The organism is Actinomyces gerencseriae DSM 6844 (assembly GCF_000429265.1).
Taxonomy (GTDB): Bacteria; Actinomycetota; Actinomycetes; order Actinomycetales; family Actinomycetaceae; genus Actinomyces; species Actinomyces gerencseriae.
The window spans coordinates 1-53666 of record NZ_KE386871.1 but is presented as its reverse complement, the minus strand read 5'-3'; the positions used below and the strand labels follow the sequence as shown (position 1 = coordinate 53666).

At 71.9% G+C, this 53666-nt stretch carries 36 protein-coding genes and 2 pseudogenes; 23 read left to right on the top strand and 15 right to left on the bottom strand.

Annotated elements, in window-relative coordinates; all coding sequences use genetic code 11:
- The 3 genes from G448_RS18425 to G448_RS0109765 form a co-directional block, all read left to right on the top strand.
- Window positions 1-180: hypothetical protein (locus G448_RS18425; RefSeq protein WP_026407823.1), on the top strand; the 180-nt coding region annotated here is incomplete at its 5' end.
- Window positions 177-1184 (top strand): DUF8094 domain-containing protein, encoded by a 1008-nt coding sequence (locus tag G448_RS0109770; protein ID WP_026407822.1) that lies wholly within the window; start codon window positions 177-179, stop codon window positions 1182-1184. The genes G448_RS18425 and G448_RS0109770, both read left to right, overlap by 4 nt.
- A 101-nt stretch (window positions 1185-1285) precedes the next feature.
- Window positions 1286-2245: a tetratricopeptide repeat protein gene (locus G448_RS0109765; protein WP_026407821.1), complete on the top strand. Its 960-nt coding sequence runs from the start codon at window positions 1286-1288 to the stop codon at window positions 2243-2245.
- 21 nt (window positions 2246-2266) lie between these two features.
- Here the strand turns inward: G448_RS0109765 and G448_RS0109760 are convergent, their stop codons facing one another.
- Window positions 2267-3142 carry a glycyl-radical enzyme activating protein gene (locus G448_RS0109760; RefSeq protein WP_051268891.1) on the bottom strand — a complete coding sequence of 292 codons (876 nt, stop codon included), beginning with the start codon at window positions 3140-3142 and terminating at the stop codon, window positions 2267-2269.
- A gap of 146 nt (window positions 3143-3288) precedes the next feature.
- Here G448_RS0109760 and G448_RS16100 point away from each other — a divergent pair, with 146 nt between their 5' ends.
- The 6 genes from G448_RS16100 (at window position 3289) to G448_RS16095 (ending at window position 9942) form a co-directional block, all read left to right on the top strand.
- Window positions 3289-4155: a DeoR/GlpR family DNA-binding transcription regulator gene (locus tag G448_RS16100; protein ID WP_156911006.1), complete on the top strand. Its 867-nt coding sequence runs from the start codon at window positions 3289-3291 to the stop codon at window positions 4153-4155.
- Entirely contained in the window at window positions 4152-6608 is a 2457-nt protein-coding gene (locus G448_RS0109750; RefSeq protein WP_084436629.1) for a glycyl radical protein, read from the top strand. Before G448_RS16100 ends, G448_RS0109750 begins: the two co-directional genes overlap by 4 nt.
- 46 nt (window positions 6609-6654) lie before the next feature.
- Window positions 6655-7323 carry a fructose-6-phosphate aldolase gene (locus G448_RS0109745; RefSeq protein WP_026407818.1) on the top strand — a complete coding sequence of 223 codons (669 nt, stop codon included), beginning with the start codon at window positions 6655-6657 and terminating at the stop codon, window positions 7321-7323.
- Between the two features lie 140 nt (window positions 7324-7463).
- Window positions 7464-7649, top strand: coding sequence for a hypothetical protein (locus G448_RS0109740; protein WP_026407817.1), 186 nt, complete (start codon window positions 7464-7466; stop codon window positions 7647-7649).
- Between the two features lie 5 nt (window positions 7650-7654).
- A complete protein-coding gene (locus G448_RS0109735; protein ID WP_026407816.1) occupies window positions 7655-8746 on the top strand; it encodes an ROK family protein in 1092 nt (363 codons plus the stop codon).
- A complete protein-coding gene (locus G448_RS16095; RefSeq protein WP_211227996.1) occupies window positions 8743-9942 on the top strand; it encodes a PTS transporter subunit EIIC in 1200 nt (399 codons plus the stop codon). The genes G448_RS0109735 and G448_RS16095 overlap by 4 nt, the downstream gene beginning before the upstream one ends.
- 127 nt (window positions 9943-10069) lie before the next feature.
- On the opposite strand, the gene G448_RS0109725 is transcribed toward G448_RS16095, so the two are convergent.
- The 9 genes and pseudogenes from G448_RS0109725 to G448_RS18835 form a co-directional block, all read right to left on the bottom strand.
- Complete coding sequence (locus G448_RS0109725; RefSeq protein WP_026407815.1) at window positions 10070-12433, bottom strand: glycogen/starch/alpha-glucan phosphorylase; 2364 nt, start codon at window positions 12431-12433, stop codon at window positions 10070-10072.
- Between the two features lie 513 nt (window positions 12434-12946).
- Complete coding sequence (gene glgB, locus G448_RS0109720; protein ID WP_211227995.1) at window positions 12947-15166, bottom strand: 1,4-alpha-glucan branching protein GlgB; 2220 nt, start codon at window positions 15164-15166, stop codon at window positions 12947-12949.
- 102 nt (window positions 15167-15268) lie between these two features.
- Window positions 15269-16804 (bottom strand): 1,4-alpha-glucan-branching protein, encoded by a 1536-nt coding sequence (locus G448_RS0109715; protein WP_026407813.1) that lies wholly within the window; start codon window positions 16802-16804, stop codon window positions 15269-15271.
- On the bottom strand, window positions 16782-18557 hold the full coding sequence (gene treS, locus G448_RS16090; RefSeq protein WP_156911026.1) for a maltose alpha-D-glucosyltransferase: 1776 nt from the start codon (window positions 18555-18557) through the stop codon (window positions 16782-16784). The genes G448_RS0109715 and treS overlap by 23 nt, the downstream gene beginning before the upstream one ends.
- Before the next feature lie 215 nt (window positions 18558-18772).
- Window positions 18773-20857, bottom strand: a complete 2085-nt coding sequence (locus G448_RS0109705) for an alpha-1,4-glucan--maltose-1-phosphate maltosyltransferase (protein WP_026407812.1) — start codon at window positions 20855-20857, stop codon at window positions 18773-18775.
- A 175-nt stretch (window positions 20858-21032) separates the two neighbouring features.
- Window positions 21033-21506, bottom strand: coding sequence for a GNAT family N-acetyltransferase (locus tag G448_RS18420; RefSeq protein ID WP_169720850.1), 474 nt, complete (start codon window positions 21504-21506; stop codon window positions 21033-21035).
- 63 nt (window positions 21507-21569) lie between these two features.
- Window positions 21570-22679, bottom strand: a pseudogene (gene trpS, locus G448_RS16085) (tryptophan--tRNA ligase); the annotation flags it as partial.
- Entirely contained in the window at window positions 22676-23638 is a 963-nt protein-coding gene (locus G448_RS16080; protein ID WP_245572282.1) for an alpha/beta-hydrolase family protein, read from the bottom strand. The gene G448_RS16080 and the pseudogene trpS, both read right to left, overlap by 4 nt.
- A 217-nt stretch (window positions 23639-23855) precedes the next feature.
- Entirely contained in the window at window positions 23856-23987 is a 132-nt protein-coding gene (locus G448_RS18835) for an alpha/beta-hydrolase N-terminal domain-containing protein (RefSeq protein ID WP_245572281.1), read from the bottom strand.
- Between the two features lie 235 nt (window positions 23988-24222).
- Between G448_RS18835 and G448_RS16075 the strand changes: the two genes are divergently transcribed.
- Together G448_RS16075 and G448_RS0109685 are read left to right on the top strand one after the other, a co-directional pair.
- Window positions 24223-25191 carry an ABC transporter ATP-binding protein gene (locus G448_RS16075; RefSeq protein WP_245572280.1) on the top strand — a complete coding sequence of 323 codons (969 nt, stop codon included), beginning with the start codon at window positions 24223-24225 and terminating at the stop codon, window positions 25189-25191.
- The gene (locus G448_RS0109685) at window positions 25188-27764 is read left to right on the top strand and encodes an ABC transporter permease (protein WP_026407811.1); all 2577 of its coding nucleotides are present in this window, start codon (window positions 25188-25190) and stop codon (window positions 27762-27764) included. The genes G448_RS16075 and G448_RS0109685 overlap by 4 nt, the downstream gene beginning before the upstream one ends.
- 381 nt (window positions 27765-28145) lie before the next feature.
- On the opposite strand, the gene glgX is transcribed toward G448_RS0109685, so the two are convergent.
- Window positions 28146-30482, bottom strand: a complete 2337-nt coding sequence (glgX, locus tag G448_RS0109680) for a glycogen debranching protein GlgX (RefSeq protein WP_026407810.1) — start codon at window positions 30480-30482, stop codon at window positions 28146-28148.
- A 246-nt stretch (window positions 30483-30728) separates the two neighbouring features.
- Here glgX and G448_RS0109675 point away from each other — a divergent pair, with 246 nt between their 5' ends.
- The 9 genes from G448_RS0109675 to G448_RS0109635 all read left to right on the top strand — a co-directional run bounded on the left by G448_RS0109675 (window position 30729) and on the right by G448_RS0109635 (window position 48420).
- Entirely contained in the window at window positions 30729-31514 is a 786-nt protein-coding gene (locus G448_RS0109675; protein WP_026407809.1) for an electron transfer flavoprotein subunit beta/FixA family protein, read from the top strand.
- Window positions 31515-31553: 39 nt separating this feature from the next.
- Window positions 31554-32573 carry an electron transfer flavoprotein subunit alpha/FixB family protein gene (locus G448_RS0109670; protein ID WP_026407808.1) on the top strand — a complete coding sequence of 340 codons (1020 nt, stop codon included), beginning with the start codon at window positions 31554-31556 and terminating at the stop codon, window positions 32571-32573.
- Between the two features lie 134 nt (window positions 32574-32707).
- Entirely contained in the window at window positions 32708-33943 is a 1236-nt protein-coding gene (locus G448_RS0109665; RefSeq protein ID WP_084436628.1) for an ATP-binding protein, read from the top strand.
- Entirely contained in the window at window positions 33901-36441 is a 2541-nt protein-coding gene (locus G448_RS0109660) for a DUF5682 family protein (RefSeq protein WP_051268886.1), read from the top strand. Before G448_RS0109665 ends, G448_RS0109660 begins: the two co-directional genes overlap by 43 nt.
- A complete protein-coding gene (locus tag G448_RS0109655; RefSeq protein WP_034495024.1) occupies window positions 36438-37682 on the top strand; it encodes a VWA domain-containing protein in 1245 nt (414 codons plus the stop codon). The genes G448_RS0109660 and G448_RS0109655 overlap by 4 nt, the downstream gene beginning before the upstream one ends.
- Entirely contained in the window at window positions 37679-39907 is a 2229-nt protein-coding gene (locus tag G448_RS0109650; RefSeq protein WP_245572279.1) for a hypothetical protein, read from the top strand. Before G448_RS0109655 ends, G448_RS0109650 begins: the two co-directional genes overlap by 4 nt.
- 23 nt (window positions 39908-39930) lie before the next feature.
- Window positions 39931-43452: a DUF4132 domain-containing protein gene (locus G448_RS0109645; RefSeq protein ID WP_026407803.1), complete on the top strand. Its 3522-nt coding sequence runs from the start codon at window positions 39931-39933 to the stop codon at window positions 43450-43452.
- A gap of 130 nt (window positions 43453-43582) precedes the next feature.
- Window positions 43583-47326, top strand: coding sequence for a DUF4132 domain-containing protein (locus G448_RS18565; protein WP_026407802.1), 3744 nt, complete (start codon window positions 43583-43585; stop codon window positions 47324-47326).
- Window positions 47327-47538: 212 nt separating this feature from the next.
- Window positions 47539-48420 carry a hypothetical protein gene (locus G448_RS0109635; protein ID WP_026407801.1) on the top strand — a complete coding sequence of 294 codons (882 nt, stop codon included), beginning with the start codon at window positions 47539-47541 and terminating at the stop codon, window positions 48418-48420.
- Window positions 48421-48612: 192 nt separating this feature from the next.
- On the opposite strand, the gene G448_RS0109630 is transcribed toward G448_RS0109635, so the two are convergent.
- A complete protein-coding gene (locus tag G448_RS0109630; protein ID WP_026407800.1) occupies window positions 48613-48894 on the bottom strand; it encodes a DUF1540 domain-containing protein in 282 nt (93 codons plus the stop codon).
- A gap of 449 nt (window positions 48895-49343) precedes the next feature.
- Here G448_RS0109630 and G448_RS0109625 point away from each other — a divergent pair, with 449 nt between their 5' ends.
- Genes G448_RS0109625 through G448_RS0109615 form a run of 3 tightly spaced genes read left to right on the top strand, consistent with a single transcriptional unit; the run spans window position 49344 to window position 51348 of the window.
- A complete protein-coding gene (locus G448_RS0109625) occupies window positions 49344-49736 on the top strand; it encodes a GntR family transcriptional regulator (RefSeq protein WP_026407799.1) in 393 nt (130 codons plus the stop codon).
- Entirely contained in the window at window positions 49733-50521 is a 789-nt protein-coding gene (locus G448_RS0109620) for an ABC transporter ATP-binding protein (RefSeq protein WP_084436626.1), read from the top strand. The genes G448_RS0109625 and G448_RS0109620 overlap by 4 nt, the downstream gene beginning before the upstream one ends.
- Window positions 50521-51348, top strand: a complete 828-nt coding sequence (locus G448_RS0109615; RefSeq protein WP_026407797.1) for a hypothetical protein — start codon at window positions 50521-50523, stop codon at window positions 51346-51348. The genes G448_RS0109620 and G448_RS0109615 overlap by 1 nt, the downstream gene beginning before the upstream one ends.
- 136 nt (window positions 51349-51484) lie before the next feature.
- Here G448_RS0109615 and mnmA read toward each other — a convergent pair whose 3' ends face one another.
- From mnmA to G448_RS19320, 3 genes and pseudogenes are all read right to left on the bottom strand, one after another.
- Window positions 51485-52615 (bottom strand): tRNA 2-thiouridine(34) synthase MnmA, encoded by a 1131-nt coding sequence (gene mnmA / locus G448_RS0109610; protein ID WP_026407796.1) that lies wholly within the window; start codon window positions 52613-52615, stop codon window positions 51485-51487.
- Window positions 52616-52788: 173 nt separating this feature from the next.
- Window positions 52789-52920 carry a hypothetical protein gene (locus G448_RS19020; protein ID WP_276782096.1) on the bottom strand — a complete coding sequence of 44 codons (132 nt, stop codon included), beginning with the start codon at window positions 52918-52920 and terminating at the stop codon, window positions 52789-52791.
- Between the two features lie 138 nt (window positions 52921-53058).
- Window positions 53059-53454 (bottom strand): annotated as a pseudogene (locus G448_RS19320) (hypothetical protein); the annotation flags it as partial.
- Between the last annotated feature and the right edge of the window lie 212 nt (window positions 53455-53666).

The window sequence follows — 53666 nt, the reverse complement described above, 5'->3', positions numbered from 1 at the left end:
CAGCCCGGCTACGAGGGGCAGGCCGGCCACGGGGGCCAGCCCGGCTACGAGGGCCAGCCCGGGCCGCAGGGGCAGGGCTTCTCCTTCCCGACTCAGGGCTGGCCTGCGGAGCACCGGCGGCCTCGCAGCGCCGATTCCGACCTGCCCGCCGGCCCCGAGTCCGATGAGGAGCACGCATGATGACCAGCCGCCGAGTCTTTCTCACCTCCGCCGCGGCGACCGCCGTCGGCCTCACCCTCGCGGCATGCTCGCAGGAACTCCCTCCGGCGCCGGAGGTCAGTACCCCCACGGCCCACCCCGTCCTGGACAGTCAGCACCTCACCAGCGCTCTCGACCGGATTCAGACGGGTCTGGACGGCGCTGATGCCCAGAAGAGTCCGGAGCTCTTGTCCGGCTATCTCACCGGTCCCGCTCTGCGTGTACGGACCGAGGAATATGCTCTCGCCTCGGCGGCCCAGGACGACGGCAAGATCGAGCACTTCACGACCCTGAGCCAGGCTGGGACCGTGGGGCGGGCCACGGGCTTCCCGCGCATCGCCCTGACGGTCACCGAGACCGCCGATGGCGATGATGTTCCCTATCTGCTGGCGCTGACTCAGGACGCCGCGCGCGACAACTTCGGGCTGTGGGCCTGGGTGCGGCCGTTCGCCGGCGTCGAGGTGCCCGCGACCGCGACGGCCTCAGTCGGCAGCGAGCAGGTGGATGGCGATGCCGACGGGCTGGCCGCCACGCCGCAGGAGGTGCTGGACTCCTACGTCGATGCCCTGAACAACCCGGACGGGGACAACGGGGCGGTCTTCGCCGACGATCTGCTGCGCCAGCAGCTGGGATCGTTGCGCAGCAAGGACGTCTCCTCCGCCGGTGAGATCGCGGTGACGGCGCGCGCCGGCTCCGACGGCTTCCGCGGTTTGCGCACCACCGACAACGGCGCGATCGTGCTCACGACCCTCAGCTACGACGTCGTGTACAAGCGCACGGTCGCCAAGTCCACGCTCAAGATGCTTCCGGAGGTCGCCTCCCTCCTGGGGACGGGCACTGAGATCACCGGCGAGGTCACGTCGACCTACGACGTCATGGTGGCCTTCTCGATACCGTCCGCCGGTTCCGGTTCCCCGGCCGTGGTGCTGGGTCGGAGCGCCGTGCTGGCCTCGGCCTCCAAGGACGACTCGAAGTCGCCCGGCTGACACGCGGGGCCGCGCCCCTCTCAAGCCCTTCTCATCCCAGCCGCACCTACTCTCGCACTGTTTCGACTCATCAGCGGGCTCAGCCCGGGAAAGGCCCTCCCATGAGCATGTTCGGCGCCGTGGACCTGTCCACTCTCGCTTCCCGACAGGGCGCTCCCGCCGCGGACGGTGGTTCGCCGGGCCGTGGGAAGTCCCCCGCGGAGCGTCCCGCGACCGGTGCCGCGGGGCCGGCGGCCGCGATACCGGCGCCGCTGGTCGTGGATGTCGACGCCGCCTCCCTGCGCGACGTCGCCGAGACCTCCACTCAGGTGCCGGTGGTGGTCGTCCTGCACACCGCGCGCTCCCGATCCTCCGCAGACCTCGTCAGCCGGCTCGAGGCACTGGCTCAGGAGTACGCCGGTCGCTTCCAGGTCGCACGTGTGGATGTCGATGCCGCCCCGGAGGTTGTCCAGGCGCTTCAGGCCACCGCCGTGCCCACCGTCGTGGCACTGATCGCCGGACAGCCGGTGCCCCTGTTCCAGGGGGCGATTCCCGCCGACCAGTTGCGGGGCCTGCTCGACCAATTGCTTGAGCTGGCGGCCCGGAACGGCGTCACCGGGCGCCTCGCCCCGCCGCCCGCCGTGGACGCGGAGCCGGTGGAGCCCGAGGAGACCGAGGTGGAGCGCCGGGCCCGCGAGGCCATGGAACGGGGCGACTACGCCGCCGCCGAGAAGGTCTACGACAGCGCCATCGCGCAGAGCCCCGCGGATGCCGAGCTCAAGGTGGCGCGGGGGCAGATCCGCATGCTGGGACGCATGGACGGCAAGGACCCCCGCGCCCTCCTGGCCGCGGCGGACGCACCGGGGGCGAGTGTGGAGGATCAGCTCGCCGGGGCCGACGCCGCTCTGTCGCAGGGGGACGTCAACGTCGCCCTGGGACGTGGGCTCGAGGCGGTGCGCTCGCGCACCGGCGAGGAGCGGGAGACCGCGCGGCTACGACTGCTCGAGCTCTTCGACATCATCGGCTCGTCGACTCCCGAGGTGACGCGGGCCCGTCGCCAGTTGGCCGCGCTGCTCTTCTGATGATCGGGAGCGGACCGGCGCTCAGAAGTGGGCCTCGACGCCCTCGGCTCTCATGAGGTCCCGGTAGTCCAGGAGATCCTCCTGGCGGAGGGCGGCGATCCCCGCCATCCGATAGGGGCGGCCGAGGAGGGCGTACTTGCGTTCGCCGAACTGGTGGAAGGGCAGGAGCTGCACCCGTTCGACCCGGAGCCGGCGCAGGAGAGCGGCGAAGGCCCGTGCGTCTCGGAGGGTGTCGTTGACACCGGGGATCACGGGGATGCGGACGCAGATGTCGATACCGCGGGAGACGGCGCGCGACAGGTTGCGCAGCGGCAGGTCGTTGTAACCGCCGGTCCACCGCTTGTGCTCCTGGCGGTCGTGGTGCTTGACATCCATGAGCAGGTAATCGAGATGCTCCAGGGCGCGCTCGAAGACCGGGGCCGCGACGTGACCGGTGGACTCCATGGCGGTGTGGATGCCGACCGCTTGGAGGCGGCGCAGCATCTCGATGGCGAAGGCGTGCTGCATCATCGCCTCACCGCCGGACAGGGTGACGCCGCCCCCCGACTCCTCGAAGAAGACGCGGTCCGCCTCGCAGGTCTCGAGCAGCTCCTCGATCGTGCGGGTGCGGCCGGCGGGTGAGACCTCCCCGGTGTCCGGGTCGAGGAACTCCTCCACGCTCGGGTTGATCGACTCGGGATTCGCGCACCACGGACACAGCAGCGGACAGCCCTTGAGGAAGACCACCGTACGGATGCCCGGGCCGTCGTGCAGGGAGAAGCGCTGGACATTGAACACCATCCCGGTGCGGGAGGCGGCGACCGGGGCCGAGCCGGTGACCGATGATGCCGGCCTCCGGCCGCGGGCCGGGGGACGGGCCTTGCCGGTGTCGACGGAGCGGGGCGTCCTGGATGGCATGAGAACTCACGACCTTTCGTTCATAACGATAATAACTTACGAATGAAGGACAAAGGGCCTATTTGCGAAGATACGTGACCCTCTACCGTTGTTCTCAACGCTTCGGACGACGACGCATCAGGATCTCGTGCGATAGGAAGGGGGGCATGGACACCATGAGTACTCGTCAGCTCACCCTTCTCGAGTCCATCGTCGTCGCCGGTCGCATCGCCGTCGCCGAGCTCGCCGGTATCGCCCACGTCTCCACCGTCACCATCCGCAAGGACCTCGACGACCTCGAGGCTCGTGGCCTCATCCGGCGCGAGCGCGGTGTCGCGATGCTCGTCTCGCCCGACGACCCCGCAGGGCGTCTCGCCTACCACTACGCGGAGAAGGTCCGTATCGCCGCGGCCGCGGCCGCGACCGTGAACGACGGCGAGACCGTCATGATCGAGGCCGGCTCGTGCTGCGCCCTCCTCGCCGAGCAGATCTCGATCCAGCGCACGGGCATCACGATCGTCACCAACTCGGCCTTCATCGCCCAGAGGCTGGGCGCCCATCCGATGGTGAGCACGGTGCTCCTCGGCGGCGAGCAGCAGCACGACTCGAGGGTGCTGGTCGGACCGATGGTCGAGCTGTGCGCCCGGCAGTTCATCGTCGACCGCCTCTTCATCGGCACGGATGGCTTCACCCCCTCGCTCGGCTTCACCGCTCGCGACTACATGCGCGCCACCGCCGTGCGCGCCCTGGCGAGCAGGGCCGAGCGCGTCGTCGTCCTCACCGAGTCCGAGAAGCTCGGCGGCCACGGTCCCGTTCCGCTTCTCGGCGCTGACGACGTCGCCGCGCTGTGGACCGACTCGGCCGCCCCCGATGCCCAGGTCGACGCGCTCACGGGCGCCGGCGTCGAGGTCGTCACCGTCGCCGCCGACGGGACCGCCGCCGTCCACCCCGCCCAGGCGCGTCCGGAGCCGGACCACGTCGTCGGAAGGGACTCGGGCCCCACCGCCCTCACCACCAGAGAGGAACCGTCATGACCACCACGACCGCCCCCGTCACCACGCCCCCCGCGCGCCCCGCCCTGGGAGGCCCCCGCTTCGGAGGACTCACCGATCGCATGGAGGCCTGGCGCGACGAACTGCTCAGCGCCGAGCCCTCCGTGTGCGTCGAGCGCGCCGTCATCGCAACCGACACCTACCGGGACAACGCCGACCAGCCGCTCGTCATGATCCGGGCCCTCATGCTGAGGAACGTCCTGGAGAGGATGACGATCTACATCGAACCCTCCTCGCGCCTCGCGGGCAACCAGGCGAGTGCCAACCGGGCCGCTCCCATCATGCCGGAGTACGCCATGGACTGGGTGATCGCCGAGCTCGACGAGTTCGACGAGCGCCCCGGCGACCGCTTCACCATCTCCGAGGAGGCCAAGGAGACGCTCCGCGGGATCGCGCCCTTCTGGAGGGGGCGCACCCTCAAGGAGCACGCGCTGACCCTCATGCCCGAGGACTCCAGGCGCTTCTACGACCTGGGCATCATCCACCCCGAGGGCAACATCACCTCGGGGGACGCCCACTTGGCCGTCAACTACCGTCGTCTCCTTCGCGAGGGCCTGGCCGGCTACAAGGAGCGCACGCGCGCCGCCCTCGACGCGCTCGACCTCACCGACTCCGCCGAGCTCGACAAGGCGCCCTTCTACCGGGCCCTGCTCATCTCCTTCGATGCCGTCATCGCCTTCGCCCACCGCTACTCGGAGCTCGCGGGCCGGCTCGCCCTGGCCGAGACGGATCCGACTCGTCGCGCCGAGCTGCGCGAGATGGCCCGGATCCTCCAGGTCGTGCCCGAGCACCCGGCCACCACCTTCCAGGAGGCCGTGCAGTCGATCTGGCTCGTGCACGTCGCCCTGCAGATCGAGTCCAACGGCCACTCCCTGTCCTACGGCCGTCTCGACCAGTACCTGTGGCCCCACCTGCGCGCCGACCTCGAGGCCGGCCGCGAGACCGAGGACTCCGCCGTCGAGCTGCTCTCCAACCTGTGGCTCAAGACGTTCACGGTCAACAAGATCCGCTCCTGGAGCCACACCCGGTTCTCCGCCGGCAGCCCCCTCTACCAGAACGTCACCATCGGCGGGCAGGACGCCGCCGGCTCCGACGCCGTCAACCGCCTGTCCCACCTCATCATCAGGGCCGTCGCCCAGACCCATCTGCCCCAGCCGAACCTCACCATCCGCTACCACAGGGGCCTGAGCGACGACTTCATGAACGAGGCCGTCGAGCTCATGCGTCTGGGCACGGGGATGCCGGCCTTCAACAGCGACGAGATCATCATCCCCTCGCTCATCGAGCGCGGCGTCTCCTCCGAGGACGCCCACGACTACTCCGCGATCGGCTGCGTGGAGGTCGCCGTGCCCGGCCGCTGGGGCTACCGGTGCACCGGTATGAGCTTCCTCAACTTCCCCAAGGCGCTCCTGGTCGCCCTCAATGACGGCCTCGACCCGGCCTCGGGGATCCGACTGGCGCCCTCCCGCGGGCACCTGCGCGATATGACCTCCTTCGACGAGGTCATGGAGGCCTGGGACACCACGATCCGCGAGTTCCAGCGCCACTGCATCGTGCTGGACGCCTCCTGCGACCTGGCGCTGGAGCACAGGACCGCCGACGTGCTGTGCTCAGGCCTCGTCGACGACTGCATCGGCCGTGGCAGGACCCTCAAGGAGGGCGGCGCCATCTACGACTTCTGCTCCGGCCTGCAGGTCGGGATCGCCAACCTCGGCGACTCCCTGGCCGCCTTGAGGAAGACCGTCTTCGAGGACCGGGCCATCACCGGCGAGGAGCTCTGGGAGGCCCTCCAGAACGACTTCGCCGGCGAGGAGGGCGAGCGCATCCGCAAGCTGCTCGTCGCGGCCCCGAAGTACGGCAACGACGACGACGATGTCGATGAGCTCCTCGTGCGCGCCTACGCCACCGACATCGACGAGATCTTCACCTACCGGAACTCCCGCTACGGGCGCGGACCCATCGGCGGCACCTACTACGCCGGCACGTCCTCGATCTCCGCGAACGTGCCCCAGGGGGCCTCCACGGCCGCCACCCCCGACGGGCGCCACGCGGGCGAGCCCCTCGCCGAGGGCTGCTCGCCGAGCCACGGCGCCGACACCAACGGGCCGACGGCGGTGCTCAAGTCCGTCTCGAAGCTGGACACCGGCCGCATCACCGGAGGCGTCCTGCTCAACCAGAAGGTCACTCCGCAGATCCTCGCCGAGCCCGAGGACCGCGTGAAGCTCATCGCCATGCTCCGCGCCTTCTTCAACCGGCTCCACGGCTTCCACATCCAGTACAACGTCGTCGATCGGGACGTCCTCATCGACGCGCAGGCGCACCCGGAGCGGCACCGCGACCTCATCGTCCGCGTCGCCGGGTACAGCGCATTCTTCGTCGTCCTGTCCAAGCAGACCCAGGACGACATCATCGCCCGCACTGAGCAGACCCTCTGAGCAGACCCTCTGAACGGCGACACGAACCACCCCAGGGAGACGACCCATGAAGATCCTCATCGATGACGCCCGCCCGCAGCGCGTGGAGCGCGCACTGGCGGCCTTCCCGCTGCTCGGCGTCACCACGAACCCGACCATTCTGCGGGCGGCGGAGCCGAGCGACTTCGCCTCCGACCTGGCCCGCCTGCGCGGGCTCGTCGGGGAGAGGGACCTCCACGTCCAGGTCGTCGCCCGCGACACCGACGGAATGCTCCGGGAGGCCCGGGTCATCCGGAGGATCGCGGGGGAGCGCACTCTCGTCAAGATTCCGACCACCGCGGCCGGCCTCCCCGCCATCACCGCGCTCAAGGCGCAGGGGGTGCGGGTCACCGCGACCGCCGTCTACTCGACGGCGCAGGGTCTGCTGGCCGCGGCGGCCGGAGCCGACTACCTGGCCCCCTACGTCAACAGGATGTCCGACGCCGACATCGACCCGCTGCGCGTCATCGCGGCGCTGCGGGAGGACATCGACAGAGAGGGGGTGCCAACGCGAATCCTGGCGGCGAGCTTCAAGAACATCAAGCAGGTCACCGACGCAGTGGCCGCCGGCGCGCACGCCGTCACGGTGGGCGCGGACCTCCTCGACTCCATGCTCGCCCTGCCCCTGGTCTCCCTGGCCGTCGACGCCTTCGCCGACGACTTCCGCGAGGCCTTCGGCGCCGCCGAGATCGTCTGAGGGCGGCCGACCGACCGGCTGAATCCACCGATCCGCCATCGCATCGCCGCGCCCCGCGTCCGGTCGCGCAACGGTGGGGGCGGACTTCCGGGGCGCCGTCGCCCCGATCCCTCGAAACCGACGGCAGCACCACGATCCCGATGACCTGCTCGAACGCCGTCGAGCAGCAGGCCCGCCCGACGATGATGCCGCGGCCCGGGCCGTTCGACAACGTCGTCGAGCAGCGTCCTCATCCGCCCGCCGTGCGATCCGATCGAGTCGGTGCACGGGGGCGCCGCCATCCCCATCCCGCGGGCGATGACGCCCGCACGACCACGAAGGAGTAGTCACCATGACCAGCACACTGACCGGTACGGGCGCCGACGCGACCACCCGAGCGCCTCTGACCACCCGGGAGGAGCTCGCCGCCGCTCAGCGCGAGGCGCTCAATCCGCGCCCGTTCTTCGACGCCCCCGGCCTGCCCAGCAGAACCGGCTGCACGATCGGCGTCGACGTGGGCGGCACCAAGGTCGCGCTGGGCATGTTCGACAACGAGCACGTCCTCCTGCGACGCACTCAGTTCCCCGCTGACAAGGACCTGGCCCCCGAGGCGTTCCTCGACGGCATCATCGACGCCTGTCTCGAGCTCGTGCGCGACAGCGGTACCGAGACGAGCGACCTGCGCGGGATCGGTGTGGCGATGCCGTCCTACGTGAACTACGAGGAGGGCCGCATCGTCAAGACGGCGAATCTGCCCCTTCTCAAGGACGTCCCGGCGCGCCAGTACCTCAAGGAGCGCATCGGCGGCAACGTCCGCGTGCTGCTGGACAACGACGCGCATGCCGGGGCCCTCGCCGAGCACCGTTACGGCGCGGGTCGGGGATTCCGCGACATGCTCTACTGCCCCGTGTCCACGGGAATCTCCTCCGCGATGGTCATTGACAACAAGCTCTTCCGCGGCCGTTACGGATGGGCGGGGGAGTCCGGCCACATGATCGTCAATCCGGGTCAGGGCATCGAGTGCGGCTGCGGGAACCGCGGCTGCCTCATGTCCTACTGCTCGGGCGCCATGATCGTCAGGCACATCCGGCAGTGGATCGACGAGGGCCGGGGCACCACCATGGTCGAGCTCGTCGACGGGACGGAGAACATCACGTGCCGCACCCTCCAGGAGGCCTACGACCTCGGCGACGAGATGGCCCGCAGCGCCATCGATCAGATGGCGCGCTACCTCGCCCTGTGGATCTACAACGTCTACGTCCTGCTCAATATCAACTGCTACGTCTTCGGCGGCGGCCTTCTCAACCTCGGCGATCGCCTCTTCCCGAAGGTGCGGGCCTACTTCGACCAGTACAACGACAACGACGCCCCCGTCTACTTCCGCCAGGCCGAGCTCGGCGACGACTTCGGCATCATCGGCGCGGCGGAGCTGATGTTCCAGTGAGCGCCGAGACCCGGACCTGTGCACCCGGTCCCACCGGTGCGCGCGGCCTGCTCGTCCGGTGGCGCGAATGGCGCGGTGCCCGCCGTCAGGCGGGCGACCGGCCCCTGTACCAGGCCGCCATCGACGCGATCAGCGCGATCTTCCTGCCCATCGTCAACGTGCTGTCGGCCGCGGGCATCCTCAAGGGGACGCTCGCCGCGGCCGTCCTCGCCGGCTGGCTCGCGGAGAGCTCGCCCGCCTACGTCGTGTGCGACGCGATCGCCTCTGCCCTGTTCTACTTCCTGCCCGTCTTCCTCGCCTCGACGACGGCCGCGCTCGTGGGCGCCGACCGTGTCACAGCCGTCCTCCTGGCCGCGGTCGTCCTCTACCCGGACCTGTCGGCGGCGCTCGAGTCCGGGCAGCGGGTGACCTTCTTCGGCGCACCCGTGGGTGCGGTCACCTACCCGTCGAGCGTCATCCCGATCCTGCTCGGCGTCCTCGTCCTCGCCGGTGCGGAGAGGGTCGCCGGGCGCTGCCTCCCGGAGGTGGTGCGCGGCCCCCTGGTGCCCCTCGTCTCCCTCGTCGTGGCGGCCGGTGGCGTCCTGGTCGTCCTCGGCCCCGTCGGGAGTGCCATCGGCCAGGGGCTCGCGCAGGGCTACGGCTGGGTCCACTCCCTGAGCCCCGTGCTCGCCGGCGCGACCCTGGGCGGGCTCATCCAGCTCATGGTGCTCTTCGGCTTCCACTGGGCGCTCGTGCCCATCGCGATCAGCAATATCGTGGCCTTCGGGTCCGACACGATCCTCGCGTTCTTCGCCCCGGCGGTCTTCGCCCAGGCCGGCGCCTGCCTCGCCGTGTGCCTGAGGACGAAGAACCGGGCGTATCGCACCGTATGCGTCTCCGCTGCGATCTCCGCGTGCTTCGGCATCACGGAACCGGCGATGTTCGGTGTCACGCTGCCGCTGAGGAAGCCGCTCGCGGCGGTGTGCGTCGCGGGCGCTGTGGGTGGTGGTGTCGCCGGGGCCAGCGGGGCGGCCGCCATGAGCTTCGCCTTCCCGGGCCTGACGACCCTGCCGATCTTCCTGGGACCGGGCTTCGGGATGTTCACGGTGGGCTGCCTGGGTGCCGCGGCCATCGCCTTCGTCCTGACGCTCGTCATGCGATTCGATGCGGACGCCGTCGCACGGGCGCAGGAGGCGCGCGAGAGCCGGGAGGACTGACACCCGGTGACCGGGCCGGCCCGGCGCCCGCGATCCGGGGCGTCGGGCCGGTCGTGCGCCGCGCCGACCCGCCACCGCTGATGGGGGGGGGAGGGCGCGCAGAAGGCGCTGAGGGGCGCGGAACGGATCAGGCGATCGGTTCGGGCCGGATGTTCCAGAGCCTGGCGTAGTCGCTGATCGTGCGGTCGGAGGAGAAACGGCCGGAACCGGTGATGTTGATCCACGCCCTGCGCTGCCAGGCGCGCTGATCGGCGTAGTCCGCCGCCATGCGGTCCTTCGTCTCGCGGTAGGCGGCGAAGTCCCCCAGCACGTAGTAGACGTCGGCGGGCTCGTAGGAGGCCTCCAGCAGGCTGCGGCGCAGGTCGGCGAACCAGCCGGAGCCGTTGTCGTCCAGGGTGCCGTCGATGAAGGCGTCGAGGACGCGCTTGAGGCCGGGGACGGTCTCGTAGACGGCATGCGGGTCGTAGGTCGAGCGCAGGGCGGGGATCTCGTCCTCGGTGGCGCCGAAGATGTAGGCGTTGTCCTGCCCGACCGCGTCCAGGATCTCGACGTTGGCGCCGTCGAGGGTTCCCAGCGTGAGCGCCCCGTTCATCATGAACTTCATGTTGGACGTGCCCGAGGCCTCCTTGCCCGCCATCGAGATCTGCTCGGAGACGTCGGCGGCCGGAATGATGTGCTCGGCGGGGGAGACGTTGTAGTTGTGGACGAACACGACCTTGAGCGTCTTGGAGATGACCGGGTCGTTGTTGATCAGATCCCCCACCGTGTTGATGAGCTTGATGATCGCCTTGGCGCGCACGTAGCCGGGGGCGGCCTTGGCGCCGAAGATGAAGACCTGCTTCGGCACCTTCAGGTCGGGGTCGTCCTTCATGCGGAAGTACAGGTCCAGGATGTAGAGCGCGTTGAGCAGCTGGCGCTTGTACTCGTGGAGGCGCTTGATCTGCACGTCGAAGATCGCGTTCGGGTCGATCTCGACGCCCTCGCGCGAGGCGATCCAGGCGGCGAAATCCGTCTTGTTGGCGTGCTTGACCTCGGCCAGGCGGTCGAGGACGGCGTCGTCGGCGGCCCCGGAGTAGCCCTCCAGGAGGGAGAGGTCCTTCACCCAGGCGTCGGAGCCGGTGACCTCGTCCAGAAGGGCGGACAGGCGCGGATTGCACTCGCGCAGCCACCGGCGGGGGGTGACACCGTTGGTCTTGTTGTTGAAGCGCTCCGGCCAGATCGCGTACCAGTCCTTGAGGGTGTCGCGCTTGAGGATGTCGGTGTGCAGGGCGGCGACGCCGTTGATGGCGTACGAGGCGTAGCAGGCGATCCAGGCCATGTGGACCTTGGAGTTGGAGATCGGCGCCATGTAGTCGATGACGTCCCGGCCGATCCCGCGGGCGGTCAGGTCGGCGCGGAAGCGACGGTCGATCTCCCGGATGATCTCCATGATGCGCGGGAAGAGCTGCTCGAAGATCGAGATCTCCCAGGTCTCCAGCGCCTCGGCGAGCACCGTGTGGTTGGTGTACGCGAAGGTCCTGGACACGACTCCCCAGGCGTCGTCCCAGCCCAGGTGGTGCTCGTCCATGAGCAGGCGCATGAGCTCGGGGATGGCCAGGACCGGGTGGGTGTCGTTGAGCTGGACGGAGTTGAACTCGGCGAAACCGGTGAGATCGTCCCCGTGGTGCGCCACGTAGTCATCGACGATCTCCTGGAGGGAGGCCGAGCAGAAGAAGTACTGCTGGCGTACGCGCAGGACCTTGCCCTCGTACGTCGTGTCGTTGGGGTACAGGACGCGGGAGATATCCGCCGTGCGCTCGCGCTCGACGATCGCGTCGGTGAAGCGCTGGGAGTTGAACGCGTCGTAGTCGAACTCCTCGATGCTCTCCGCTCGCCACAGGCGCAGCGTGTTGACGTTCTTCGTGCCGTAGCCGACGATCGGCATGTCGTAGGGGACCGCGCGCACCACCAGGTCGTTGTAGCGCACGACCCGCTGGGCCTCCTCGCGGCGGATGATGAAGGGGTAGCCCTCCTCCATCCACGGATCGGGGTGCTCGGTCTGGAAGCCGTCGGAGAAGAGCTGCTTGAACAGGCCGTAGCGGTAGAGGATGCCGTAGCCGGCGACCGGGAGATCGAGGGTGGCGCAGGAGTCGAGGAAGCAGGCGGCGAGGCGCCCCAGGCCGCCGTTGCCCAGCGCGGCGTCGGGCTCCTGCTCGAGGATGTCGGAGAGGTTCTGGCCGAAGGCGCTCACCGCCTCCTCCGCCTCCTTGACCAGGCCGAGGTTGGTCAGATTGTTCAGGAGCGCGCGTCCCATGAGGAACTCGGCGGAGAAGTAGTGCTCCATCCGGCCGGCGCGGTACTTCTGCTCGGTCGCGTGCCAGTTGCCCGCAATGGCGTCGACGACGGCGGCGGACAGGCCCTGCCACACCTCCATCTGAGTCGAGGCGTCGGCGGGGTGACCCGAGACGGACCGCACCTGGGAGGGCACGGTCTGGACCAGGTTCTGCGTCATCTTTCTTCCCTTGTCAGACTGCATTGGGGACATCGTTGCTGCGGATGCGCAACGGCGGCGAAAAGGTGTGCCGAAAAGGTGTACAACGAGAGAGGAGCGGGTCGAGCGGCGCGGAAGCACCACCGACCGGGCCCATTCGCCGACATCATGAGCCTAGCGGCCCGGGTCGGGGCTTGCTCGTCGAGGTGGTGTCTTTCCGGACACGGGTGGCTCACAGGAATCGGCCACGGGGGCGGCCGGGGCATCGATCGCGGGTCCATCGGTCGGACCGGCTATGGGATCGGCTCCAGCATCGACCGCGGAATGCATGCGCGGGTCCGACGGGATCCGCCGATCGGCTCTGCTTCGTGCGGGGTTCGCAGTTTCTCGGTGCGAGTACGAACCGATCTCGATGCGGAACTGAACCGATCTCGGCGAAAGGAGGGGCGGCGACCGGATGATCCGGTCGCCGCCCCCTTCGCGACGCATGCGTTGGTCGCCGGATCGCGGCCGCTGCGTCGGCCGCTCGCCGTCTCAGCTCTGCGAGGGGCGCAGGAACACCGCGCCGAGCGGGGGCACGCGCAGCCGCACCGATGCGGGACGACCGTTCCAGGGAAGCTCCTCGGCCTCGAGGCGCCCCAGGTTGCCCACGCCGGAACCGCCGTACTCGGGGGCGTCGGTATTGATGACCTCGTCCCACTCGCCCGCGAAGGGCAGACCGACCCGGTATCCCTCGTGCGGGGTTCCCGCGAAGTTGATGATGCAGACCACCAGGTCGGCACGACCGTCGGGCCCGGTGCCCTTGCGCAGGTAGGACAGGACGTTGTGGTCGCCGTCGCCCGCCTCGATCCACTCGAAGCCCCGGTGCGAGAAGTCGTCCGCCCACAGCGCGGGGGAGTCGGTGTAGAAGCGGTTGAGGTCGCTCACCAGATGGAGCAGGCCCTGGTGGCCGGGGTCGTCCAGGATCCACCAGTCCAGCGAGTTCTCCGCGTTCCACTCGGTGCCCTGACCGAACTCCTGTCCCATGAACAGCAGCTGCTTGCCGGGATGGGACCACTGGTAGGCGAACAGGGCGCGCATGCCCGCCAGCTCCTGCCAGGGGTCGCCGGGCATCTTGGACAGCAGCGAGCCCTTGCCGTGGACGACCTCGTCGTGGCTCATCGGCAGGACGAACTGCTCGGAGAAGGCGTAGACCAGGGAGAAGGTGAGCTCCCCGTGGTGGTAGCGCCGGTTGATGGGCTTCTCGGCGAGGTAGCGCAGGGTGTCATTCATCCACCCCATGTTCCACTTCAGCCCGAAGCCGAGCCCGCCGTACTCGGTGGGGGCGGTGACGCCGGGCCAGGCGGTGGACTCCTCGGCGATCATGACCGTGCCGGGATTCTTCCTGTAGGCCGTCGCCGTGGCCTCCTGGAGGAAGCTGATCGCCTCGAGGTTCTCCCGGCCCCCGAACTGGTTGGGGTGCCACTGGCCCTCCTTGCGCGAGTAGTCCAGGTACAGCATCGAGGCGACGGCGTCCACGCGCAGTCCGTCGACGTGGAACTCGTCCATCCAGTACAGGGCGTTGGCGACCAGGAAGTTGCGCACCTCATTGCGTCCGAAGTTGAAGACGTAGGTCCCCCAGTCCGGGTGCTCGCCGCGCTGGGGATCCGGATCCTCGTACAGGGCCGTGCCGTCGAACCGGGCCAGGGCCCACTCGTCCTTGGGGAAGTGGGCCGGCACCCAGTCCAGGATGACGCCGATGCCCGCTCGGTGGAGCCGGTCGACCAGGTAGCGGAAGTCATCCGGCGTTCCGAAGCGCGCGGTGGGCGCGTAGTAACCGCTCACCTGGTAGCCCCAGGAGCCGCCGAAGGGGTGCTCGGCCACGGGCAGGAACTCCACGTGGGTGAAGCCGGCCTCCTTGACGTAGGGCACGAGCTCGTCGGCCAGCCCGCGGTACCCCAGCCCCTGGCGCCAGGAGCCGACGTGCACCTCGTAGATGCTCATGGGCCCCGCATGGGGGTCGGTGACCGCGCGCTTGGCCATCCAGTCGTCGTCGCCCCACTCGTGGAAGCGGTCGGTGACCACGCTCGCCGTGGCGGGGGGCACCTCGGTGGCGCGCGCCAGCGGGTCGGCCTTCTGGTGCCAGGAGCCGTCGCCGAAGCAGATCTCGAACTTGTAGCGGGCGCCGACGCCCACCCCCGGCACGAACAGCTCCCACACGCCGGAGGAGCCCAGTGAGCGCATCGCCGAGGCGGTGCCGTCCCAGTAGTTGAAGTCGCCGACGACCCGCACGGCGCGGGCGTTGGGGGCCCACACGGCGAAGGCGACGCCCTCGACCTCGCCCATCGGGCCCGAGTAGTGCCTCAGGTGCGCTCCGAGGACCTCCCACAGGCCCTCGTGACGGCCCTCGGAGATGAGGTAGGTGTCCATCTCCCCCAGGGTCGGCAGGAAGCGGTACGGGTCGTCGACCGTGGTGGTCTCCTCCCCGTAGGTCACCTTGACGCGGTAGTCCGGCACGGAATCACCGGGCACCACGGTCACCCACACCCCGTCCTGCTCGTGCTCGGCGGGGAAGGTGCCCTCGGCGGTGACGACGGCGACGGCGTCGGCCAGATGACGCACCGTGCGAATGGTGACGCCCTCCTCCCCGACATGCGCGCCGAGGACCTCATGCGGATTGTAGTAACGCGCATAGGCGACATCCGCGAGGACCCAGGGGTCGACGTGAACGGGTGTGCGGGCGGGGACGGGCTCGGGTGCGGCGACATCGGTCATGGTCACACTCTTCCATGTGGGGGGCGGGTGAGGGGAGTCTTTGTGCTGAGATTTATCGGGACGTGCTGGGAGGCGGGCGATGAGGTCCTTATCTCCCCCCACTCACGCCGTTGCGGGAGCGTCGAGGATGCGCTGCAGGCCCCGTAGGGGGATCTCGATCCAGTCGGGGCGATTGCGGGCCTCGTAGACCGCCTCGTAGAGGGCCTTGTCCAGCTCGAGCGCGGCCAGCAGGGTGGTCGCGACGCGCCGACCGGTTCCATCGCGCTCGGGGGAGGACTCCTCGTAGGCGCTGAGATAGGCCGCGCGCACGGCGTCGAGCCAGCCGAGGTCGGCGACCCCGCCGACCGCGGCCGCGTAGTCGAAGGACCTCAGCATTCCGGCGACGTCGCGCAACGGCTGATCCGCACGGCTGCGCTCGGCCAGGGGGCGCAGCGGCTCCCCCTCGAAGTCCAGGACGAACCAGCGGCCCTCGCCGGCCTCGGGGTCCGCGACCTCGTGAAGGACCTGCCCGAGGTGGTAGTCGCCGTGAATGCGGGTGGGCGGGTCGAGCCGGTCGAGCCCGGCCACCCGGTCCGGGACCTCCTCGACCGCCTCGTGAAGGCCGGGCAGGCGCTCGGCCAGTGCCGGGACCTCCTGGAGCGCCCAGGCGGCGCGTCGGCGCAGGGCCCGTGCCAGCTCGGCCGGCGGCTGCGGCGCGCCCGCGCCCAGGGCCGCGGCGAGGTGCCGGTGCATCTGGGCGGTAGTCGCCCCCAGATCCGCCGCCAGGGCCCGCGCCCTGGCGCGCACCGGGCCGTGCGGCCCGTCGTCGTCGGCGGCCAGGGAGCAGAACAGCTCGAAGCCGTCGTCGGCGCGGGGGATGAAGGTGCAGGCCACCGCCGAGTCGGTCGAGCTGCGGGCGCCGGTGGCCGGATCGTGCCACTCGAAGGTGGACCAGGCCACCGGCGCGGGTACCCGGTCCCAGCCGTCTCCGGCCAGCGCCACCGAGACCTCCACGTCGGGGTTGCGACCCGGTGCCAGCACCCGCAGGAGCTTGACGATGAGACCGTCCGTCGCGGCGTCCTCCGGCCCTCCCGCGTCCCGGTCGGATGCCGGGGCGGGCAGCACGACGCTGGTGTTCGACTGCTCGCCGGTGGTCACCCGCAGTCGTTCGGCGCGCTGGCCGATGGCGCGCGCGCCGGTGGCGTCCAGGACGGTTCCCGCCTCCAGGACGGCCTGCGCCCAGGCCCGCCAGAAGGCGGGGTGGTGGGGGCCGTCGATGAGGGCGGTCTCGGCGCCGTCGGGCCCCGTGACGGTCAGCCCCTCGCCGCCGGGCGCCTCCCCGTCGACCCGGTAGCGGGCCAGCGCGTCGCCGGTCTCGAGCACCAGCGGCACGTGGACGAGCACGGACGGGGCCCCGGCGCGGGGAACGGCCACCAGCAGATCGCGCACACCCGGGGCCAGCTCCCGGTCGCCGATCAGGGTCAGGTCGCGGGGCTCCGGCGAGGAGCCCCCCTTGAGCGGGTACCAGCGCCGCCGCGCCATCCACGGGGCCAGCGCCGCCAGGAGCGACGCGTCGGCGGGCCAGACCGGGGCCGGGCCGGCCTGGCGCCCGGCGGGCTCGGTGAGTTCAGGTGAATCAGTCGACTCGGTGGGTGTCATCGCCCATCGCCTCCTTGCGTTCGGGATCGACAGTCAACCAGTAGTAGCCGCGGGCGCCCAGCGTGAGTGTCAGGCGGCCGTCCGGCCCGACCGCCGGGAACGCCGCCCCGCCCAGGACGTCGGTGGTGGTCCGGCCCGCCAGATCGGGCAGCGCGATGATCGCGCAGCGCGGGGAGTCGGCCAGGTTCGCCACGCACAGCAGGGTCTCCCCGGGCTCTCCGCTGGGGCCCTCCTCCTCGTGGCGCGTGTGGGCCAGCACGGCGTCGTCGGTGGTGTCCCGCATGAGGAACTCGCCGCGGCCCAGCACGGGGTGGGCGCGGCGCACGTGGAGCATGCGGCGGGTCCAGTGCAGCAGCGAGTCGGGGCGCCGGAGCTCCGTGGACACCGTCATGTGCCGGTAGCCGGGCGCCCGGATGATGGGCAGGGTGAGCGCTCCGGGATCGGGCGCCGAGGAGAACCCCATGTTCGGCGAGACGTCCCACTGCATGGGGGTGCGCACCGCGTCGCGGTCCTCCAGCCAGATGTTCTCGCCCATTCCGATCTCGTCGCCGTAGTACAGGCACGGCGAGCCCGGTAGCGACAGCAGCAGCGCCATGGCGAGCTCGGTCTCGGCGCGCGAGGCGTCCAGAAGCGGCGCCAGGCGCCGACGAATGCCGATGTTTGCGCGCATGCGGTCCTCGGGGGCGTACCACTGGTACATCATAGTGCGCTCGTCGTCGGTGACCATCTCCAGGGTCAGCTCGTCGTGGTTGCGCAGGAAGGTGCCCCACTGGCCGTGCGCCGGGATGCTCGGGGTGGCGTCCAGGACCTCGCGGACCGCCTTCGACGAGCCCTCGCGCAGGGCGTAGTAGATCCGCGGCATCACCGGGAAGTTGAAGCACATGGTGCACTCGGGCGCCTCGGGGGTGCCGAAGTACTCCACGACGTCGACCGGCCACTGATTGGCCTCGGCGAGCGTGATGGCGCCGGGGAACTCGTGATCGAGCATCTCGCGGATTCCCGCGACGATGGCGTGCGTGCCCGGCAGGTTCTCGCAGTTGGTGCCCTCGCTCTCGACGAGGTAGGGCAGGGCGTCCAGGCGGAAGCCGTCGACGCCGGTGCGGGCCCAGAAGCGGATGACGTCGTGAATGGCCTCGACGACGGCGGGGTTGTCGTAGTTGAGGTCGGGCTGGTGGGAGAAGAACCGGTGCCAGAAGAACTGGCCGCGCTCGACGTCGTAGGACCAGTTCGACTCCTCGGTGTCGATGAAGATGATCCGGGTGTCGGCGTAGCCGGAGTCGTCGTCGGCCCACACGTAGAAGTCGCCGAAGGGGCCCTCGGGGTCGCTGCGCGAGGCCTGGAACCAGGGATGGGCGTCCGAGGTGTGGTTGAGGACCATGTCGATGATGATGCGGATGCCGCGCTCATGGGCCTGGTGCACCAGGTCGCGGAAGTCCTCCATGGTGCCGTAGCGCGGGTCGATGTCCGTGTAGTCGGAGATGTCGTAGCCGCCGTCGCGCATGGGGGAGGGGTAGAAGGGCGGGATCCAGATCGCATCCACGCCCAGCCACGCCAGGTAGTCCAGACGGGAGGCCAGTCCCGGGAAGTCCCCGATGCCGTCGCCGTCGGAGTCCGCGAAGGAGCGCAGCAGCGCCTCGTAGAACACGGCGGTGCGGAACCACTGCGGATCCGCCGACAGACCGGGGCGGGGCTGCGGCGGAAGATCGGGAACGCCGGGGATGAAGGTCGCGGGCGCGAAGGCCCTCCCCGTCATGGCGGGCGCGTTCGACGCGCCCGAGACGGGTGCGACCACGGGCACGGGGCGGGTGATGGGGCGCGTGCCGGGGACGGGAGCGGTGCCGGAGACCGGGGAGGCGGGAACGGACACGGTGACCTTTCGGGAGTGGAGTGACCTTTCTGGGAGGGCGGCGAGCGGAGTCGGGCCGCAGCGCGTCGTCGGGGCCCACCGCCCCGACGACGCGCCCCGGCTCAGAGGGGCTCGACGTGCAGGACGTGCGCGACGTGCCCGGCGAACGGGTCGAGACGCACGTAATTGGTGCCGCTCCACTCGAACTCCGCACCGGTGAGCTCGTCGGTCACCCGCAGACAGGGCAGCGAGCCGTCGGTGTCCCCGGGCAGACCCAGCTGCACCAGGTTGAGGTAGACCTCGCCCTCGCGAGCGCTGTGCGGGTCCAGGTTGACCACGGTCAGCACGACGTCGTCCTCGCCCGTGGGCGAGTGCGCGGCGTCGACCCGCTTGGAGTAGGCGATGAGGGCGTCGTCGCTGGTGGGGTGGAACCAGATGTCGCGCAGCTGACGCAGGGCGGGGTGCGCGGCGCGGGCGGCGTTCAGGCGCGTGAGCAGGTCCTCGATGCCGTTGCCGCGGGCGGCGGCGAAGTCGCGCGGCTTGTACTCGTACTTCTCGTTGTCGATCTGCTCCTCGAAGCCGGGGCGCGGGATCGACTCGGCCAGCTCGTAGCCGGAGTAGATGCCCCACGTCGGGGACAGGGTGGCCGCCAGGACGGCCCGCAGCTTGAAGGCCGGCACCTGCCCGTCGGTCATGAAGGGGGTGAGGATGTCGTGGGTGGTCGGCCAGAACGCGGGGCGCAGGATGTGAGCCGTGTCCTGGGAGAGCTCGACGACGTAGTCGATGAGCTCCTGCTTGGTGTTGCGCCAGGCGAAGTAGGTGTAGGACTGGTGGAAGCCGATCTCGCCCAGGGTGCGCATCATGGCCGGACGGGTGAAGGCCTCGGCCAGGAAGAGCACCTCGGGGTTGGTGGAGCGGATCTCGCGGATGAGGCGCTGCCAGAACGTCAACGGCTTGGTGTGCGGGTTGTCGACGCGGAAGATCGTCACGCCGTGGTCGATCCAGGTGCGCACGACCTGGAGGATCGCGGCGTAGATGCCCTCGGGGTCGTTGTCGAAGTTCAGGGGGTAGATGTCCTGGTACTTCTTGGGCGGGTTCTCCGCGTAGGCGATCGAGCCGTCGGCCAGGATCGTGAACCACTCGGGGTGCTCCTTCACCCACGGGTGGTCCGGGGAGCACTGGAGGGCCAGGTCCAGGGCGACCTCCATGCCGAGCTCGCCGGCCCGTGCGACCAGGGCGTCGAAGTCGTCGAAGGTGCCCAGGTCGGGATGGATGGCGTCGTGACCGCCGTCGGGGGAGCCGATGCCGTAGGGGGAGCCCGGGTCGTCGGGGCGGGCGTGGAGGGTGTTGTTGCGGCCCTTGCGGTTGGTGGCGCCGATGGGGGAGATCGGGGTGAGGTAGAGGACGTCGAACCCCATGGCGGCGATGCGGTCGAGCCGCTCGGCGGCGGTGCGCAGGGTGCCGGTGTGCCAGACGCCCTGGGAGTCGGAGCCGCTGCCGAGCGAGCGGGGGAAGATCTCGTACCAGGATCCGGCCAGTGCGCGCTCGCGGTCCACCTGGAGCGGGTAGGTGGCGGAGGGGGAGACGTGGTCGCGCAGCGGGAGTCGGTCCAGGACCTCGACGACGGCGTCCGCCAGGCCGGCGTCGAGGCGCTCGCCGTCGGGCAGGGACTCGTCGCGCAGACGCTCGGCGGCCCGCGCCAGGATGGCGGCGTCGTCCGGGTCGCGGCCCGGAAGGGCGGCGGCGCGGTCCAGCACGCGCGCGCCCTCCTCGAGCATGAGAACGGCGTCGACGCCGGCGGGGACCTTGATGCCCGCGGCGTGCGCCCACGTGGCGTAGGGGTCGGACCAGCCCTCGACCCGCAGGCCCCAGTCGCCGGGCGCGTCGGGGGCCAGACGGGCCTCGTAGCGGTCCAGGCCGGGCAGGATCTCCACCATGCGGGCGCGCGGTCCGTCGGTGCCGTCGGGGCGCACGAGGACGGCGGTGGCGCCGAAGGAGTCGTGGCCCTCGCGGAAGACGGTGGCGCGGATCGGCATCACCTCGCCGGGCACGGCCTTGGCCGGCCACCGCCCGTCCTCCACGACGGGGAAGACCTCGGTCACCGGAATGCGGCCAACCGGTGCGTAGGGTGCTGGTTGCGGCGCGGCTGCGTCGGTCGGGGGGGCGGGGGGCTGAGGCGCGGCGTTGCGCGTGGTGTTCGCAGTCACAGGACAAGCCTACGGGGTCGGACTCGGTTGAGTCACATCTGCCCCGCGCGTCTCTTCGTCGAGATCGGTCGAGTTCCGTGTCGAGATCGGTTCTGAGCGGCTCACGACTCGCCCTCGGCCCCTCGGCCCCTCGGGCCCGAGGAGTCGGGATGATTCCGGCCTCGCCGCCGCGATGTCAGCGGGGGGAGCGTGGAGCGAGCAGGCAGTCGTAGCGCCTCCGCCCCGGCCAGCGCGGGTCGGCCGGGGCCGGGCGGACGAGGAATCCCATCCCGCGATAGAAGCCGATCGCGTCGTCATCGGTCCGGGCGCGCACGGCGGCCCCCGGGTGCCGCCGCCTGATCTCGGCGATGAGAGCGCTCGCCAGCCCCCGGAGCCGATGGGTCTCGGCGGTGGCGAGGTACTCGATGGTCGCCGAGGGACGCGACGGGCTCGGCCCGGGGGCCGGCGGCGCGTAGGCGGCCAGGGCCACGGGCGGCCCCTCGCCGACCGCCGCGGGAATCGCCGTCAGGACCGTGAGTCGGGGCAGCTCCTCGACGAGGAGACGGGACAGCCGGGCATCGTCGTAGTCGGTCGCCAGCCGCAGCAGGCTCCGCAGCTCGGGTGAATCGAGCTCCTCCGGTTCCAGGTCGTGCAGGACGATGTCGGTCATGGGCGGATCCCGGCGGACTCTGTAGGGGCTCGCAGGGGCTCGCAGGGGCTCGATGCAGGCTCGGTAGTCCATGCCCATGGCGGCGCGCACGGCCGCCAGCGTCTCATTCGCCACGGCGTTCGCCCTCTCGTTCCCGGCGTGGAGCACGTGGAGCAGGTAGCCCTCGTCGGCGGCCAGGTCGGCGCGTCGAGCGCGTATCGGGGCGAAGAACTCGTTGACCGCCTCGGTGGTGATCCTCTTGAGCATTCCCGCCCCGCCGTCGCCGATGCGCTCGGCGATCTCCTGCGGCTCCCCGGCACCGCACAGGGAGGCCAGCGTGAGCAGGTTGGCCACCTCCGGGCGGGCGGCCGGATCGTAGGTGATGACCCGATCGGAGTCGGTCTTGGCCTTCCTCAGGGCCTTGGCGGTCTCGTCGGCGCTCATGCGCAGCTCGATCGTGTTGCGCCGCGACTTGCTCATCTTCTCCCCGTCCAGGCCCAGCAGCATCGGGGCCCGGCTGAGCAGCGCCTCGGGGCGACGGAAGACCGGGTGGTCCTCGACGGCCCGCCCGTAGCGCTTGTCGAAGCGCTGGGCGATGAGGCGGGCCTGCTCCAGATGGGGGAGCTGGTCCTTGCCCACCGGCACGAGATTGGCCTGGCAGAAGAGGATGTCGGTGGCCTGGTGGACGGGGTAGGTGAGCAGCAGACCGCTCATGGCGCGTCCTTCGGTGGCCTCCAGCTCGGACTTCACCGTGGGGTTGCGGTGGAGCTCGGACTCGGTGACCAGGGACAGGAAGGGCAGCATCAGCTGGTTCTGCGCCGGGACCGCGGAGTGGGCGAAGATCGTCGAGCGCCGCGGGTCCACGCCCACGGCCAGGGCGTCGGTGACCAGGGACAGGACGCGCTCGCGGATGGGGCCGACGGCGTCGCGGTCGGTGATGACCTGATAGTCGGCCACGAGGATCCAGGTGTCCACGCCCGCGTCCTGAATCGTCCTCCAGGAGTGCATGGTGCCGAAGTAGTGGCCCAGGTGCATGTTCCCGGTGGGGCGGACCCCGGTGAACATCCGGTAGCGGCCGGGGTTGACGGCGATGTCGGCCTCGATCTCGGTGGAGCGGGCGATCGAGCGGGCCAGGGACGCGTCGTCGACGGCGGTGGCCAGGGCCTCCTCGGCCGCGGTGGGGGTCTGAGTCATGGGGTCATCCTAGAGAATCGTCCCGGGGCATCGGATGGCGCGCCCGGCGCGCACCGTTCTCCTCCCCGCCCCTCGCGACCGGGCGTCAGCACATGTCCGGGTGGTCGTAGGGGGACTTGCCGCTCCCCGCCCCTCGCGACCGGGCGTCGGTCGTCCGCCGGCTGGCCGGTCAGGGCGAGATCCAGCTCGTGGCGCGCCTGCACCACGCGTTCGGCGGTGAAGGACCCGTCGTGGGACACCAGGGCCAGGCCGTCCAGGATCTCGGTGCCGTAGTGGTGCCCGTGACCGTGAGGGACGTTCGTGGCTCGCGGCAGGTCGGCGCTGACCTGGAAGAAGGTGATGCAGGGCATCCAGTGCATGGCGGAGGAGCGGTCCGCGCCCGCCCGCTCGCGCAGCCAGTCGGGCTGATCGCGCACGAGCCGAGGCGACCACCACACCACCGGATCGCTGGAATGCTGGACGTAGAGGATGCGGTGATCGCCCCATGCGCCGTCCCCGATGAAGGACTCCATCTCGTCGCGGTCCTGAGCGAAGCGCACCGTCAGCCCCGCGGAGTAGACGGGATCCGCCTCACGAGTCCCCGGGTCCCGCCGGGTGACGAGGTCGCGCCACAGCCGGGAGGAATTGGGAGGTCCCACCCACAGGACGCCGTCAACGCTCTCCAGGACATCGGACAGGTCCGAGAAGGCGGCCTCGCCCGCCACGACTCCGAGTGACTCCCCGTACAGCAGGAGCCTGGGGCGCTCTTCCTCCGGGAGAGTCCTCCACCAGGCGACGACGGCGGTGACCAGTGCTCTGCCCGAGGCGCGCGTCCTATCGGTGTCGGCGATGAACTGCACGCCCGAGGGCAGATAGGAGTACTGGGCGGCGGCGATTGCCGTATCGCCGTCGTAGAGGGCCTCCAGGGACAGGGCGGCCACCGGGTCCACCCAGCCGGTCCCCGTTGTCGGAGCGATCATGATTGCCGAGCGGGAGGCCGCCCCCGGTGCGCTTCGGCTCCTCGACCACCAGGGCGGCGACCTGCTGCTGCCAGTGAACCGCGCGGAGGGGGATCCCGTTGAGCGCCAGAACCACCACCGTGCTCAGGGCGATCTCCGCGCGCCGCTTCCACTGCGGCCGCCACTCGGGCGGACTCCGGCCGCTGGACTCCCACAGGATCCCGGCCGCCGCGCGGATTCAGGTGCGCCAGTTCCAGGACAGCCAGACCCCCAGCGGGTAACCGGTCCCCGCGCACAGCCCGCAGGGCGCCCCCTGGGAGAGCACGTCGCGGGGCAGCAGCGAGGGCGTCAGGGCCAGGATGAAGAACACGGTGCCCAGGACGAGACCCGCGGGGTCGGGGCGCCGGCGGTCCCGGATGCGGCCCAGGGGGCATGGGGCGCCGCGGCTTCAATGGCGTTGCTGGGAGCGGCATCACACGATACCTGGACCATATCCGCCCGGTGCCCGACTCCGTCCCGCTCTCCGGAATGCGGTCGCGCATGCGGACGCGGGTCCGGGAACCCCCTGATGCGTCTCAGGGGCGGGCCTGTGACAGACTTCCGTCATGACCAGGCACGCGCAGGATCGCAGTGACAACTTCTCCGCAGGGCGCCGCGGGGGACCCGACCCGGCTCGGCGGCGCGACCGGGGGAGCACCGGTCTGATCGAGCACGCCCCGGTCGATGACCCGGTCGTCACCGCGCGCGCCCTGTTCAAGGTCTTCGGGCGCGGCGAGAACGCCGTGACCGCGCTGGACGGGGTGGACGTCTCCATCGCGCGCGCCCGTTTCACCGCGATCATGGGGCCCTCGGGGTCGGGCAAGTCGACCCTCATGCACTGCCTGGCGGGCCTGGAGTCCGCCACCTCGGGGACGATCGCCCTGGACGGGCAGGAGATCACCTCCATGAGCCAGCGGCGACTGACCAGGCTGCGGCGCGAGCGCATCGGCTTCGTGTTCCAGTCCTTCAACCTGGTTCCCTCCCTGACGGCCGGGGAGAACATCACCCTGCCCCTGGACATCGCCCGTCGGAAGGTCGAGCGCAGCCGCTTCGACCAGGTCGTCGAGGCGGTCGGTCTGTCGGACCGCCTGTCCCACCGGCCCGCCGAGCTCTCCGGCGGCCAGGTCCAGCGCACGGCCTGCGCCCGCTCCATCGTGGGCCGCCCCGCGGTGGTCTTCGCCGACGAGCCGACCGGGAACCTCGACTCGCGGGCGACCGAGCAGGTCCTGAGGGTCCTGCGCTCCAGCGTCGATGACTTCGACCAGAGCGTCGTCATGGTGACTCACGAGGCTGAGGCGGCGGCCTGGGCGGACACCGTGCTCTTCCTGCGCGACGGGCGGGTCGTGGCGGAGATGAACGATCCGGACCGCGACCGGGTCCTGGAGGCCCTGCACGACCTGGGCTCGCCCGGAGGCGGGAGCATCGGGCGCGGGCGGTCCGCCGGCACCGCCGGTAGTACCGCAGGAGCCGTCCCGACTCCTCCGGGCGATGGCCCCGCCGCCGGCCCCGCGGGTGCGCAGGGGGCGGCGCTATGATCCGGGTCGCCCTGCGCTCGGTGCGCGCTCACGCCGGGCAGTTCCTGCTGACGGCGCTCGCCGTCGTTCTCGGAGTGACCTTCCTCTCGGGCACCCTCGCCCTGCGCGGAGTCCTGTCGGACACCTTCTCCGCACTGATGTCCTCGACGATAACGGCCGACCTCTACGTGACGGGGCAGCCGATCCGGAGCGCGCAGTCCAGCGGCGGCGGCGGGGTCCTGACGGAGAAGATCGACGGAGCGCTCGCCGAGCGGATCGCCGGGATCGACGGCGTCAGCACCTCCCACGCGGCCTCGTCGCTGAACGGGACGCTCGTCGGGGCCGACGGGTCCCCCGTGACCTCCACCGGCGCTCCGACCATCATCGTCCCGGCCTTCCCCGATGAGCCGGAGCGGAGGGTGGTCGCGGGCCGGGCCCCCTCCGGGAGCGATGAGATCACCCTGGAGTCCGACGCCCTGAAGCGCTCGGGCCTGGCCGTCGGGGATCAGACCCACCTGGTCGTCAACGGCACCCCCTCCGAGGTCACGGTGGTCGGGGAGTTCACCTTCGGCACCTCGATGGCCGGAGCCACGCTCGTCGCCGGCGACCCCGACTGGATCATGGGACTGGCCGCCCCTGACGGCAAGGTCTCGCAGATCGAGATCAACATGGCCGATGGCGCGGACGCCGCGTCCGTGCGCCAGCAGATCACGGCCCTGCTCCCCGACTCCGCGCGTCTGCAGACCCGCGCCGAGCGCATCGATGAGCAGAACGCCTACGTCGAGTCGATCCTCGGCTACGTCCAGACCTTCCTCCTGGTCTTCGTGGTCCTGGCCATGTTCGTCGGCTCGTTCATCATCATGAACACCTTCGCCATGAGCGTGCGCCAGCGCCAGAAGGAGTTCGCCCTGCTGCGAGCCGTCGGGGCCTCGCCCGCATCCGTGTTCGGCACGGTGCTGTTCCAGGCCGTCGTCATCGGCCTGGTCGGCTCGCTCATCGGCGTCGCGGGCGGAGTCGGCCTGACACGGCTGCTCGTGGCCGGCCTGGAGGCCTATGGCATGCCCCTGCCGGGCGGCGGGGTGCCCATGACGAGCGGCGTCATCGCCACCTCGATCGCCATCGGTCTCCTGGTGACCATCGTGGGTGCCCTCCTGCCCGCTCGCGACGCCGCCCTCACCCCGCCGGTGGAGGCCATGCGGGGGACCGCGGGGGCGCGTGAAAAGCCCCTGTGGGTCCGCGGCGGCATCGGGGCCGTCCTCGCGGCGGCGGGCCTGGCGGTCGTGATCGTCGCCTGGGTCGACGAGGACCTGTCCCGCCGGACGACCGTGCTGGGCGCCGGTGCGGGTGCCCTCGTCCTCGGGCTTCTCGTCTGCTCCCCGGTGCTCGCCCGCCGGACCATCGCCGTCCTGGCCATGCCGCTGCGCCTCATGCGCCCCGTCGGGCGCCTGGCGGCGCGCAACCTCGCCGCGGCGCCCCGCCGGACGGCCGCGACCTCGGCGGCGCTGGTCGTCGGCATGGCGCTCGTGTGCGCCGGGAGCATCATCGCGGCCTCCATGCAGGCCTCGATCTCCGGGATCGTCAACGATTCCATGCGCGCCGACCTCCTGGTGCGGGCGCCCACCTCGTCGGGGCAGCTCACTCCTCTGCCCGCCGAGATGACCGAGAGGATCAGTGCGCTCGACGGTGTGGAGGAGGCCACCGGCTACGCCGTCTCCTCGGTCACCACCACGATGCCGGACGGCGGCGAGAGCACGGGCTACATGGTCGCGATCGACCCGCAGCGCTACTCCGACTTCTACGACCCGGGCGTGACCGCCGGTTCGCTGGACTCCCTCGACGACACGCACGTGGCCGCCTTCGCCGACTCCGGCCTGCAGCTCGACGACCGGGTCACGATCACCGGGCCGACGGGCTCGGTGACGGCCACCGTCTCGGCGGTCGCCGACTCCAAGGGGCTCATCGGCACGCTCTACGCCACGCCCGGGGTCGCGGCCGCGGTGGGCTCGTGGACCGTGCCGATATCGGCCGACCCGGGAGAGGTCCTGGCCTCCCCGCAGGGACTGTTCATCTCGCTCGCCGACGGCGCCGACATGGGCGCCGTGCAGTCCGAGATCCGGGAGATCGTCGCGCCGGCGTACGTCTTCGAGGTCCTGGACGCCAACGAGCTCTCCGACCAGGTCGGCCAGACCGCCGACCAGATGCTGGCCGTGCTCTACGCACTGCTGGGCCTGTCCCTGGTCATCGCCGTGCTCGGCATCGTCAACACCCTCGTCCTGTCGGTCAGTGAGAGGACTCGCGAGATCGGGCTCATGCGGGCCGTCGGCCTGGGCCGCGCCCAGGTGACCGGCGAGATCATGTGCGAGTCCGTCCTGACCGCCGTCTACGGAACCGTCCTGGGCGGGGCCGTCGGCGTACTGCTGGCCGGGGCGCTGCGCTCGGTCCTGGCCGACCGGGGGCTCACCGAGCTGGCCATCCCGTGGCCGCAGCTGATGATCATGCTCGCGGCCGCCATCGTCGTCGGGGTCCTCGCCGCCCTGTGGCCGGCGCTGCGGGCCCTCCGGCTGCCGGTCCTCCAGGCCATCGCCACTGAATGAGCTCGGGGAGGAGCCCGGGAACGGTGCCGCGTGCGCGCCCGCCCACCTCCCGACGTCGCCCGCGAGTGCGACTCGCGTACGCCCTGGTGCGCCCCGAGCGGGGCGCGGGAGCGCCGCGAGCAGGGGACTCGCCCCGCGGTGCCCGCCGGAGCCCGCACCGAGTGGTCGGCAGGGCGGGGATTGTGAGGGCCTCCGCGACGATGAGGTCTCGCAGGCGGACCGCGGCGCCGGCCCCATCGGACGCCCCCCCCGCCCCGCCGTCCGCAGGGACGCTCGGACTGATCCGGCCGCCTGGGAACTCCGAGCCGGCGACGAAGGCCTCCCGAGAACGGGGGCGCCCGGGGGCGGCCCGACCGGGGGGCGCACCGGTCGGCTCGGGCGTCAGGGGGTGGTGGGACGGCCCTCCCGGGGCTCCAGCACCTCACCGGACAGGTAGATCCGCATGCTCAGCGCGTCCAGGGTCGTGGTGTCCCCGGGGCGGTCGTGTCGGCACTCGGCGGAGCGGGGCGGTCTGTCCTGCGCCGGCCTGATCGCCCGGGTGCGGGCCGCTCCGCGGCTGACCCGGTGGGCCAGTGCGAAGGCGGAGGTGTGCGGGCGCGGCACCGCCCAGGTGGAGTCCCAGGACAGGTGCCAGTCCGTGCCGTGGCCGTCGGGCAGCGTGACGTCGACCTGATCGAGCCAGCCGTTGATGACCACCAGCAGGTCGTTGTCCGCCAGCGGTCCGCCGTTGCGCAGCATCTGGATCACGCGCGTCCACGGGTCGTGCCAGGCGTCGGAGTCCATGGGGACGCCGTCCGCGCGGAACCAGGACAGGTCGGGCAGCGTGTCGCCCCTCGGCGCGGCACCGGTGGCGAAGGCCTCCGGCCGTAGGACGGGGTGGCTCTCGCGCAGTCTCACGAGGAACCGGGCGGTGGCCAGCAGGTCGCACTGCCATGGCGCCAGGTCCCAGTCGTACCAGGAGATCGGGGAGTCCTGGCAGTAGGAGTTGTTGTTGCCGTCCTGGGTGCGGCCCATCTCGTCGCCGCCCAGGAGCATCGGCATGCCCGCGCTGACGAACAGGGTGGCCAGGATATTGCGGGAGGAGCGGCGTCGCAGCATCTCGATGGGGCCGCCGTCCATCCCCTCGCGCAGCGGCCCCTCGAAGCCGTGGTTCCAGGACCGGTTGTCGTCGGTGCCGTCGCGATTGTCCTCGCCATTGGCGAGATTGTGCTTGTAGTCGTAGGAGACCAGGTCGCGCAGGGTGAAGCCGTCGTGGGCGGTGACGAAGTTGACGCTTCCCAGCGGTCCTCGCCCGCCGGGGCACTCCCCGTAGCCGAACGTATCGGCGCTGCCCGACAGGCGCGTGGCCAGGTCCCGCAGGTCGGAGCCCGGGCGCCCCTTGGACATCTCCGAGGCGTCGCGCAGCCAGAAGGAGCGCACCGTGCCCCGGTAGCGGTCGTTCCAGTCGTGGAAGGGCAGGGGGAACTCTCCGGTGCGCCAGCCGCCCGGGCCGATGTCCCACGGCTCGGCGATCAGCTTGACGCCGCCCAGGATCGGGTCCGTGGCCATGCCGATGAGCAGCGGGTGGCGGGCGTGGAACTCCGCGGCGTTCCGCCCCAGGGCGACCGCCAGGTCGAAGCGGAAGCCGTCGATGCCGACGTCGCCGGCCCAGTAGCGCAGTGAGTCGAGAGCCAGCTGGACGGCCCGCGTGGAGCGGAAGTCCACCGTGTTGCCGGTGCCCGTGACGTCGATGTACTGGGCCGGGCGGTGCGGGGCGTGGAGGTAGTACTCCAGGTTGTCGAGACCGCGCAGAGACAGGCTCGGACCGTCCGCCCCCGACTCGCAGGTGTGGTTGTAGACCACGTCCATGATCACCTCCAGGCCGGCCTCGTGGAGCAGGGAGACCATGCCGCGGACCTCGTCCAGGACCGCCTGGGGGCCGGCCGCCTGCGCCGCGGCGGTGGCGTAGGCGGGCTCCGGGGCGAAGTAGGACAGCGTCGAGTACCCCCAGTAGTTGGTGAGTCCGCGCTTGAGCAGGAAGGTCTCGGAGAAGGCGGCGTGGATGGGCAGCAGCTCGATGGTGGTCACGCCCAGCGAGCGCAGGTGCTCGATCGTGGCCGGATGGGCCACACCCGCGTAGGTGCCGCGCAGCTCGGGCGGCACGCCGGGCATGTCGTGGGTGAGCCCCTTGACATGGGTCTCGTAGATGACGGTGCGGCCGTAGGGCACCCTGGGGCCGGGCACGACCGTGAACTGCTCACCGGTGACCACGCCGAGGGCGACGCGTCCGGCGGAGTCGAGCTCGGAGGGAGCGAATGGCACGAAGGCGGGGGAGAGGTCGTCGTCGACGGCGTGCGCGTACAGCTCGGGCCCCAGGGTCGGCTTGCCGTCCAGAGCGCGCGCGTAGGGATCGAGAAGAAGCTTGCGGGGATTGAACAGCAGGCCCTCGGAGGGGTTCCACGGCCCGTGGACGCGGTAGCCGTAGCGCTGCCCGGCGCGCACGCCGGGCACATGGGCGTCCCAGATGCCGAGCCTCGGGCCGCGCAGGCCGATCCTGCGCTCGGAGACGATCCCGCCCGCGGCGTCCGTCTCGATCAGGCACAGATCGACGGCGGTCGCGTGCGGCGCGGCGAGGGCGAAATCGGCGCCGTCCCCGGTCAGGGTGGCGCCCAGGCGGATGCGGTCCGACGCGTCGGAGGCTGCTCGGGCGGCCGGCTGCGGCTCTAACGTGGGGGACATGGGCTCTATTGTCGAGGCGCAGTCGCGCGACGGCCACTCGAGGCGGGCGTGGCACACGCCTCGAGCTCCGTGAACTGGTGGGAGCGTAGTGGACGCGCAGCGGATATGCAGGGATTGTGCAGTGTTCGTGCGGCGGGCGTGCGGTGGACGCTCGGTGCGAGTGCGTGCGGGCCGGGGCGCGGTGGCCCGAGATGCGTGACCCAGTGCTCACCGGCGCCGGCATCCGGATATGGCAATCTTGGACGCATGAAAATTGTGGTCTGCATCAAGCACGTCCCCGACGTGCAGTCCGAGCGACGCCTCGAGGACTCCCGCCTCGTCCGGGGGGAGGACGATGTCCTCAACGAGCTTGATGAGAACGCAGTCGAGGCCGCCGTCGGTCTCGTCGAGGACCTCGGCGGTCGGGTCGTGGCCCTGACCATGGGGCCCGAGGACGCCGAGGACGCCGTCCGCCGCGCGCTCCAGATGGGGGTCGACTCCGGGGTCGTCGTCAGCGACGACGACCTGGCCGGGGCCGACGTCGTGACCACTGCGCGTGCGCTGGCCGCCGCCATCGGACGCATCGGCGGGGTGGGACCGGGAGCCGGCACCGGTGATGTGGACCTGGTCGTCACCGGTATGGCCTCCTTGGACGCCATGACCTCCATGCTGCCCGGAGCCCTGGCCGCGGCCCTGCACGTGCCCGCCCTGACGCTGGCGAGCTCCCTGGAGGCCGGCGCCGAGGGGATCACCGTCACCCGCGCCACCGGCGCGCTGAAGGAGGTCCTCTCGGCCCCCCTGCCCGCGCTCGTGTCCGTGACCGACCAGGCCAACGAGCCGCGCTATCCCAACTTCGCCGCCATGCGCGCCGCCCGGAGGAAGCCCGTGGACGCCTGGGACCTGGGGGACCTGGGCATCGAGCCGCGCGGGGCCGCCGTCGCCGTCGTCGAGGCCGAGGAGCGGCCCGCCCGTCAGGCCGGCATCATCCGCACCGACGCCGGGGAGGCCGGGCGCGAGCTCGCCGCCTGGCTGGTGGACGGCGGGCTCGTCTGAGCGGCCGACGCGTACACCGAGGACCACAAGGAGAAGATCATGTCCGAGACTCTTGATGCGCCCGTGCTCGTGCTCGCCGACCTCGACGGCGCCCTCCCGACCGGCCCCGCCCTCGAGCTCGTCACCGCCGCACGGACGCTGACCGCCGGCGATGTCGTCGCCCTTGTCCTGGGCCCGGTCGAGGCCGCCGCCTCGGCCGCCCTGGCCGCTGCGGGCGCCACCCGCCTGCTGATCGCCGACGTGGGCGGCGAGCGGGCGCAGGCCCCCGCCTCCGCCGACGCCGTCGTCGCGGCCGCGCGCGAGACCGCCCCCGGTGCGGTGCTGGTCTCCGGCGACTACCGGGGCAAGGAGGTCGCCGGGCGCGCCGCCGTGCTCATGGACTCCGCCTGCGCCGCCGACGTGACCGACCTGCGGGTCACGAACGGCGATGTGCGCGCCTCCAGGCTCGCGTTGTCCGGATCCTGGGCGGTCACCGTGTCGATCGCGCCGGCCGCCGCCCGGGACGGGCGCGCGCCGGTCGTGGCCGTGCGCCCCGGATCCGTCGAGGTCGCCTCCGGGGGGACGACGGATGGAACGGCCGACGGCTCCGCAGCGCTGCGGGCCGAGCCCCTGGACGTCCCGTTGAGCGCGGAGGCGGCGGCCGTGCGGCTCGTCTCCCGCGAGCGCGCCGCGGCGACCGCCGGTCCGGACCTGGCCGGAGCGCGCACCGTCGTCGTGGGCGGACGCGGCGTGGACGGCGACTTCGACCTGGTGCGATCCCTGGCCGACTCGCTGGGCGCGGCCGTGGGCGCCACGCGAGTGGCCTGCGACGAGGGATGGGTCGAGCGGTCCGCGCAGATCGGTCAGACCGGGGAGACGATCTCCCCGCGGCTGTACATCGGTCTGGGCGTGTCCGGCGCCGTCCACCACACCAGCGGGATCCAGGGCGCCGGAACCATCGTGGCGGTGTGCGACGACTCCGAGGCCCCGATCTTCGAGATGGCGGACTTCGGCGTCGTGGGGGACGTGACCGAGGTCGTGCCCCAGCTGGTCTCCGAGCTCGCCCGCCTGCGTGGCTGAGCGCTCCTCGGCGGCCAGCCGCCGGGGTCTCGCCTCAGTGCCTCGCGGCGCGGCTCAGTACCCGCTCACGACCTGCTCATGACCGCCCATGACCTGCACGGTGCCGCCCAGCACCGCGTCCTGAAGGAGGACTGATGACTGCCGGGCCCGCCCCCCGTTCCGGGAGCGGCGCGTGCTCCGCGCGCCCGACGGGGGAGCGCACCGCCCCTCCGACGTCGGCGGGGCCGTCGCCCGCCGGAGACGGTGCCGCTCCCGATGGATCCGGCACCGGCCCCGACGCCCCGGCGGCCGAGCTGCGCCCGGCCGCCGAGGACCGCTGGGCGGGCGAGCTGGCGGCCCTGGCCGCGGCCGACACGGCCTCCGGCGCCGAGGTCCCCGCAGGCTGGCGGCTGTCCCCGCGCTCGGTGCGCGCCTTCGTCGTCGGGGACGAGGCCCTGGGGGTGACCCGCAAGTTCTACGGCGATGATCCTCTGGTCGACCGCGCCGTCGTCACGCTCCTGGGCCACCAGGGGCTCATGCTCGTGGGCGAGCCGGGGACTGCGAAGTCCATGCTCTCCGAGCTGCTGAGCGCGGCGATCTCGGGGGTCTCGACCCTGACGGTCCAGGGCTCGGCGGGCACCACCGAGGACCACATCCGCTACTCGTGGAACTACGCGCTCCTCATCGCCGAGGGCCCCTCGCGCCGCGCCCTGGTGCCCTCCCCGGTCTACCGGGCCATGGAGTCGGGGCGCCTGATGCGCTTCGAGGAGATCACCCGCTGCCCGCCCGAGATCCAGGACACCCTGGTGTCGGTCCTGTCCGAGAAGCAGCTCATGGTGCCCGAGCTGGGCGACGGCTTCCGCGTGGCCGCGGCGCCGGGCTTCAACGTCATCGCCACCGCGAATCTGCGCGATCGCGGTGTCCACGAGATGAGCGCGGCCCTGAAGCGCCGCTTCAACTTCGAGACGGTGCGCCCCATCGCCGACCGCGCCTTCGAGGCCGAGCTCATCACCCGGGCCCTGGACTGCGAGCTCGGCCCGCGGCGCGCCCCCATGAGCCCGGAAGTGCTCGACGTGCTGGTCACCGCCTTCGCGGACCTGCGCACCGGCGCCACCGCCTCCGGATCCCCGGTCAAGCGCCCCGATGCGGTCATGTCCACCGCCGAGGCCGTCAACGTCGGAGTGGCCGCCTCCATGAGCGCCCGCTACTTCGGCGACGGCTCCGTGCGCGCCGCCGACATCGCCCGTCAGCTGGTCGGCGTGGCCCTCAAGGGCGAGGACGAGGACGCCCGGCGCATGCGCCTCTACGTCGACTCCGTGGTGCGCGAGCGCGCACGATCCTCGGCCGCGTGGAAGGACTTCCTCTCCGCCGCGCAGGGGTTGTGGGAGTGAGGACGGCGGGCGCGGCAACCCCGGTTCCGCCACGGCTCCGGCGCGCCCTGGGGGCCCAGCGCGCCTGGGGCGAGGCCGGAGTCCATCTCGCCCCGATCCGTCACCACTCGCCGGCCTGCGCCCTGGCCCTGAGAGCGCTCCTGGAGCAGGTGAGTCCCGCTGTCGTCCTCATCGAGGGGCCGGCCGAGTACACCGGCCTGCTGCCCGCCCTCCAGGATCCGGACACCGTTCCCCCGGTCGCGGTGCTCTCCCTGGCCGACCGCACCGCCTCCTACTACCCGCTCGCCGAGTTCTCGCCGGAGTGGATCGCCCTGCGCTGGGCGGGCGAGCACGGCGCCGAGGCCGTTTTCATCGACCGCAGCCCCGGCGCGGACGACGACTGCCGCGACGAGTCCCGCGATGACTCCCATGACGGCCACGGCGTCGCCGCCCGCACCCTGCAGGCCGAGTACCACCTGGCCCGCTCCGCCGCCCTGGACGCCCTCGCCGCGCGGCTCGGCTGCCGCGATCACGACGAGGTCTGGGAGCAGCTCTTCGAGGACCGCGGCACCGCCGATATCCGCGCCTGGCGGGACTTCTTCTCCGACACGCTCGCCTGGTCGGGGCTGGCCCGCCTGGACGCCGAGCGCGAGGTCCTCGACTCCGACGGCACCCACGCCCGCGAGGCCGTCATGGCGGCCGCCCTGCGCGAGCGCCTGCCGCGCGCGACCGGCGGCGGACGCGACGGCGGCCCGATCGTCGTCGTCACCGGCGCCTTCCACGCCCTGGCCCTCCTCGACGCGCTCGACAACACCCCCGAGGCCGCCTGGCTGCCCTCCGCCGACCCCCGGCCGGGAGGGGAGAGCTGGCTTATCCGCTACGACTTCTCCCGCCTGGACTCCCTGCGCGGCTACGGGGCGGGCATGTCCTCCCCGGGCCTGTGGCGGCGCGCCTGGCGCGCCCGCACCGGTGCTCACGCGGACCCCGGAGTCCCCGCGGGACCCCGTGGCTTCGCCACCACCGTCGTCCTCGATGTCGTCAACGCCCTGCGCGGGCTCGGGGAGCCCCTGGGCACGGCCCAGGCGCGCGCCACCGTCGAGCAGGCCCTGGGCCTGGCCGCGCTGCGCGGTCGTGCCTGGCCCGGACGCACCGACCTCCTGGACGCCTTGACCAGCTGCCTGGTCAAGGACGACACCGGTCTGTCGGGCAACCTGGGTGCCGCCGTCGCCACCGTCTTCGCCGCCTCCGACCTCGGGCGGGTGCCCGCGGGCACCGCCAGTCCACCGCTCGTGGCAGAGGTGCGCGAGCGGCTCAGGGCCCTGCGCTTCCGGCTCGACGACACCGTTGAGCGCCGCGTCGCCCTGGACACCGCCCGCAGGCCCCGTCACCGCGAGCGCCGCGAGCTGCTCGCCCGCTTGCGCTTCGCCGAGGTGGGCTTCGCCCGTCAGGTCGGCGGGGCCGATCTCGTGGCGGGCACGGGCCTGGGGCGGTTCGTCGAGGAGTGGGTCTACGCCTGGACCCCCGTGGTGGAGGCCGCCCTGGTGCGCGCCGCCCAGGAGGCCCCCACCCTCGACGTCCTGGTGCGCACCCGCCTGGCCGAGCGCCTGGACGGCGAGCGGCGCGCCGTCGCCCTCGCCGAGCTCCTCGCCGAGCTGGCGGTCATGGGGCTCGACGAGGAGGCGGTCGGGGTGTGCGACGTCCTCGAGATCGCCGTGAGCGACGTGAGCGACCTGGCCGAGCTCGTCGAGGTCCTGCACCGCCTGGCCTCCCTCGTGGAGGGCACGGGGCGACTGCGCCTGGAGCGCGCCAGCCGTGCCGCGCCGCGTCTGCGCTCCATGCTGCGCCGGGGCACGGCGGAGATCGCCCGCCTGGTGGCCGAGCTGGTCGGGATGGCGGACGACGAGGCGGCGAGGGCGGTGGACGCGCTCATCGCCGTGCGCGATCTGCTCGTCCGATTCGCCGTCGCCGACGGCGCTGTTCATGCCGCCGACGCCGCAGGCGACGTCGGCCCCGGCCGCGAGGCCGTTCTGCGCGAGATCGACGTCCTGCGCCGCGCACGGGCCACCGCACCGGTGCTCGTGGGGTGCGCCACCGGCATCGCGTCGTCCACCGGATCCTTGAGCCGCCGGGAGGTGGCCGGTGCCATCGTCGCGCGCCTGAACCCGGAAGCGGACCGGACCGGAGTCGCCGACTTCCTCGTGGGGCTGATGCGCACGTCCCCGGACGTGGTCCTCCACGACCCCGACATCCTGAGAGCGGTCACCCGTACCCTGTCCGGGCTGGGGGAGTCCGGCTTCCTGGCCGTTCTTCCCGACCTGCGGCGCGCCTTCACCGCGCTGCGCCCCACCGAGACGCATCGCCTGGCCGAGCGGATCGCCGCGCTCACGGGCGTCGATGCCGCCCGGATCGACGTGGTGCGGAACGCGAGCCCCGCCGACGCCGCACTCGGATGGCGGATCGAGCAGGACCTCGTCGCCTCGCTGGTGCGCGACGGCCTGGAGCAGTGGGTGGGCCGATGACCGCGATGGCGGCGCCTCCCGGAGACCCCGACCGGGACCGCGACGGCGACTCGACCGGGGGCTCGGGCGGGGACCCGGACGGTGAGCTGGACGGTGAGCTGGCGGCGCGCCGCTGGCGCATGATCCTGGGGCGCTACGCCGAGTCCGCCCTGCCGCGCGAGGCCGCGGACGCCGGGTTGGACGACGCCCTGGGCCACCTCTACGACCGCGAGTACACCGGGCGCGGCCACCGCCTGGGCCGCGGCGGCCCGGATGCGGCGGGACGGGGGGACTCCGACGGCGACGGCGGACTGGGGCCCTCGGCGCTGCGGACCATCGATTGGCTCGAGGGGGCCCGTCGCCTCCTCCCCGCCTCCGCCCTGGAGCGCATGGAGTCCGACGCCCTGACCCGCTACGGGCTGACCGACCTGCTCGCCGACCCCGCCGCGGTGGACTCCGTGCGGACGAGTCCCGAGCTCGGCGCCGCGCTGCTGCGCATCAAGGGCACGATCCCGTCCCGGCTGGCGGACGGCTTGCGGGCGCTCATCGCCCGCATCGTCGCCGACGCCATCGAGCGGCTGCGCCGCCCCGTCACCACCGCCCTGACCGGCGCCCGCCGGCGCAATCGGCGCAGTCCCCGCGCCTCGGCGCGAAACCTCGACTGGCGCCGCACCATCGCCGCCAACCTGGGCAACGTGGACCCGGACACCGGACGCATGCTCGTTCAGGAGGTGCGCTTCATGTCCCGGCAGCGGCGCCAGAACCTGCAGTGGGACGTCATCATCCTGGTCGACCAGTCCGGCTCCATGGCCTCCTCCCTGCTCCACAGCGCCGTCATGGCCTCGATCCTGGCGTCCCTGCCCGGCCTGTCCGTGCGGCTCATCCTCTTCGACACCTCCGTGGTGGACGTCAGCCACCTGGCCGACGACCCCGTCGAGGTCCTCATGACCTGTCAGCTGGGCGGCGGCACCAATATCGCCAACGCCGTGGACTACGCCGCCGCTCGGGTGACTCAGCCCACCCGCACCGTCCTGGCGCTCATCAGCGACTTCGGGGAGGGCGGCTCGGTGTCCGCGCTCGTCGCCCGGGTGCGGGATCTGGCGGCCTCGGGCGTGACCATGCTGGGACTGGCATCCTTGGGCGACGACGGCGAGCCCTGGTTCAACCGGACGGTCGGCGACAGGCTCGCCGCGGCCGGCATGCGGATCGCTGCGATGACCCCGGACCGCTTCGCCGCCTGGCTGGCCGAGGCGACCGCATGACCGACTCGACCTCCCGGGGTCCGGCGCGCCCGGTCCGCTCGACCTCCCCGGTCCGCTCGACCTACTCGGCCTACTCGATCTATGCGGCCTTCGACGACGTCGCCCTGGCGGCCCTGGCCAGCCGTGGGCTCGTGCGACGCGGGCGCGCCGAGGTGGCCGCCGGACACGTCGAGGTCCGGGACGCGGAGGCGAAGGCGAACGGCGGGAGCGTGACGGTCGCGGTCGGACGGCCGCCGGTGCCGGTGGTCCTCACCACCGACGGGCCCCGGGACGCGCGCTGCCCCTGCCCCGTCGCCGGGACGTGCGTTCACGTCGTCGCCGCCTGCCTGTGGATGCGCGAGGCGGTTCGCGCAGCCGATCCCGGTGCCGACGACCCCGCCGGGCCCGACTCGGCGGAGGGCCCCGCGGAGGCACCGGGGCCCTTCGAACCGGCTGAGCCCTCTGAGCCCGCCGAGCCCTCGGGAGCTCCGGGGCCCGCGGTCCCGGCGCCCGTCCCCGCGCAGGACCCGGTCCTGGAGGAGGTGCTCGCCTGGGAGCCCGCCGCCGTCGAGAAGGCGCTGGGAGCGGCCGCGCTGCGCCGCGTCACCGCCGCCCTGGCGGACGCCGACCCGGCCCGGCTCGCCGCGGACCTCGAGATCACCCGCGCGCCGGGACGCCTGAGCGTCACCTGGCCGGACGCCCCCGAGGTCGTCGTCGTCGCGGGTCTGGGTCCCAGGGACATGATCGTGGCCGGGCGCCACTCCCGGGTCGCCCACGCGGCCTGGCGCCTCCAGGCCGTCGTGCGCCTGTTCGCCCGGGCGGGCAGGGCCTGGCCCTGGGCGGCCCGGAGCACCGCCATGACCGCCGGCCGTCGCCGGCTGCTCGCCTCGACCGCCCGCACCATCGAGGGCGTCATCGCCGCCGGGATCTCCCACGCCGGACCTCGCAGCGCCCATGAGCTCGACCGCCTCGCCCAGGTCGCCCGCCTGGAGGAGGTCCCGCGCCTGGCCAGGCTGCTCGTGTTGGCCGCCGGAGCGGTGCACGCGGTGGCCCGCCGCGACGACGCCGTTGACGAGAGCGCCGCCCTCAGCGCCCTGGCCGCCGCCTGGTCCCTGACACGGGCGCTGGACGCCGCCGCCCTGGATCCCGTCCTGCTCGGGAGCGCCGAGGTCGAGCGGACCCGGCCGGGCCTGCTCGTGCCCCTGTCGGCCGCCTGGTGGACCGCCCCCTCGGGGAGCCGCGGCCTCACCGCCCGCTTCTGGGACCTGGAGCGCCGCCGGCTGGAGTCGGTGACGACGGGGCGGGCCGCCGGTGCCGACCCCGCCTTCCGACGCTCGGAGGACGTCCCCCTGGTGTGGGGCGCCTCCGTCGGAGTCCTGCTGTCGGGCCCGCTGCGCCTTCAGGACGCCAGCCGCGGACCGGACGGGACCCTGGCCCCGTCCACCCGCACCACGGTCAGCCGGTGCGACGGTGACGGCTGCAGGGATGACGGTGGTGCCGGCGATGGCGCCGATGGCCGCTACGGCTGCGTCGGCTACGACGGCTACGACGGCATTGACCTGGCGGCCGTCGCCCGGGAGCTCCGGGAGTTCCGTCGCGGCCCGCGGGCGGCGAGCTTCGAGCCCCCGTCCCCGCCGGTCCGGCTGCTGCTGACCCGCTCGTCGGGCCTGGGGAGGATCGACCTGGATGAGATCCACCAGCAGTACGTGTGGCCCGTGCGCGGCATCGAGGGGGAGACCCGCGTGCTGCGCCTCGACCCCGACGGCATGGAGGCCCGCCTGGTGGCCGACCTCTTGGCCCGGAACGTCCCGGTGGTCGCCATGACCGTGGAGGGGGACCGGCCCACCGGGATCTACGTGCGCGACCGGGGCGCTCTCGCCCTGCTGTCGCCCAGCATCTCCTCGGTGCGAGCCGGCGCCCCTCGCTTCTACCGGCGTCTCGCCGAGCGCCTGGAGCGGCTGCGCGCAGGGGCGACCGCTCCGGCACCGATCCCCGACTCGGTGCCGGTGGTGGAGTCCCTGTGCCGGGACGCGCACGAGGCGCTCACCGCGCTCGCGGCCTCCGGCGGGGACCTGCGCCCCGAGGGCATGACCGCGCACGTGCTGACCACCCGTGCGCGCACCGCCCGCGAGCTCCGGCTGGAGACCCTGGCCGCGGCCCTGGATGGGACGGGGGAGGATGCCGGGCCGCGGGCGGTCCTGCGCGCCTGCGCGGTGGTCGACCGGGTGCGGGCCCTGGCGATATGAGAACGCCGTGCCCATGATGGCCCATGATCCTCCTCGCCCCCCTCCGGCGCCGGCTCGTCTCCCGCGCCCTCCTGCCGCTCAAGGCGGTGGATCCGGCGCTCCACCGCGGCGGCATCGACTACGTCGTCACTGGTGCGGACTCGCACGTGCTCATGGACGTGGCGTCCTCCGGAGCCGGACCGCAGGAATGCCTGGGGCCGGCCGGGACCGGCTTCAGCGCTCACGACTCCTGGTGCCTCCGCCTCCGGAGGGCCGGCGTCCCGATGAAGAATCCCGAATACCTCTACAGCAGGAAGGAGGGGATCATGGGGCTGCGGGATCGCCTCTACCGCAGCAATACCCTCACCATCGACCAGTGGGTGCGTCTGGGGCGGCTTCTCGAGGCGGTGGACCGCGCCGGCGCGTCGCGCAGCGATTCCGGTCCCGATCGCGTGCCCGCCTGGTTGTGCATGCTGATCTCCGACGTGCTGCGCAGCGCTCGTATCCAGCTCGATGAGCGTTCGGCGATGCCGAGGGACCCGCTGGCGGGAGTCAGACCCGGCTGGGACCTCCCCCGCATGATCGCACTCCTCTCCGAGGACGGCGTCGGCGAGGAGGACCTGCCCGCCGCCGTCTTCCTGACCGCTTTCACCGGAGTCGATGACGTCTCCGGCTACGGCTGGCGCCCGTTCGACCCCCTGCCGGTGGTGCTGCCCGGAACGCTGGACTACCTCGTGGAGCACGCCGCCGACCTGCCCGCCCGCCTGCTGGGCGACCTGAGTCCCAGGGGCCGCACCGGTGTGGTCGTCTGCGCGAGGGCGAGTGAGCCATGGGCCGCCGCGGGGGCCCACCTGGTCGGCGCCCTGGCCGTGGATGCGTCGGGGCAGCTGCGGCGGGACGCCATCGAGGTGCTCAAGGCCCAGGGAGCACCGGTGCTCCTGAGAGCGCTGCCCCCGGTGCTGGCCGAGGCCCCCGCCTCCCGAACCACCGAGCTGATGGAGCTCCTGTCCGTCGCCGAGGACGGGGACGAGATCCTCGTCCGGGCGGCCGAGATTGGCAGGAGACCGACCGAGCCGGTCCGCCGGGCCCTCAGCCGCCGGGACATCCTCGCGGGGGAGGAGACGCCCATCGAGATGCCGTCCTTCACCCCGATCGAGACGGGCATCCCCGCGGCCCCGGCCAGGGCCGAGCTGCGATCCGCTCTGAACCGGCTCGAGAAGCGCGCCAGGGAGAGGGGCGAGTCGCGGGCGAGGATCGTCGACGCGGATCTCGACGCCCTGCTGGCGGTGGCCGAGGGCAGGAGCCGGAGGATCCCGAGGAACTTGAGACGACTCGACTCGTGGTGGACGTACGGCGTCATCGACGTCATCAGCAGCGCGCCGAGCCTGGCCCCGGTCCACGTGGTGCGGATCGCCACCGCATGGGGCGATCCGTACTCGGCGGCCGAGTACTGCGCGAAGCACGGGATCGATCCGCGCGCCCTGTCGGATCTGGCCGTGCGCCTCGATCTGGATGAGAGCGAGATGGCCAGGAGCATGGGCAACGCCTTCTTCAACTTCGGTGATCCGCGGGTGTCGTGGCCGTGGTTCGCCGAGCGCCCCGAGCTGCTGCGCGCACTGCTCGGGAACTCCTCGCAGGCTCCCCGCGCCCTGGAGATCCTGGGGGCCATGCCGTGCATTCCCGCCGAGCTGCTGGGGGCGGTGGCGGCCAGGGCGGTGGGCTCCTCGGAGATGAGCCGCCCTCCGGCCCGGGCGGCGCTGCGCTCCCACCCGCGGGTGCGCGAGCTGGCCGAGCAGGGCCTGACGGAGCGCAGGGCGGAGGCGCGGGCCTCGGCGGCCGCCTGGGTCGGCTCCCTGGGGGAGCGGACCTCGGTCCCGGCGCTGGAGGCCGCCCTGCGCAAGGAGAGGAAGGGAGTCGTGCGGGCAGCCCTTCTGCTCGCCATGCGCGAGTGCGGCGGGGACGCGGGCGAGTTCCTGTCGCCCGGGGTGCTGGGCGCCGAGGCCGCCGAGGGGCTCAAGAGGAGGACGCCGGCGTCCCTGGCCCGGTTCGACCTCGATGCCCTTCCGGAGGTGCACTGGAAGGACGGCGCCGGCGTCGACCCGCGGATCATCCGGTGGTGGGTGGTCCTGGCCAACGGACTGAATGAGCCCGACGGGCGCGGGATCATCGGCCTGTACCTGTCCCTGCTGGAGCCGTCCGACGCCGACGCCCTGGCCGATCACGTGGTGCGCGCCTGGGCCGCCCCGACCCGTCCGGGCCCGGCCACGGCGAAGGGCCTCCTGGCCTTCGCGGTGCGCATGGACGGGGCCGGGCTGGTGGAGCTGGTGCGCTCCTGCATGCGGGCGGGCCCGAGGCTGCGCGTCCGGCTCGACGCGCTCCTGCACGTCCTGCACGCCCACGGCAGTCCCGAGGCGCTCCAGGTGCTGCTCGATGCCGCTCAACGCCACACGATGGCCAGTATCCGGGGCACCGCCGCGGCCCTGGTGAGGAGGACCGCCGAGGAGCGGGGGTGGAGCCCCGAGGAGCTGGCGGACCGCACCATCCCGACGGCGGGCTTCGACGACGACGGCCTGCTGCACCTGTCCTACGGGGATCGGGGGTTCACGGGGCGTCTGAGGCCGGGCGGCACCATCGAGCTGGCCGACGACTCCGGAAGGGCCCGCATGTCCCTGCCGGCGGCCAGGGTCGGCGAGGACGCCGCGGTGGTCAAGGAGGCGAAACGGCGTTTGACGGCCGCGCGCAAGGAGGTCAAGGCGGTCCTGGGCCTCCAGACGGAGCGGTTGCACGAGGCCATGTGCACGGGTCGGACGTGGTCGGTCCCCGAGTGGTGCGAGGTGCTGGCGGCGCACCCGATCATGGGCCGGCTCGTCACCCGGCTCATCTGGGCGGCCGTCCCGCCCGGGGGCGCGGCACCGCCCGACCGGGCCGGCGGGGAGATGACCGACGGCGATCCGATCGGCGGGACCGGCGAGGCGGGCGGATCCCCCGGGACCCTGATTTTCCGGCCCGTCGAGGACGGGGCGCTCATCGGGGTCGACGACGCCGCCGTCGACCTCGCGGACCTCGCACCGGGCTCCGTCGTCCGCCTGGCGCACCGGATCCGGCTCGGTGATGAGGAGGCGGTCGCCTGGCGCGAGCACCTGGCCGACTACGAGGTGACGCCCCTGTTCGACCAGCTGAGCGCCACCGCCCCGCGCATCGAGGAGGGGCAGAGGGAGCTGCGGGACCTGGAGGGGCGCGTGACCGGCACCCTCGCCCTGCAAAGCGCGGTCGCCAGGCGCGGCTACAAGCGCGGCGACATCGGGGACAAGGGCGTTTTCGACACCTACGTCAAGGACTTCGCCTCCGCAGCGCTCACCGCGGTGCTGGGCTTCACCGGGACCCGGGTCCCGGAGGGCGACAGGGCCTGCGCCATCACGAGCCTGTCCTTCACCCACGAGGGCCGTCCGGTGCCGCTGACCGAGGTGCCGCCGGTGCTGCTGGCCGAGTGCGGCGCCGACTACGCCGCTCTGGCGGACCTGGGCCCCTACGACCCCGACTGGAGGAAGAACGTCAAGGCCTGGTAGGGCTCCGGGCGGCGGCGCCGTCGGATTCGTGTCGTCGCACGCCGTTATCCTCCGAGCAGCAGAAGCCGACTCCACCGGCGAGGTGCGAGGGCCGGCAGCAGGAACAAGACGAGGAGACCCCGTGACCTCCATGACCGATCCCGCAGTCCGCCGGCTCGTCGACCGCGCCCTGCTGCCGCTCAGGGCGGTGGACGAGTCTCTGCACGTCCGCGCGGTCGACTACGTCGTCGACGGCGCGAGCTCGGAGGTCCTGCTCGACATCTCCTCCCACGGGGACGATCCGAGGAGCCTCCTTGTGCCCGCGGTCATGGGCGCCTCCCACTTCCTCTGGGGGAACGGCTCTCGGCGCGGGCGTCTCGAAGCCGTGGGGATCAGGTGGAGGCCCGCGGACCACACGGTGGGCCCGGTCCTCGCCCTGCGTGACGCCCTCTACCGCAGCGACCGGGTGCTCCCGCGCCAGTGGGCGCGACTCGGACGGCTCCTGGACGCCGTCCTGCGGGCCGGCACCGATCGCGAGCCGCCTTCGGGGCGCGCTCCCGGTTGGTTGGAGGCGCTCCTCGGGGACGTCGTGTGGACCATCGACCGCGAGGACGTGGGGACGACTCTCCGCGCCCATGCCGAGCGGCTGGGACAGGACCGGTCGGGCTGGGACGCCCGACGCCTGGTGACCCTGCTGACTGAGGAGGGCCACCAGGGGGACGAGCAGGAGGACGCCCGCGATGACGGGGAGGACCGCATACCCGCGGCCCTCTTCCTGGCGACCTACTCCTACTCGACCTTCAGGCGCCTGTCACCGGCCGACCTGCCCGGTGTGACCGACTACCTCACCGGGCACGCGGACGCGCTGCCCGCCTCCGTCATGAGCGAGCTGGACCTCGACGGGCGGCGCCACGTGCTCGAGCACATGGCGGTCGACGCGCCATGGGCCTGCGCCGGAGCCCACCTGATCGCGGCCCTGGCCGCGGGCGCGTCCAAGGAGGTGCGCCGGGAGGCGATCGAGCTGCTCGGGGAGCTGGACCCACCGGTGAGGAATGCGGCGCTCGTCCCGGTGCTGGCCGTGGCTCCGGCCTCCCGGGCCACGGAGCTGGTGGAGTTCCTGTCGGTCTCCGAGGGCGGTGCGGACCTGCTCGCCGAGGCGGCCGAGGCGAATCGACGGCTGGCGGAGGTGATCTGCCGTACCCGGGCCCGGCACGACGCGCTCAGCGCCGAGGGGGCCGATGAGCCCATCATCCTGCCGCCCTTCACGCCGTTGGAGACGGGCCCGAGCGCCGCTGCCGTCAAGGTCGAGCTGCGCGCCGCCCTGGACCGGCTCGCCGGGCGCACCGATGCGCAGCAGAACTCGTGGATCCGCGCCGCGGTCGACAGGGCGCGCACGACCACCGACGCGGATCTCGACGCCCTGGTGGCCGCGGCCGACGGCGAGACCCGCGAGCGCCCTGCGCTCCTGGGCCGGTTCGACGTCCGCTGGATCGCCGAGCACGCCCCGAGCCTGACCCTCGCGCATGCGCTGCGGCTCCACGCAGTGGAGGCGGTGGGGAGCCCCGGCTACTGGTGGTACGGGATGACGCTGAGCCGCTACGCGGGCCGGGGCGCCGACCCGCGAGCCGTCGAGGAGCTCATGACGCGCCTGGGATGCGACTCCGACGCCCTCGTCGCGGGTTTCCACGGCCACGTCTTCCACAGCGTTGAGCCCGAGACCTCCTGGCCGTGGTACGCGGAGCATCCCGAGCTGCTCCGCGAGGCGCTCGCAGACACGTGCTCGGCGACCCGTGCCCTGGAGATCCTGCGCGGGTTCCCCCGTGTTCCGGTCGAGCTGCTGCCCGCGGTCGCGGATGTCGCCGTGGGCTCCTCGAAGGTGAACCGCCCCCTGGCCCAGGCCGTGCTGCGCCGTCACCCGCGGGTGCGCGATCTGGCCGAGCAGGGCCTGACGGACCGCAGGGCGGAGATACGGGCCTCGGCGGCCGCCTGGGTCGGCTCCCTGGGGGAATCGGCGTCGGCGCCGGCGCTGGCGGAGGCTCTGCGCGGGGAGAAGCGGGACGTCGTGCGGGCCGGGCTGCTGGCCGCCCTGAGGGACTGCGGCGGTGATACGGACGAGTTCCTGTCGCCCGGGGCGCTGGGCGTCGAGGCCGCCGAGGGGCTCAGGAGGAGGGCACCGGCGTCGTTGGCCTGGTTCGACCTCGACGCTCTGCCGGCGGTGCGCTGGCGGGGCGTCGGCGCCCGCTCCGCGAGCCCCGTGGACTCGACGGTCATCCGCTGGTGGGTGGTGCTGGCGGACAGACTGAAGGATCCGTCCGGGCGCGGGATCATCGACCTGTACCTGTCCCTGCTGGAGCCGGCGGACGCCGCGGTGCTGGCCTCGTACGTGGTGCGCGCCTGGGTCGTCCGGGACACCCGTCACCCGGCGCAGGAGGAGAGCCGGGCGCACGCGCGGACCGCCGGTGAGCGGGCCCACGACCGCGCTCAGCGGTGGCTCGCGACCTGCCGCGCGGATGCCCACTCGGCGCGATTTCTGAGCAGGGCCGAGGCCGAGGCCGCGATCCCGCTGGAGGAGCGGGTCGCACGGGCCTATGCGGAGCACCAGCGGACCTATCTGGGCTCGGCCATGACGGACAAGGGACTGCTCGCTTTCGCCGTGCGCATGGACGGGGCCGAGCTGGCGGAGCTGGTGCGCTCCTACATGCGGGCGAACCCGGGACGGCGGGCGCAGTTCGACGCCCTGGTGCGCTGCCTGCACGCCAATTCGAGCCCGGAGGCGCTGCAGGTGCTGCTGTCCATCGCACGGCGTCACACGATGGCCGGTGTTCGGTCCACGGCCGCCGCCCTGGCCCGGGACGCCGCCGAGGAGCGGGGGTGGAGCGCCGAGGAGCTGGCGGACCGCACCATCCCGGCGGCCGGCTTCGACGACGACGGCCTGCTGCGCCTGTCCTACGGTCGGCGGGAGTTCGTGGGCCGTTTGACGCCTGAGTTCACGATCGCGCTGACGGACGCCGACGGCAGGTCCCGCCGGTCCCTGCCCGCGGCCCGCTCCGGTGAGGACGAGGACGCCGTCAAGGCGGCCAGGAAGCGGCTGACCGCCTCTCGCAAGGAGGCCAGGACGATCCTGGCCCTCCAGTCCGAGCGACTGTACGAGGCCATGTGCGTCGGTCGCACATGGACGGCGGCCGAGTGGCGCGAGCTGCTGGCGGCGCACCCCCTGGTGGGCAGGCTCGTCACCCGCCTGATCTGGACGGCCGCCCCGCCCGCGGAGGACGAGGACGACGCGCTCATCGGTCCCGGGGGCGTCGAGGGGATCTCGTCCACGGGCGGCGGGGTCCTGACCTTCCGCCCCACCGAGGACGGGGCGCTGGTGGGGGCCGACGACGCCGTCATCGAGCTCGATGAGCGGGGACGGGTGGGGGTGGCCCACGGGACGCTCCTCGACCCGGGGCTGGCGGCCGCCTGGCGCGAGCACCTGGCGGACTACGAGGTGGAACCCCTCTTCGACCAGTTGAGCGCGACCGCCCCGAGGGTCGAGGAAGGGCAGGAGGTCGTGAGCGACCACGAGGGCCATGTGACCGACACCCTCGCCTTCCGCGGCACCGCCGCCGCACGCGGTTACAGGCGCGGGGAGGTCCTGGACGGGGGCGCCTTCGACACCTACGCCAAGGTCTTCTCCTCCGCGGGACTCACCGCGGTGCTGGGCTTCACCGGCTCCTGGGTGCCCGAGGAGAACATCCCCTGCGCCACCACAGGCCTGAGCTTCAAGCGGGGCGATCGAGTCCCGCTGAGTGAGGTGCCGCCCGTGCTGCTGGCCGAGTGCTACGCCGACTACAGGGCTCTGGCCGCCCTGGGCCCCTACGACTCCGACTGGGAGAAGAACGCCTCACCGTGGTGAGTCATGTGGCGAGTTCGGTGGTGAGGCGACGATGAGCCGACGACACCGCTGCGATCCGTCCACCGGTGCGCGGATCGCAGCGGTTCCGCACCGGCCGCGCACCGGTTCCGCGCGAGCGTCCGGTGAGCGGTCTCTCCTCGCCTTCGTATGCTCGCCAGGCTAACCTTACCTCGATTGCTCGCGCCGCTCCCGCAGTCGGAAAGGGGGGAGCCGTGACGTACACCAGCGAGAGTCGCACGCCGCAGGCCGCCATCTCCTCGCGTCGCATGGCGCGCCGCCTCCTGTCCGGGGCGGGCTGCGCCTCCCTGACCGCCTACCGACTCGACGACGGCGCTCCCTCCCAGCTCGTCCTCCACGCGCTCGATGTCACGGGGAGCATCATCGTGGCCGCCCACCCGGCGGCCGACCATCCGATGGTCGACGTGCCGTGCGAGGCCCCGGTCGAGGTGCGTCTCGACGTCGCCCTCGAGGCGGCCGAGCCCGGCCTGCGCATCACCACCGCCACCGTCCACCTCCTGGGCGTGCTCACCTGGCTCGACGACGGCGGGCGCGACGCCGTCCTGTCGGGGTCGGTGGCCGGGTGCCACTGCGCGATCACGGGGGAGGACCCGCTCACGGACTTGGCCGAGCTCGCCAGGGCGCCGGGCGGGCGGCTGGGTGTCGTCGAGACGAGCCGGATCATGGTCCACGACGCCATGGGCGTCAGCGGGCACACCATGGAGGAGGTGCTCGACCCCGACGCCAAGGGCGTTCGCCCGCTGCTGTGGTCCGCCTCCGAGACGTTCGGCGCGCAGGATGAGGTCAAGGCCCTGGGCGAGGGCGCGCTCGAGGTTCTGTGCGATGGTGTGGAGCAGGGCAGTGTCCCCGGGATCATCTGCTCCAGGCGCCCGTCCGGCGGACTGCACGAGGCCCTGTGGGGACGAGTGCTGTGCGTGGACGTGTCCCCGCACGCGGTCACCCTTCTGCGGTTGGGGCGCGAGACCACCGACACTCTTCAGATCCTCCTGCCCGCGGGTACGACCCGTGCTCACGAGGCCGGGCGCCACCTGCGGTACCTCGTCCAGGAGGCCCTGGTCGGCGGAATCCTTCCGTGAGCGCCCCGGCCGCCGGTCGGACTCGATAGCGGGCAGGCTCGTCGCGGAGCCCCTCCGCTCGCTCCGCCTCATTTCTGCCGCGCCGCCGCGGACTACCACGTCCCATGGAGCGGCGGGTGCGTGGAGGCCCTGCCGCGTGACCCGTTGCGGCGTCGAAGCCGGCGCCCCGGGGACGCGGGCGCCGGCGGATTCTCAGCGGGCCTCGTAGGACAGGCAGGAGGCCGTGTCCTCGCCGATGGTGATGGCGTCGGCGGTGCACATGAGGTCGCTGTTGTGGACGCACTCCAGACGCTGGCAGGCGCCCACGTGCCCCTCGGCCACCGGCAGCCCGCCGCGGGCGTCGAGGCTGACGAAGGTGGAGCATGCCGGGGTGGCGGCGTCGCCGCCGACCGTGATGGCGAAGGCGGTGCAGCCGCCGCGGTTGTAGGCGCAGGCGGTGGTGGCGCAGGAGTTGATGGCGGTGACGGTCGACATGATGGGTGCTCCTTCGACGAGGTGCGATCACTGACGTAATTCACGGTAGGGACGCGTCCGGGCAGTGGCAACAGCGGCTTGGGGATATACGCGCACGACCTGTTGGAACGGCGTCATTGCAAGGAAGACGACGGATCGCGTGAGCGTGCGGCGCGTCGTTCCCGAGCATCCGGGCGTAGTTCTTACACGCGTCCGGAATTCGCTTAACAGGTGAGCCGAACCTGTTTCCGGGGCTGTCCGGGACCGCGGGACAGCCCGGGGCGCGGGCCCTCGACGGGCCGGGAGCCGAGCGGGCTCGAGAACTTGACGCCGCCGACCAACTGTGTCACTGTATTAGTGCAGTAATACAGATGGTCCGAGGAGACCGCCCGACTGCACCGCCGGGTCGTGCTCCATCGCCTCCCATCCGCATTCCATCCATGTCCAGCCCATCTGCTTGAGGAGGGCCTATGCCGATCGATGACTCCCGTCCGATCTGGGTCCAGCTGGTCGACGACTTCCGCATGCGGATCGTCACCGGTGCCTGGCCCGCAGGAACCCGGATCCCCAGCGTGCGCGATCTCGCCACGCAGGCCGGAGTCAATCCCAATACCGTCCAACGCGCCCTGGTCGAGCTCGACCGCAGCGGCCTGACCGCCGCCGAGCGCACTGCCGGGCGCTTCGTCACCGCGGACGCCGCGGCGCTCGCCGCCGTCCGTCGCGAACTCGCCGTCGGAGCCGCGGACACCTTCATCACCGCCGTCACCGCCATCGGCATGGATCACGCTCAGGCGAGCGGAATCCTGGCCGAGCGGTGGCCGGCCACCCCCGTCCAGGAATCAGAATCAGGAGAGTCCTCATGAGCACCTCGTCGACGGCGGCCCCGTCGGGCGCGCAGAGCCCCGACCCCGGTCCCGACGCCCATCCCGACGTCATCGCGTCCCTGAACGACGCCCCGCCCCTGGTGGTCGTGGACCACCTGACCAAGAGCTACCGCGGCAGGCCGGCCCTGCACGATCTCAGCCTCGCGCTGCCCGCCGGCCGCATCGTCGGTCTCATGGGGCCCAACGGCTGCGGCAAGACCACCCTGCTCAAGATCCTCGCCGGAGTCCTGGCCGACTACGACGGCCGGGTGCGTGTCGCCGGCCACGCCCCCGGGCCGGCGTCCAAGGCGCTGGTCTCCTTTCTTCCCGACGCCGAGTTCCTGGCCGCGAGTCTCACCCCGCCCCGGGCCGTCGCCCAGTTCTCCCGTTTCTTCGCCGACTTCGACGCCGTCAAGGCCCGCGGACTGATCGACTTCTTCGACCTGCCCGCCGACCGCTCCATCAAGGAGATGAGCAAGGGGATGGGGGAGAAGCTGCGCATCGCCCTGGCCATGAGCCGCCGCGCCCGCGTCTACCTCCTCGACGAGCCCATCTCCGGGGTCGACCCCGCGGCGCGCCAGATCATCCTCGACGGCGTCCTGCGCGACTTCGACCCCGATGCTCTCATGCTCATCTCCACCCACCTCATCGCCGACGTCGAGTCGATCATCGACTCCGCCGTCTTCCTCAAGGACGGGCGTCTGCTGCTGGCCGGCGATGCCGACGACCTGCGTCAGGCCCATTCGATGAGCCTGGACGCCCTGTTCAGGAAGGAGTACCGCTGATGTTCCGCACGCTCTTCGCCGAGGAGGCCCGCACCCAGCTGTCGCGCAATGCTGCGGTGATGGGAATCTGCTCCGTCGTCCTGCTCGGGTTCCTCGGGCTGTGGTGGCTCCTGGCCCGCGTCGGGCCCCTGGCCGTCCTCATGCAGATGGCGTCCATGGCGGTGATCATCGCGATGCCGGCTATCGTCCTGGTTCAGATCGCCGTCGAGTACTGGCAGTCCATGTACGGGCAGCGCGGTTACCTCACCATGACCGTCCCGGTGCGCGGACGGGTGCTCTTCACGGCCAAGGCCCTCTACGCCTGCGCTATGGCTCTGGTGGCGGGCGCACTCGACCTGGCCGGCCTGGTCGCCTGGTTCGCCGTGCTCGCCCACGCCACCGGCACGACGCTCGGTGAGGTCCTCGCGCCGCTGCGCGACGCTCTCACCGTGGGCGGGTCGGGCCCGGCCCTCGCGACGTTCTTCATCGTCTCCTCGCTGGTCGGACTCCTGACGGTGATCGTCGAGATCGGCGCCGTGATGAGCATTGGCGCGCAGGGGCGATTCAACCACCTCGATATCGGGGCTCCCCTGATCGGGATCGTCCTGCTCTACGTGGGCAACCAGGTGCTCGCCCTGGCATCGACCCTCCTCCTGCCCGTGTCCCTGGACATCACCACCGGCGATGTCGTGGCCCGCATGATGTTGTCGCAGTTCCTCGAGACGTTCAGGACCGGTGTCCAGCCGACCGTCATCGGCATGGGATCCGTGGTCGTCGGCCCGCTGCTGGCGGGAGTGCTGGCCTGGTGGGCGGTGCGCGCGATCGAGCGGCACACCTGCCTGCGCTGAGGGCGGTCCCCGCGGCTCCGTCGCTCCCGTGCGTGACCGGAGAATCCGGCTCGCACGGGAGCACGAGCGTCGGGGCCTCCACGAGTGATGCGGGCGGGCTCCTCATCCGGTCCGCATGCGCATGGCAGCGCGAGGGTCAGGTCATTGTGGCCTGGGCCAGGACTCGGTCGCCGTCGGGGGCGTCCCCGGGGCTGTAGACGACGACGGACTGCCCCGCCGCCAGGCCACGCAGGTGCTGATGCAGTCGTGCCCGCAGGGTTCCGGTCCCGAGATCGATGGTGACGTCGGCGGGGACGGGGCGACCGTGGGCGCGCACCTGCACGGTCACGTCCCGCCAGCCGATCCCGCCGTCCTCGAGGGGGGAGGGCTCGGCCAGGAGGACCGGGGCGCCGGCGTCGATGGCGCTGCGGCGGAGGAGCTCCTCCGGGCCCACGACCACCTCGTTGGTCTCCGGTCGGGTCTCGATGACGTAGCGGGGCCGCCCGTCCGGGGCGGGGCGAGTCAGGCCCAGCCCCTTGCGCTGGCCGACGGTGAAGCCGAAGTAGCCGTCGTGGGTGCCGAGCACCTCGCCGTTGGGGGAGACCAGAGCGCCCTGGCGAGCGCCGAGGCCGCGGGTCAGGAAGCCGCGGGTGTCGCCATCGGCGATGAAGCAGATGTCATAGGAGTCGGGCTTGGCGGCGACCGGCAGACCGCGATGCTCCGCCTCGGCCCGCACGGCCGCCTTGGACGGGGCGTCGCCGAGCGGGAAGAGGGCCCGGGACAGGCCCTCGCGCCCGGAGACGGCGAGCACGTAGGACTGGTCCTTGGCGGTATCGACCGCGCGGCGCAGCTCCAGGCCATCGGTCTCTCCGGGGCGGCCGGAGGCGGCGCCGCCGCTCAGGCGGGCGTAGTGGCCGGTGACGACGGCGTCGAAGCCGAGCGTCAGGGCGCGCTCGAGCAGGGCGTCGAACTTGACGCGCTCGTTGCATCGCACGCAGGGGTTGGGCGTGCGACCGGCGCGGTACTCGGCGAGGAAGTCGGCGACGACGCGCTCCTCGAACTGCTCGGACAGGTCCCATACGTAGAAGGGGATGCCGAGGATCTCCGCGGCCCAGCGGGCGTCGCCGGCGTCCTCGATGGAGCAGCAGCCGCGCGAGCCCGAGCGGGTGACGGCGCGGTTGCGGGTCAGGGCCATGTGCACTCCGACGACGTCGTGACCGGCGTCCGCGGCGCGCGCGGCGGCGACGGCGGAGTCGACTCCTCCGGACAGGGCGGCCAGGACGCGCACGGACGTCTCCTCGAGAAAGCTGGGTGCAACCGTGGCAGGCTACCGCAGGTCGCGGATGGCACGGGAGTCGGGCGGGCGGCGCGACGGGGAAGAGGGGATCGTCGCCGTTGCTTGACGGAATCGATTGTCCGTCATATCGTCGCGATCAGGAATGAACGAGATGTGGGAGGATATCAATGCTCAATGGTGCGCTCATCTTCTTCGTGCTCTGCGGGCTTTTGCTTGTGCTTCTCCTGGTGTTCGCGATCTATGGTGGGATCCGGGCCGCGGGAAGACGGAAGCGTGAGCGCCAGAATTTCCATCATGTCTACGGCGCGCCAGTCGATAAGGATACTCGCGGAGAGTCCGGTGGATCGTGACGAGGTTCGGCGTATGCGAGATTCCGGTCGGCGGGGGCGTGCTCGTGCCAACGGTACCCCGTAGAACCCCATGGCCCGTCCTCTCCCGGCCTTCAGTCCACCGACAATACTCAGGGAGAAGCGGAGAACTGAGATCAGGAGCCAGATGGTGATGGGGATTCCGATCGGGAAGAAGGAGTCTGTCGCTTCCGTGCCGTCCAAGACGAATAGAAGATAGAAGTGGAGACCGAGGAATAGGAGCGTTGCGAGCAGGTAGGTCAGTCCCCAGCTGGCTGCGCGAGCGCCGACGGTGCGTGTCGGTTCGAGGTTCTGACGCCTGTACATCAGTCCGACGCATATCATGACGATTGGCGCGACGACCGAGCTGATGAAGGGAAGGAGGCAGAATATCAACAGGCCTGCATGCCACGATGCCGCGCCTGATGAGGGGCGGGGGTGCCGGGTACGCGGACGGCTGTGGTGATTGCGGTGCGCTGGGATATCATTGCCGCGGAGGGTGGTCGGTCATGGGTGACTGGGTTCTGCTTTTATTTTATTGAGTGCTGTTGAGGTTCGGGGAGAGATACTACAGCGCCGGTGCCGTCGCCACCCGACGCGGTCAGATCGTGAGAGATCGAGAATTGCGAGGTCTCGAGTAACGGTGTGGGACGTCGTTGGGGGATCATCCCCACGCGCGGGGTTTACCAGGGGCT

Bases quoted from the DNA above. Each gene is read 5' to 3' on its own strand.
- G448_RS18420 (WP_169720850.1), bottom strand. From the start codon at position 21,506: ATGACCGACATCGTCCTGCACGACCTGGAACCGGAGGAGCTCGATTCA.
- G448_RS0109630 (WP_026407800.1), bottom strand. From the start codon at position 48,894: ATGTCGACCGTCACCGCCATCAACTCCTGCGCCACCACCGCCTGCGCC.
- G448_RS16100 (WP_156911006.1), top strand. From the start codon at position 3,289: ATGGACACCATGAGTACTCGTCAGCTCACCCTTCTCGAGTCCATCGTC.
- G448_RS0109615 (WP_026407797.1), top strand. From the start codon at position 50,521: ATGTTCCGCACGCTCTTCGCCGAGGAGGCCCGCACCCAGCTGTCGCGC.
- G448_RS0109760 (WP_051268891.1), bottom strand. From the start codon at position 3,142: ATGCCATCCAGGACGCCCCGCTCCGTCGACACCGGCAAGGCCCGTCCC.
- G448_RS18565 (WP_026407802.1), top strand. From the start codon at position 43,583: ATGACCGATCCCGCAGTCCGCCGGCTCGTCGACCGCGCCCTGCTGCCG.
- G448_RS16075 (WP_245572280.1), top strand. From the start codon at position 24,223: ATGACCAGGCACGCGCAGGATCGCAGTGACAACTTCTCCGCAGGGCGC.
- G448_RS0109655 (WP_034495024.1), top strand. From the start codon at position 36,438: ATGACCGCGATGGCGGCGCCTCCCGGAGACCCCGACCGGGACCGCGAC.
- G448_RS0109650 (WP_245572279.1), top strand. From the start codon at position 37,679: ATGACCGACTCGACCTCCCGGGGTCCGGCGCGCCCGGTCCGCTCGACC.
- G448_RS0109715 (WP_026407813.1), bottom strand. From the start codon at position 16,804: ATGACACCCACCGAGTCGACTGATTCACCTGAACTCACCGAGCCCGCC.
- G448_RS0109735 (WP_026407816.1), top strand. From the start codon at position 7,655: ATGACCAGCACACTGACCGGTACGGGCGCCGACGCGACCACCCGAGCG.
- G448_RS19020 (WP_276782096.1), bottom strand. From the start codon at position 52,920: ATGATGGAAATTCTGGCGCTCACGCTTCCGTCTTCCCGCGGCCCGGAT.
- G448_RS0109685 (WP_026407811.1), top strand. From the start codon at position 25,188: ATGATCCGGGTCGCCCTGCGCTCGGTGCGCGCTCACGCCGGGCAGTTC.
- glgB (WP_211227995.1), bottom strand. From the start codon at position 15,166: ATGACCGATGTCGCCGCACCCGAGCCCGTCCCCGCCCGCACACCCGTT.
- G448_RS0109620 (WP_084436626.1), top strand. From the start codon at position 49,733: ATGAGCACCTCGTCGACGGCGGCCCCGTCGGGCGCGCAGAGCCCCGAC.
- G448_RS0109770 (WP_026407822.1), top strand. From the start codon at position 177: ATGATGACCAGCCGCCGAGTCTTTCTCACCTCCGCCGCGGCGACCGCC.
- G448_RS0109670 (WP_026407808.1), top strand. From the start codon at position 31,554: ATGTCCGAGACTCTTGATGCGCCCGTGCTCGTGCTCGCCGACCTCGAC.
- glgX (WP_026407810.1), bottom strand. From the start codon at position 30,482: ATGTCCCCCACGTTAGAGCCGCAGCCGGCCGCCCGAGCAGCCTCCGAC.
- G448_RS0109765 (WP_026407821.1), top strand. From the start codon at position 1,286: ATGAGCATGTTCGGCGCCGTGGACCTGTCCACTCTCGCTTCCCGACAG.
- G448_RS0109745 (WP_026407818.1), top strand. From the start codon at position 6,655: ATGAAGATCCTCATCGATGACGCCCGCCCGCAGCGCGTGGAGCGCGCA.
- G448_RS0109750 (WP_084436629.1), top strand. From the start codon at position 4,152: ATGACCACCACGACCGCCCCCGTCACCACGCCCCCCGCGCGCCCCGCC.
- G448_RS0109740 (WP_026407817.1), top strand. From the start codon at position 7,464: ATGACCTGCTCGAACGCCGTCGAGCAGCAGGCCCGCCCGACGATGATG.
- G448_RS0109645 (WP_026407803.1), top strand. From the start codon at position 39,931: ATGATCCTCCTCGCCCCCCTCCGGCGCCGGCTCGTCTCCCGCGCCCTC.
- G448_RS16080 (WP_245572282.1), bottom strand. From the start codon at position 23,638: ATGATCGCTCCGACAACGGGGACCGGCTGGGTGGACCCGGTGGCCGCC.
- G448_RS0109725 (WP_026407815.1), bottom strand. From the start codon at position 12,433: ATGACGCAGAACCTGGTCCAGACCGTGCCCTCCCAGGTGCGGTCCGTC.
- G448_RS0109675 (WP_026407809.1), top strand. From the start codon at position 30,729: ATGAAAATTGTGGTCTGCATCAAGCACGTCCCCGACGTGCAGTCCGAG.
- G448_RS0109625 (WP_026407799.1), top strand. From the start codon at position 49,344: ATGCCGATCGATGACTCCCGTCCGATCTGGGTCCAGCTGGTCGACGAC.
- treS (WP_156911026.1), bottom strand. From the start codon at position 18,557: ATGACGGGGAGGGCCTTCGCGCCCGCGACCTTCATCCCCGGCGTTCCC.
- G448_RS0109665 (WP_084436628.1), top strand. From the start codon at position 32,708: ATGACTGCCGGGCCCGCCCCCCGTTCCGGGAGCGGCGCGTGCTCCGCG.